Genomic DNA, 57671 nt, shown 5'->3' on the forward strand with positions numbered 1-57671 from the left:
GCTGGCGAAGATCTGTTGCCCCGGCTTGAGTTGTTCGACCTGAACCTGTTGCAGGATCTGCGCGGACTGGCCGGCATTGCCTTGGTGGTAGGCCAGGTCTGCTGCGCTCAGGCGAAACAGTGCAGCTTCTTCCGGTGTTTTGCTTTGAGCCGCTTTTTCAAGCAGTTGCTCAATGCTGGCATCCGGGGTTCGTGGGAGTTCGCCAAGGCTGGAGGAGGGCGAACTGGCACAAGCGGCCAGCAAGGCAGCGAGGCAGAGGGCAGTGAACAGCCGCAGGCAAGCGATCATGTAAGCGTTCCTGATACTCGATCAAATTAGCGTGGAATTGTACCCAAGCGCTGGCCGGGGCGCGATGTTACTGGTGTGAATCGATCAATTTAGCTCGTACAAATGTTGCGCGAGGGCACAAGAGGTCGCAAAGGCGAGTGTTCCTTGCGCGTATCGCGGGCGTCGCGACGCGTTACAATGGCGGCTTTATCGATCATGAGGTGTGCGCTTTGACTGCTCCAGGTGCTTTGAATTCCGCTGCGGGCTCGCTTTATGTGGTGGCGACGCCCATCGGCAACCTGGACGACATCAGTGCGCGTGCGCTGAAGATTCTGCGCGAGGTCGCACTGATCGCCGCCGAAGACACCCGGCATTCCCAGCGGCTGATGCAACACTTCGGCATCGCGACGCCGCTGGCTGCCTGTCATGAGCACAACGAGCGGGATGAAGGTAGCCGCTTTATTACCCGGCTGCTGGCCGGTGATGATGTGGCGCTGATTTCCGATGCGGGTACGCCGCTGATTTCCGATCCTGGCTATCACTTGGTGCGTCAGGCTCGTGCGGCAGGCATTAACGTAGTGCCCGTGCCGGGCGCCTGTGCATTGATCGCAGCGCTGTCGGCGGCGGGGTTGCCATCGGATCGTTTCATTTTCGAGGGGTTTCTGCCGGCCAAGGCCGTGGGACGGCGCGCACGCCTCGAACTCGTCAAGGAGGAACCGCGTACGTTGATATTCTACGAGGCGCCACACCGTATCCTCGAATGTCTGCAGGACATGGAACTGGTATTCGGTGGCGAGCGTCCGGCGTTATTGGCGCGTGAACTGACCAAGACCTTTGAAACACTCAAAGGCTTGCCATTAGCCGAGCTGCGTGAGTTCGTTGAGTCGGACAGCAATCAGCAGCGCGGCGAATGCGTAGTGCTGGTGGCGGGGTGGACGGCTCCCGAGAGTGAGGACGCTGTCAGCAGCGAGGCGATGCGCGTGCTTAACCTGTTGCTCGAAGAAATGCCGCTCAAGCGTGCTGCCGCATTGGCTGCGCAAATTACCGGCGAGCGTAAAAATGTTTTGTACCAGGTCGCGCTGGATAAACAGAAGGGCGAGTAAAACCCGACGCGCAGGCGCGGTAAAAGGCGTTTAGCGCTTGTTCTTCGGGCGCTCTGCCGTTAACCTTCGCGCCGGAGAGTCGATCGGACAGTCGCTGCCCTCTATGAAAATTAGGGGGGGGAGGAAAGTCCGGGCTCCATAGGGCGAAGTGCCAGGTAATGCCTGGGAGGCGTGAGCCTACGGAAAGTGCCACAGAAAATAACCGCCTAAGCGCTTCGGCGCCGGTAAGGGTGAAAAGGTGCGGTAAGAGCGCACCGCACGTCTGGCAACAGTTCGTGGCTAGGTAAACCCCACTTGGAGCAAGACCAAATAGGGTCCCAAGGCGTGGCCCGCGCTGGGACCGGGTAGGTTGCTAAAGATGTCCAGTGATGGCCATCGTAGACGAATGACTGTTCAAGACAGAACCCGGCTTACAGATCGACTCTCCACCTTTTTCTCCCCTCCTGCTTAAATCATTGAGCAGGGTGTGGATGGTGAAAATGTTGTCATGCAGCGTTGTCAGTAGACGGGGTTGCGTGATATCAATTTGCCTGCGCTGGTGATGAACGCCTAAACTCGATGCAGCACCGATTTTCCCTCCTCTCAGAATCGTCAGCAGAAGCACTTTCGTAATACCGAAAAAATCTTACTCTTAATAAATTACTTTAACTTCCGAATGCAGCCTTCTGTGCTGGTTCAAGTTATCGGGCAGTTTCATCTGCCAGATTCTCGTTACCCCTCCTTTTATGCTCCTAAATCTCAGTTTCGTAAGGGTTTTCCTTTACTCCGCGCCTTGACGGTGTGGTGGGCGCATTCCTATAGTGTGCGCAAGTGGCGGAAAGTGGCATGAAGTGGGTTTTTTGATCGCAAAACGCTAATATTTGGAGAAACGCTGACGTGTTTCGCGGAGCCAACGCTATCAGTCTCGATGCAAAGGGCCGTCTCGCCATGCCGAGCCGGTACCGTGACGAGCTTGTTTCGCGTAGTTCCGGTCAGTTAATCGTCACAATTGATGCCGTTGATCCGTGCTTGTGTGTTTACCCCCTCGACGAGTGGGAAATCATTGAAACCAAACTGCGCGCACTGCCTTCGCTACGCGAAGAGAACCGCCGCCTGCAACGTTTACTGATTGGTAATGCCGTCGACCTCGAGCTCGATGGCAGTGGTCGATTTCTGGTTCCGCCGCGTCTTCGTGAATATGCCAAGTTGGATAAGCGCGCGATGTTGGTAGGCCAGTTGAACAAGTTCCAATTGTGGGATGAGGATGCCTGGGATGCGGTTTCTGCCGCTGATCTGGCTGCTATTCAAGAACCGGGCGCGATGCCTGACGAACTGCGTGATTTGATCCTGTGACTATAGATAGCGGCTTTAACCACATCACCGTACTGCTTGACGAAGCCGTAGAGGCTCTCGCCGTACGTCCTGATGGCTGCTATCTGGACGGTACGTTCGGGCGCGGCGGGCACAGCCGGTTGATCCTCAGTCAGCTCGGTCCCGATGGTCGGTTGCTTGGATTCGATAAGGATCCACAGGCGATTGCCACCGGGCAGACGCTAGCGGCCGAAGACGGCCGCTTTGTCGTTGTGCAGCGCAGCTTTGCCGAGCTCGGTTCGGAAGTCGCGGATCGCGGTTTGCACGGCAAGGTCAGCGGCGTTTTGCTCGATCTGGGCGTGTCTTCGCCACAGCTTGACGATCCTGAGCGTGGCTTCAGTTTCCTCAACGACGGTCCGCTGGACATGCGCATGGACCCGTCCCGCGGGATCAGCGCCGCCGAATTCGTCAATACCGCGCCGGCGGAAGAAATTGCCCGCGTGTTCAAGGAATATGGCGAAGAGCGTTTCTCCGGTCGCATGGCTCGTGCCGTGGCCGAGCGTCGCGATATCAAGCCTTTCGAGCGTACGGCTGACCTGGCCGAAGTCCTCAAAGTCGCCAACCCGGCGTGGGAAAAGGGCAAGAACCCGGCAACCCGCGCCTTTCAGGGTTTGCGTATTCACGTCAATAACGAACTGGGTGATCTGGAAGCCGGCCTCGAAGCCGCTCTGGACTGCCTGGAAGTGGGCGGTCGTCTGGTCGTGATCAGCTTCCACTCGCTGGAAGATCGCATCGTCAAACTGTTCATGCGCAAGCTGGTGAAAGGCGAAGCCGATAACCTGCCGCGCAACCTGCCGGTTCGGCATGTCGCTTTCGAACCGAAAATCAAAATCCATGGCAAAGCGCAGACGGCCTCCGATGCCGAGCTCAAGGCCAACCCACGTTCCCGTAGCGCTGTCATGCGTGTGGCGGAGAAGCTGCGGTGAGCAAGCTTTTCGCCAAGCCACTGCCCGGCGGAAGCTTTTTCATGCTGCTGCTGTTTATCGGCGTGCTCGTGTCGGCGATCGGCGTGTCCTATAGCGCGCACTGGAATCGTCAGTTGCTGAACTCGCTGTACAACGAGCTGAGCGTGCGCGACAAAGCGCAGGCCGAGTGGGGGCGGTTGATTCTTGAGCAAAGCACCTGGACTGCCCACAGCCGAATCGAAGTGTTGGCCACCGAACAACTGAAAATGCACATTCCCGGTGCCGCCGAAGTGCAGATGGTGGCGCCATGATGAAACTCGAAGGCGCACTCTTTCCCTGGCGATTCCGTGTGGTGCTGGGTCTGCTCGGCGTCATGGTGATCGCGATTTGCTGGCGCATCATCGATCTGCAAGTTGTCGACCGTGACTTCCTCAAAGGTCAGGGGGACGCTCGTAGCGTTCGTCATATTCCGATTCCGGCGCACCGCGGCCTGATCACCGACCGCAACGGCGAGCCATTGGCTGTCAGTACGCCGGTGACCACCCTGTGGGCCAACGCCAAGGAAATGCAGCTGGCCAAAGAGAAGTGGCCCGCGCTGGCCGTTGCCCTCGGGCAAGACCCGAAAGCCCTGGCCGAGCGTCTTGAGGCTCAAGCCAATAAAGAATTCATTTACCTGGTGCGCGGGCTGACGCCTGAGCAAGGTCAGGCAGTGCTCGATCTGAAAGTACCGGGTGTCTACGGCATCGAAGAGTTCCGGCGTTTTTATCCGGCCGGTGAAGTGACCGCCCATATGGTTGGTTTTACCGATATCGATGACCACGGTCGTGAAGGTGTCGAGCTCGCCTATGACGAATGGCTGGCCGGCGTGCCCGGCAAACGCCAGGTCATCAAGGACCGGCGCGGCAGGTTGATCAAGGATGTTCAGGTCACCAAAAACGCCAAGGCCGGAAAGCCCTTGGCGTTGTCCATTGATTTGCGCCTGCAATATCTGGCCAACCGCGAACTGCGCAACGCGATCATCGAGAACGGTGCGAAGGCCGGTAGCCTGGTGATCATGGACGTCAAGACCGGCGAGATCCTCGCCATGGTCAACCAGCCGACCTACAACCCGAACAACCGCCGCAACCTGCAACCGGCGATGATGCGCAACCGCGCAATGATCGACGTGTTCGAACCGGGTTCGACCATGAAGGCGATCTCCATGAGCGCCGCCATCGAAACCGGGCGCTGGAAGCCGAGCGATACCGTCGAGGTGTACCCGGGCTCCTTGCAGATTGGTAAGTACACCATCAAGGACGTATCCAAGACCGAAGGTCCGGTACTCGACCTGACCGGTATTCTGATCAATTCCAGTAACGTCGGCATGAGTAAGGTCGCGTTCGATATCGGCGGCGAGACGATTTTCCGGCTGGCGCAGAAAGTCGGTCTCGGTCAGGACACCGGCCTGGGTTTCCCCGGCGAACGTGTCGGCAACCTGCCGAACTACCGCGAATGGCGCAAGGCCGAAACCGCCACGTTGTCCTACGGCTACGGTATTTCGGTGACGGCGATCCAGTTGGTTCACGCGTTTTCGGCGCTGGCCAACAATGGCCGTCTCGCGCCACTGACCCTGATCAAAACCGACAAGGCTCCGCAAACGACCCAGGTGTTGCCGGAAGCGGTCGCGAAGACGATGCAAGGCATGCTGCAGCAAGTGATCGAAGCCCCGCGCGGTGTATTCCGTGCACAGGTGCCGGCGTATCACGTGGGCGGCAAGTCGGGTACTGCGCGTAAAACATCGGTGGGTACCAAAGGCTATGCCGAAAACTCCTACCGTTCGCTGTTCGCCGGCTTCGGCCCGATGAGCGATCCGCGTTACGCCATCGTGGTCGTTATCGATGAGCCGACCAAGGCCGGTTACTTCGGTGGTCTGGTATCGGCGCCGGTGTTCAGTCGCGTGATGTCCGGCACCCTGCGCCTGATGAACGTCACTCCGGACAACCTGCCGCCCACTCAACAAGCGAACGCTACGCCGGTTGTTCCACTGAAAGCCAATGGAGGGCGCGGCTGATGTCATTAAGTCTGAACAAGATTTTCCCCCACGCCGGCCACGATCTGTTGATCCGTGAATTGGCGCTGGACAGTCGTAACGTCCGCGCCGGTGACCTGTTCCTCGCGGTACCGGGCGGCAAATTCGACGGTCGTGCACACATCGCCGACGCTCTGACGCGCGGCGCTGCCGCCGTGGCTTATGAAGTGGAAGGCGCCACCGTGCTGCCGATCACCGAAGTGCCATTGATTCCGGTCAAAGGCCTGGCGGCACAACTTTCGGACATCGCCGGGCGTTTTTACGGTGAACCGAGTCATCATCTGAACCTGATCGGCGTGACCGGTACCAACGGCAAAACCAGTGTGACTCAGCTGGTTGCCCAGGCGCTGGACCTGCTCGGCCAGCACTGCGGTATCGTTGGCACCCTGGGTACCGGTTTCTACGGCGCGCTGCAAAGCGGCCTGCATACCACGCCGAATCCAATCGCCGTGCAAGCCACCCTGGCGGACCTTAAAAAGGCCGGGGCCAAAGCCGTGGCGATGGAAGTCTCTTCCCATGGTCTGGATCAGGGCCGTGTGACTGCTTTGGCGTTCGATGTGGCCGTGATGACCAATCTGTCCCGGGATCACCTGGATTACCACGGCACCATGCAGGCCTACGGCGACGCCAAGGCCAAGCTGTTTGCCTGGAACGACTTGAAGTGCCGGGTCGTTAACCTTGATGACGACTTCGGCCGGCAACTGGCGGCCGAAAAACGTGAGTCGCGGTTGATCACCTACAGCCTCGAAGACTCCAGTGCCTATCTGTATTGCCGCGAAGCGCAATTCGACGACGAAGGTGTGCGCGCCACACTGGTTACCCCACAAGGCGAGCACCACCTGCGCAGCACGCTGCTTGGCCGTTTCAACCTGAGCAACGTGCTGGCGGCGGTTGGCGCCTTGCTCGGCCTGGATTATGCGCTGGACGAAATTCTCAAGGTTCTGCCGAAGCTCGAAGGTCCGGCCGGTCGCATGCAGCGCCTGGGCGGCGGGACTCAGCCGTTGGTCGTGGTCGATTATGCCCACACCCCGGATGCGCTGGAAAAAGTCCTGACAGCGCTGCGTCCGCATGTCAAAGGACGGCTGCTTTGCCTGTTCGGCTGTGGCGGCGACCGCGATCGCGGCAAGCGTCCGCTGATGGCTGAAGTGGTCGAGCGTCTGGCCGATGGCGTGCTGGTGACCGATGACAATCCGCGCACGGAAGACCCTTCGGTGATTTTCGATGACATCCGCGCCGGTTTCACGGCTGTGGATAACGTGACCTTCGTTGCCGGTCGTGGCCAGGCCATTGCCCAGCTGATTGGCAGTGCCTCGGCGGATGACGTGATCGTGCTGGCCGGTAAAGGTCACGAGGACTATCAGGAAATCAATGGCGAACGTCACGCCTTCTCTGATCTGGTCGAGGCTGATCATGCCTTGACCGCGTGGGAGGTGGCCCATGCTTAAGGCCTTGAAACTCAGCGAATTGACTGGCGCGCTGAATGCTCGCCTGGTCGGTGCCGATGTCAGCTTCGACGGCGTCAGCATCGACAGTCGCGCGATCAAGCCGGGGCAACTGTTTATTGCGCTGACGGGGCCGCGTTTCGATGGTCACGACTATCTGAATGATGTCGCGGCAAAAGGCGCGGTGGCAGCACTGGTCGAGCGCGAAAGCGCCCACAGCACGCTGCCGCAGTTGGTGGTCAGCGATACCCGCCAGGCGTTGGGTCAACTGGGCGCGCTCAACCGGGCGGCCTACACCCATCCAGTCGCCGCCGTCACCGGCTCCAGCGGCAAGACCACGGTCAAGGAAATGCTCGCGAGCATCCTGCGTACCCGTGGTCCGGTGCTGGCAACCCGTGGCAACTTGAACAACGACCTCGGCGTACCGTTGACCCTGCTGGAACTGGCGCCGGAACACACGGCTGCCGTGATCGAACTCGGTGCTTCGCGTCTCGGCGAAATTGCCTACACCGTCGGCATGACCAAGCCGCACGTGGCCATTCTCAACAATGCCGGGACCGCTCACGTCGGCGAGTTCGGCGGGCCGGAAAAAATCGTCGAGGCCAAGGGCGAGATTATTGAAGGGCTCGATGCCGATGGCGTCGCCGTTCTGAATCTGGATGACAAGGCTTTCGACATCTGGAAGGCTCGCGCCGCTGGTCGCAAAGTGCTGACGTTTGCCCTGAGCAACGTTAACGCAGACTTCCATGCGAGCGACCTTGGCCGTGATGCTCGCGGCTGCCCGGCATTCAATCTGCACAGCCCCGAAGGCGTGGAGCACGTTCAACTGAACCTGCTCGGCACCCATAACGTCGCCAATGCCATGGCCGCCGCAGCCGCCGCCCATGCCTTGGGCGTGTCGCTGTTCGGCATTGCGACAGGCCTCGGCGCGGTACAGCCGGTCAAGGGCCGGACCGTCGCGCAACTGGCCAGCAACGGCATGCGCGTGATCGATGACACTTACAACGCGAACCCCACCTCGATGTGCGCGGCGGTTGATATACTCGCCGGCTTTTCCGGTCGCACCGTTCTGGTGCTCGGAGATATCGGCGAGTTGGGCGACTGGGCGGAGCAGGGGCACCGCGACGTTGGCGAATACGCCCGTGGCAAGGTTTCTGCGCTGTACGCCGTCGGGCCGATGATGGTCCACGCCGTCAACGCCTTCGGTCCTCAAGCCTTTCACTTCAGCACGCAGGCTGAACTGATCAAGGCCCTGGACGCCGAGCAAGACACAAACACCACCATTTTGATCAAGGGCTCGCGCAGCGCCGCGATGGAAAACATCGTTGCCGCCTTGTGCGGGACCCGTCTGGAGAAACATTAATGCTGCTGCTGCTAGCGGAGTATCTGCAACAGTTCTACAAAGGCTTCGCGGTCTTCCAGTACCTGACCCTGCGCGGGATCCTCGGTGTGCTGACCGCGCTGGTTTTGTCGCTGTGCTATGGCCCGTGGATGATCCGCACCCTGCAGAACCGTCAGATCGGTCAATCCGTTCGCAACGATGGTCCGCAATCGCACCTGTCCAAATCGGGCACGCCGACCATGGGTGGTGCACTGATTCTTTCGTCCATCGGCGTCAGCACGCTGCTGTGGGCTGACCTGACCAACCGTTATGTCTGGGTGGTGTTGCTGGTGACGTTGCTGTTCGGCGCCATCGGCTGGGTCGACGACTACCGCAAAGTGATCGAGAAGAACTCCCGCGGCTTGCCAAGCCGCTGGAAGTATTTCTGGCAATCGGTATTCGGCCTGGGCGCGGCGATCTTCCTCTATATGACTGCCGCCACTCCGGTGGAAACCACCCTGATCCTGCCAATGCTCAAGGACTACAGCATTCCGCTGGGCGCAGGCTTCATCGTGCTGACCTACTTCGTGATCGTCGGTTCGAGCAACGCGGTCAACCTGACTGATGGTCTCGACGGCCTGGCGATCATGCCGACCGTGATGGTCGGCGGTGGCCTGGGCATCTTCTGCTACCTGTCGGGTAACGTGAAGTTCGCCGAATACCTGCTGATTCCCTACGTACCGGGGGCGGGTGAGCTGATCGTCTTTTGCGGCGCGCTGATCGGTGCCGGCCTGGGTTTCCTCTGGTTCAACACCTATCCGGCCCAGGTCTTCATGGGCGACGTCGGCGCGCTGGCACTGGGCGCGGCCCTGGGCACCATCGCCGTGATCGTCCGTCAGGAGATCGTCCTGTTCATCATGGGCGGCGTATTCGTGATGGAAACCCTGTCAGTCGTCATTCAGGTTGCCTCTTTTAAACTGACCGGTCGCCGTGTATTCCGCATGGCGCCGATTCACCACCACTTTGAACTCAAGGGCTGGCCCGAGCCGCGCGTGATCGTCCGTTTCTGGATCATCACCGTGATTCTCGTGCTGATCGGCCTTGCCACCCTGAAGCTGAGGTAGAACGAGTGTCTCTGATCGCTTCTGACCACTTCCGCATCGTTGTCGGCCTCGGCAAGAGCGGCATGTCCCTGGTTCGCTTCCTGGCGAACCGGGGCGTGGCCTTTGCCGTGGCCGATACGCGGGAAAATCCACCGGAACTGGCCACGCTCAAGCGTGACTATCCGCACGTGGAAGTGCGTTGTGGCGAGCTGGACGTGGAATTCCTGTGCCGTGCCGACGAGCTTTACGTGAGCCCCGGCCTGGCGCTGGCGACCCCGGCGCTGCAGGCCGCCGCCGCCCGTGGCGTAAAATTGTCCGGCGACATCGAGCTGTTCGCGCGTAACGCGAAGGCACCGATCGTAGCCATCAGCGGTTCCAACGCGAAAAGCACCGTGACCACCCTGGTCGGCGAGATGGCGGCAGCGGCCGGCAAGCGTGTCGCCGTTGGCGGTAACCTGGGCACACCGGCGCTGGACCTGCTCAGCGATGACATCGAGCTGTACGTGATGGAGCTGTCGAGCTTCCAGCTCGAAACCACCGATCAACTCGATGCTGAAGTGGCGACCGTACTCAACATCAGCGAAGACCATATGGACCGCTACAGCGGTCTGCCGGCTTATCACCTGGCCAAGCACCGGATTTTTCGTGGTGCCAGACAGTTCGTGGTCAACCGTCAGGATGCCTTGAGCCGTCCCCTGATGGGCGAGGGGCAGCCGTGCTGGACCTTCGGTTTGAGCAAGCCGGATTTCAAGGGCTTTGGTATCCGCGAGGAAAACGGCGAGAAGTACCTGGCCTTCGAGTTCCAGAACCTGATGCCGGTGCGCGAGCTGAAGATTCGCGGCGCCCATAACCAGTCCAACGCCTTGGCGGCCTTGGCGCTGGGGCACGCCGTCGGTCTGCCCTTCGATGCCATGCTGTCGAGCCTGCGTACTTTCGCTGGCCTTGAACACCGTTGCCAATGGGTCCGCGATCTCGACGGCGTAAGTTATTACAACGATTCCAAAGCCACCAACGTCGGCGCTGCTCTGGCCGCGATTGAAGGTCTGGGCGCGGACATCGACGGCAAACTCGTGCTGATCGCCGGTGGCGATGGCAAGGGTGCCGAGTTCAAGGACCTGCGTGATCCCGTGGCGGCCAACTGCCGCGCCGTGATCCTGATGGGGCGCGATTCCGACAAGATCGGTGAAGCCATCGGCGATGCCGTGCCGCTGATTCGTGTCGGTTCGCTGATCGAAGCGGTCGAGCATTGCCGTGCTGTCGCCGAACCGGGCGACGCAGTGTTGCTGTCTCCGGCCTGCGCCAGTTTCGACATGTTCAAAAACTACGAAGACCGTGGTCACCAGTTCGTCCGCGCTGTGGAGGAACTGGCATGAGCCTGAGAAACATCATCAAGCCGTACCCGTCGCCGATCATCACCGGACGCGGAATCGACCTCGATTTTCCGATGCTCGCCGGCTGCCTGGCCTTGCTCGGTCTCGGGTTGATCATGATTGCCTCGGCATCGACCGAAGTGGCGGCGGTGCAGTCGGGCAGCGCTTTGTATTACATGATTCGCCACCTCATCTACGTCGTACTCGGCCTTGGCGCCTGCATCGTCACCATGATGATCCCGATCGCGACCTGGCAACGCCTGGGTTGGCTCATGCTGATCGGCGCGTTCGGTTTGCTGGTGATGGTGATCATTCCGGGCATCGGCCGTGAAGTGAACGGTTCGATGCGCTGGATCGGCTTCAGCTTCTTCAACGTTCAGCCTTCCGAGATCGCCAAGGTGTTCGTGGTGATCTACCTCGCCGGTTATCTGGTGCGTCGCCAGAAAGAAGTACGTGAAAGCTGGATGGGCTTCTTCAAGCCATTCATCGTTCTGTTGCCGATGGCCGGCCTGTTGCTGATGGAGCCTGACTTCGGGGCCACTGTCGTGATGATGGGGGCTGCTGCGGCGATGCTGTTCCTCGGCGGAGTGGGGCTGTTCCGTTTCTCCCTGATGGTCGTGCTGGCCGTCGGCGCGGTGGTGTTGCTGATCCAGATGCAGCCTTATCGAATGGCGCGACTGACCAACTTTGCCGACCCGTGGGCCGACCAGTTCGGTGCCGGTTATCAGTTGTCCCAGGCATTGATCGCCTTCGGTCGCGGCGAATGGTTGGGTGTTGGTCTGGGCAACAGCGTGCAGAAACAGTTCTACCTGCCAGAGGCCCACACCGACTTCGTGTTCTCGGTCCTGGCCGAAGAGCTGGGTGCCGTGGGTTCGTTGTGCACGGTGGCGCTGTTCGTGTTCGTCTGTATTCGCGGTATGTACATCGGCTTGTGGGCCGAGAAGGCCAAGCAGTTCTTCGCGGCCTATGTCGCCTACGGTTTGTCGTTCCTGTGGATCGGTCAGTTCCTGATCAATATCGGCGTGAACGTCGGTCTGCTGCCGACCAAAGGCCTGACGCTGCCGTTCCTCAGTTATGGCGGCAGTTCGTTGGTGATCTGCTGTGCCTGTCTCGGCTTGTTGCTGCGCATCGAGTGGGAGAGTCGAACCCACCTGGGCAGCGAGGAGATGGAGTTCCATGAGAGCGACTTCGCCGAGGAGCCGAACCATGGGCGCTAACGTCTTGATCATGGCCGGCGGCACCGGTGGCCACGTGTTCCCGGCGCTGGCCTGTGCGCGTGAGTTTCAGTCCCGCGGTTACACCGTGCACTGGCTCGGTACGCCGCGCGGCATTGAAAACGATCTGGTCCCGGCGGCCGGTATCGAGCTGCATCGGATCGATGCCAGCGGCCTGCGCGGCAAGGGCAAGTTGTCGCTGCTCAAGGCGCCGTTCATGTTGCTCAAGTCGGTCTGGCAGGCACGAGCGATCATTCGCCGGTTGCGGCCGGTCTGTGTCGTCGGGTTTGGCGGCTTTGTGACCGGTCCCGGGGGCGTTGCCGCCAAACTGGCCGGTGTTCCGGTGATCGTTCACGAGCAGAACGCCGTGGCAGGTACCGCCAATCGGTTGCTGGTGCCGTTGGCCGCCCGGGTCTGTGAAGCCTTCCCCGACACCTTTACCCTGTCGGGCAGCCGTCGGACCACCGGTAACCCGGTGCGCCCGGAGCTGTTCCTCGAAACACCGCGACCAGCCCTGGCCGGTCGCAAGGCGCGTTTGCTGATCCTGGGCGGAAGCCTGGGCGCAGAACCGTTGAACAAGTTGCTGCCTGAAGCCCTGTCGCAAGTCGCCGTCGACTTGCGACCGGAAGTGTTCCATCAGGCTGGCAAAAACCACGATGAAGTGACTGCAGAGCGCTATCGCGCGGCTGGCGTCGAGGCGCAAGTGCAGCCCTTTATCAAAGACATGGCCCAAGCCTATGGCTGGGCCGACCTGGTGGTGTGCCGTGCAGGTGCGCTGACCATCAGTGAACTGGCCGCCGCCGGTCTGCCCTCGATGCTGGTGCCTTTGCCCCACGCGATCGACGATCACCAGACCCGCAACGCCGATTATTTGGCCCGTGAAGGTGCAGCCTTCCTGATGCCGCAAAGAACGACTGGCGCAGCGGATCTTGCCGCGCGCCTGACAGAGGTCCTGATGCAACCACAACGACTCAACGATATGGCTACTGCGGCCCGCCGCCTGGCCAAACCCGATGCCACCCGTAACGTGGTCGATACCTGTCTGGAGGTGGCCCATGGTTGAGAATCAGAAAGCCATGCCACAACCGGAAATGCGCCGCATCCGTCGCATCCACTTCGTCGGGATCGGCGGCGTGGGCATGTGCGGGATCGCCGAAGTGTTGTTGAACCTGGGCTATGAAGTGTCCGGTTCCGACCTTAAGGCGTCGCCAGTCACCGAGCGTCTGGAATCGTTTGGCGCGCATATTTTCATCGGCCATCGCGCCGAAAACGCAGCCACCGCCGATGTGCTGGTGGTATCGAGTGCCGTGAACACGTCCAACCCGGAAGTCGCCACCGCGCTGGAGCGCCGCATTCCGGTGGTGCCTCGTGCAGAAATGCTGGCTGAACTGATGCGCTATCGCCACGGCATCGCCGTCGCCGGTACTCACGGCAAAACCACCACCACCAGCCTGATCGCTTCGGTGTTCGCGGCCGGTGGCCTGGACCCGACGTTCGTGATCGGCGGCCGTCTGAATGCCGCGGGCACCAATGCCCAGCTCGGCACCAGCCGTTACCTGATCGCCGAAGCCGACGAGAGCGACGCGAGTTTCCTGCACTTGCAGCCGCTGGTGGCCGTGGTCACCAACATCGACGCCGACCACATGGCGACCTACGACGGTGACTTCAACAAGCTGAAAAAAACCTTCGTCGAGTTCCTTCACAACCTGCCGTTCTACGGTTTGGCGGTGGTGTGCCTGGACGATCCGGTGGTGCGTGAAATCCTGCCGCTGGTCAAACGTCCTACCGTCACCTACGGCTTCGGCGATGACTGCGATGTGCGCGCTATCAACGTGCGCCAGCAAGGCATGCAGACTTTCTTCACCGTGCTGCGCCCCGATCGCGAGCCGCTGGATGTCTCGGTCAACATGCCGGGCAACCACAACGTGCTGAACGCACTGGCCACCATCTGCATCGCCACCGACGAAGGTGTCAGCGATGAAGCCATCGTTCAGGGCCTGTCCGGGTTCCAGGGCGTTGGCCGGCGCTTCCAGGTCTACGGTGAACTGCCAGTAGAGGGCGGCAACGTGATGCTGGTGGACGACTACGGTCACCACCCGACCGAAGTCGCGGCGGTCATCAAGGCGGTACGCGGTGGCTGGCCGGAGCGTCGTCTGGTGATGGTTTACCAGCCGCACCGCTACAGCCGCACACGCGACCTGTACGACGATTTCGTCAATGTACTGGCCGACGCCAATGTGCTGCTGCTGATGGAAGTCTATCCGGCGGGCGAAGAGCCAATCCCGGGGGCCGACAGCCGCAAGCTGTGCAACAGCATCCGCCAGCGCGGCCAGCTCGACCCGATCTACATCGATCGCGGCGTGGACCTCGCGCCAATCGTCAAGCCGCTGCTGCGCGCCGGCGACATTCTGTTGTGCCAGGGTGCCGGTGACATCGGTGGCCTTGCACCCAAACTGTTGAAGAGTGAGTTGTTCGCTGGCGCCGTTGCGGCGTCAGTCGAGGGGAAGTTGAAATGACTGCTGCCTACGCCAACCTCGTCTCCACCGTCGCGCCGAAAGATTTCGGCCGGGTCGCCGTGCTGTTCGGTGGCAAGAGTGCCGAGCGCGAAGTGTCCCTGAAGTCCGGCAACGCCGTTCTCGATGCGCTGCAAGGCGCGGGTGTGGACGCGTTCGGCCTCGACGTGGGCGATGACCTTCTGCAGCGCCTGTTGAACGAAAAAATCGACCGCGCCTTCATCATCCTCCACGGTCGTGGCGGTGAGGACGGCAGCATGCAGGGCCTGCTCGAATGCCTGGGCATTCCGTACACCGGCAGTGGCATCCTCGCCTCGGCACTGGCCATGGACAAGCTGCGCACCAAGCAGGTCTGGCACAGCCTGGGCATTCCGACGCCACGTCACGCGGTACTGAGCAGCGAGGCCGATTGTATTTCGGCGGCGACGGAACTGGGCTTCCCTTTGATCGTCAAACCGGCCCATGAAGGTTCAAGTATCGGGATGGCCAAAGTGAGTTCCACGTCCGAGTTGATCGACGCCTGGAAAGCGGCCAGTACCTACGATTCGCAAGTGTTGGTCGAGCAATGGATTCAAGGTCCCGAGTTCACCATCGCCACCCTGCGTGACCAGGTGTTGCCACCGATTGCCCTGGGCACGACACACAGTTTCTACGACTACGACGCCAAGTACATCGCCAACGATACCCAGTACCGCATTCCGTGCGGGCTGGACAGCGCCAAGGAAAAGGAACTCATGGACCTCACGGCGAAAGCCTGTGAGGCGCTGGGTATCGCCGGTTGGGGCAGGGCGGACGTGATGCAGGACGCCGAAGGGCAGTTCTGGTTCCTGGAAGTCAACACTGCACCGGGCATGACCGACCACAGTCTGGTTCCGATGGCGGCCCGTGCCGCCGGTCTGGATTTCCAGCAACTGGTTCTGGCCATCCTGGCTGCGAGCGTTGCCGGCAACACGGCTGGCAACCAAGAGTCGACGCGAGGTTAAGACCATGCAAGGCGCACAGCTAAGACATCAGCCACCCGCTCCCGGCCGCAAGCCGGTGCCGCGGGGTGCCAGCCGAATGGTGGCCAAAGAGCCGATGTCCGTGCGCCTGCCGAAAGCCAACTTCGGTTTTCTCAAAGCGTTGTTCTGGCCGGTACTGCTGGTTGCATTGGGTTTCGGCACTTACGAAGGCGCGCAGCGTTTATTGCCGTACGCCGACCGGCCGATCACCAAGATCAACGTGCAGGGCGACTTGAGTTATATCAGCCAGCAAGCCGTGCAGCAGCGGATCGCCCCGTACGTGGCGTCGAGCTTCTTCACCATCGACCTGGCGAGCATGCGCACCGAGCTGGAGCAAATGCCATGGATTGCCCACGCCGAAGTGCGTCGGGTGTGGCCGGATCAAGTGGTGATCCGCCTGGAAGAGCAACTGCCGGTGGCCCGCTGGGGCGACGAGTCGCTGTTGAACAACCAGGGTCAGGCGTTTACTCCGCGCGAGTTGGCGAACTACGAACACTTGCCTCAGCTGTTTGGTCCACAACGGGCTCAACAGCAAGTGATGCAGCAATACCAGGTGTTGAGCCAGATGCTCAGGCCGCTGGGCTTTTCGATTGCACGCCTGGAGCTGCGTGAGCGTGGCAGCTGGTTCCTGACCACCGGCCCCGGCAGTTCGGGCCCCGGTATCGAACTGTTGCTGGGACGCGGCAACCTGGTGGAAAAGATGCGCCGCTTCATTGCCATCTATGACAAGACGCTCAAAGAACAGATTACGAACATTGCGCGCATCGATCTGCGCTATGCCAACGGCCTCGCTGTTGGCTGGCGGGAACCTGTAGCGCCCACGACAGCCCAACCCGCTGTCGCGAAGAATTAAGAAGAGGCAGGACCCATGGCAAACGTGCAAAGCGGCAAAATGATCGTCGGTCTCGATATCGGCACCTCCAAGGTGGTGGCGCTGGTAGGCGAGGTTGCGGACGACGGCACGCTGGAAATCGTCGGGATCGGTACCCATCCGTCCCGTGGCCTGAAGAAAGGCGTGGTGGTGAACATCGAGTCCACCGTGCAGTCGATCCAGCGCGCGATCGAAGAAGCACAGCTGATGGCGGGCTGCCGCATTCATTCGGCCTTCGTCGGTGTGGCGGGCAATCATATCCGCAGCCTGAACTCCCACGGCATCGTGGCGATTCGTGATCGCGAAGTCAGCTCCGCCGACCTCGAGCGCGTACTCGACGCTGCCCAGGCCGTGGCAATCCCGGCTGACCAGCGCGTGCTGCATACCCTGCCGCAGGATTACGTGATCGACAACCAGGAAGGCGTGCGCGAGCCGTTGGGCATGTCCGGCGTGCGCCTGGAAGCCAAGGTTCATGTGGTCACCTGCGCCGTCAACGCCGCACAGAACATTGAAAAGTGCGTGCGCCGCTGCGGTCTGGAAATTGACGACATCATTCTCGAGCAACTGGCTTCGGCCTACTCGGTACTGACCGACGACGAGAAAGAACTGGGCGTGTGCCTGGTCGACATCGGCGGCGGCACCACCGATATCGCCATCTTCACCGAAGGCGCGATCCGCCATACCGCCGTGATCCCGATTGCGGGCGATCAGGTGACCAACGACATCGCGATGGCGTTGCGCACTCCGACCCAGTACGCCGAAGAAATCAAGATCCGCTACGCCTGCGCCCTGGCCAAACTGGCTGGCGCCGGTGAAACCATCAAGGTGCCAAGCGTTGGCGACCGTCCACCACGCGAACTGTCCCGTCAGGCCCTGGCCGAAGTGGTCGAGCCGCGTTACGACGAACTGTTCACGCTGATCCAGGCCGAGCTGCGCCGCAGTGGCTACGAAGACCTGATCCCGGCCGGCATCGTGCTGACCGGTGGTACGTCGAAAATGGAAGGCGCCACCGAACTGGCTGAGGAAATCTTCCACATGCCGGTGCGCCTGGGCGTGCCGCATGGCGTCAAAGGCCTGGATGACGTGGTCCGCAACCCGATCTATTCAACGGGCGTCGGCCTGTTGATGTACGGCCTGCAGAAGCAATCCGACGGCATTTCGTTCTCGGGCATCGGCAGCCGCGACAGCTACAGCAACGAAGAACCGAAAGGCGCCTTGCTCGATCGCATCAAGAGCTGGGTCCAGGGCAATTTCTAAAAGCAGCTTCAAGCCACAAGCTTCAAGCGGCAAGAGCAGAGCAAAGTGGTAAAGCGGCAGGCAGCAAAAGCAGTAGGCGAAAAAACTAGAGAACGTAAAGGAGAGGGAAAATGTTCGAACTCGTAGACAACATCCCCGCAAGCCCGGTTATTAAAGTTATCGGTGTTGGCGGTGGCGGCGGCAACGCCGTGAATCACATGGTCAAGAGCAACATTGAAGGCGTTGAGTTCATCTGCGCCAACACTGATGCCCAGGCGCTGAAAAGCATTGGCGCGCGGACCATCCTTCAACTGGGTACCGGCGTGACCAAGGGTCTGGGCGCTGGCGCCAACCCTGAAGTAGGTCGTCAGGCCGCTCTCGAAGATCGTGAGCGCATTGCCGAAGTCCTGCAGGGCACCAACATGGTGTTCATCACCACTGGCATGGGCGGTGGTACCGGTACCGGTGCTGCGCCGATCATTGCTGAAGTGGCCAAGGAAATGGGGATCCTCACCGTTGCGGTGGTGACCCGTCCGTTCCCGTTCGAAGGTCGCAAGCGCATGCAGATCGCCGATGAAGGCATCCGTCTGCTTTCCGAAAGCGTCGACTCGTTGATTACCATTCCCAACGAGAAGCTGCTGACCATCCTCGGTAAAGACGCCAGCCTGCTGTCGGCTTTCGCCAAGGCTGACGATGTACTGGCCGGTGCCGTTCGCGGTATCTCCGACATCATCAAGCGTCCGGGCATGATCAACGTCGACTTCGCCGACGTACGTACCGTAATGAGCGAAATGGGCATGGCGATGATGGGCACTGGCTGCGCCAGCGGTCCGAACCGTGCGCGTGAGGCGACTGAAGCCGCCATTCGCAACCCGTTGCTCGAAGACGTGAACCTGCAAGGTGCACGCGGCATCCTGGTGAACATCACCGCCGGTCCTGACCTGTCCCTGGGTGAGTACTCCGACGTGGGTAGCATCATCGAAGCCTTCGCTTCCGAGCACGCAATGGTCAAGGTCGGTACCGTTATCGATCCGGACATGCGCGACGAGTTGCACGTGACGGTGGTTGCCACTGGTCTGGGCGCAAAAATCGAGAAGCCTGTGAAGGTCATCGACAATACCGTTCACACCTCGATGGCTTCGCAGCCACAACAGCAAGCCCCTGCTCGTCAGGAAGCTCCAGCGGTGAACTACCGTGACCTGGACCGTCCGACCGTCATGCGCAACCAGGCTCAGGCCGGTGCTGCGACTGCCGCGAAGATGAATCCGCAAGATGATCTGGACTACCTGGATATCCCGGCATTCCTGCGTCGTCAGGCCGATTGATGAAATGTATCAGGGCTATGAAGGTGATTGGTGTTCAGCAAAGGCGTGGTCTGCTATCATCGCCAGCCTTTGTTGATACCAGTTCGCAATTTGCGCTGAAGCGGCCCAAGCCATGATTAAACAACGCACACTGAAAAATATTATCCGTGCCACAGGTGTAGGTCTGCACTCCGGGGAAAAGGTCTATCTGACCCTCAAGCCTGCGCCTGTCGACACCGGCATCGTGTTTGTTCGTGCCGACCTGGACCCTGCGGTGCAGATCCCTGCCCGCGCGGAAAACGTTGGTGAAACCACGATGTCGACCACCTTGGTCAACGGTGACACCAAAGTGGATACGGTGGAGCACTTGCTCTCGGCCATGGCTGGCCTGGGCATCGATAACGCCTACGTCGAGCTCTCCGCGTCCGAAGTCCCGATCATGGATGGTAGCGCTGGACCCTTCGTATTTCTGATTCAGTCGGCTGGCCTGGAAGAACAGGACGCCGCCAAGAAGTTCATCCGTATCCTGCGGGAAGTGACAGTGGAAGACGGCGACAAGCGCGCCACTTTCGTCCCTTTCGAAGGCTTCAAGGTGAGCTTCGAGATCGATTTTGATCACCCGGTTTTCCGTGACCGCACACAAAGTGCAAGCGTGGATTTTTCCAGCACTTCGTTCGTAAAAGAAGTCAGCCGCGCCCGTACCTTTGGTTTCATGAGTGACATCGAGTACCTGCGCAAGCACAACCTCGCACTCGGCGGCAGCGTTGAAAACGCTATTGTGGTCGACGCGGATGGTGTACTGAACGAAGACGGCCTTCGCTATGAAGACGAATTCGTGAAGCACAAAATCCTCGATGCAATTGGTGACCTCTACCTGTTGGGCAATAGCCTGATTGGTGAGTTCAAGGGCTTCAAGTCCGGACATGCATTGAACAACCAGCTGCTGCGCAAGTTGATTGAGCAGACAGATGCTTGGGAAGTCGTGACTTTCGAAGACGCCAGCACTGCACCGATCTCTTACATGCGTCCTGTTGCGGCCGTGTAAGTAAAAAACCTCTCTAGTTTTTTGAAGGCCACCTTTGGGTGGCCTTTTTTTATGCCCACAGGGTTTGCATTGCCTGGAAGAGCAAAACCACCATCAGTCAGTCGCCACCACCCGGTTGCGCCCACCTTCCTTGGCCTGATACAACGCTTTGTCCGCCGCAAACAACAGCTGCTCCAGCGTCATCTCGCTCGCAGTCGTCCAGGTGCTGATGCCGATGCTCACGGTCATTGCCACATCTGCGCCCTCGACCTTGGGCATCTGCTCCACCGCCGCACGAATATGCTCGGCAATCTGCCGCGCACCGGCAACGTTGGTGTCGGCGAGGATCACCGAGAACTCTTCGCCACCATAACGCGCCACCAGATCCGCCGGGCGCCGCACGTTCGAAACGACGACCTTGGCCAGCTCGCGCAATGCCTGATCCCCGGCCTGATGCCCATGCCGATCATTGAATGCCTTGAAGTGATCCGCGTCGATCATCATCACCGACAACGGTTCACCCGAACGTTGGGCGCGGAACCACTCGTGGCGCAGGGTTTGATCGAGCATCCGCCGATTGGCCACGCCGGTCAGGCCATCGGTGGTGGCCAGTTGCGCCAGTTCTTTCTCGGCCTGTCGGCGCAGACGCAGTTCCCGGCAGAGCAACCAGGTCAGCCAGAGCAGGCTGATGCACAGTGCGAGGGTCGCCAGGCTGACCACGATTGCAGTGCGTCTCCATGACGCAAACACCTCATTGCTGGACTGCGCGACGATGACGATCAATGGCAAGTCGCCCACCTTGGAGAATGTGTACAAGCGTTCATCATGGGTGAGGCTTGAGATGCCGGTGAAACTGCCATCGCCTTCTCTGACAATGCGCTGGAAGTTGGGGCGATTACTGAAATCCTTGCCGACCAGTTCGTCCATCAGACGTGGCTCCTGGGCCAGAAGAATCCCGTCCTTGCTGATCAGATTCACCGAACTGTTACGCCCGATGTTCAGGCTGCTGAACAATTGGTCGAAGTAGCTCAGGCGCATTGCCGCTTCAGCGACGCCGAGGAATTCGCCCTGTTCGCCGCTGAGTCGGCGGCTGAAACTGATGCGCCACTCATGCCCGGCATGTCGGGAGCGGAAGGGGTGGCTGATGAACATGCCCAGGTCCGGGTTGTTGACGTGGGATTGAAAGTATTCGCGGTCGGCATAATTGCCATTGCGTGGTTGCACTGACGCGGAGTCCGCGATCACATTTGCCTGCGCATCAAGCAACAGAATGTCGCCCTTGTAGGGCACGGCAGTGGAGCGGTCGAACAAGGCCAAATGACGTATGGTTGGAGAAACTGCCTTGAGGTCGTCACGGCGGGATGCAGCGATCAGGCCTTGCAATGTCAGATCATAGAGTTCGACGTTGCGCAGTACATCTGCATCGATCAACTGCACGATATTGGAGGCAGCACGCGTGGCGGATTCTTGTGCATTGCCGCGTTCACGGATCAGCAGGAAGGCGACAATGCTCAATATCGCCGTGACCAGCAACAAACTGCTGATCACCAGAAACCACTCAGACTGTATTGACCGGGTCGGTGGTTGAGATGGCGTACTGCTCACACTCATGGTTCTGACTTCTGCTAAGGGGCCATTTTGAAGTTTTTCGAGAGTAAGGCAGAGTCTCAGAAACCGGTGACATTCAGAGCGACTATATAAATCCCAGACAAAAAAAAGGCCAGCAAAACGTGCTGGCCTTTTGCTTGTTGACGCTTAAAAGACAATGACGAACATTGAAATTCAAACTCGAACCTTCGATGGCCGGCGCATCGTCCTGTAGGTAATAGTCGCCATCGTTGCATTGACTGTAATGAATGACGGATTGAAACCGAATGGGAAATGCACGCGCAGCCAAGCGCTCTGGTCCAGGTTGAACGTTAGTATTTTTGCGGTGGAAGACGTCGCTTACAGAAGAAATCGAGCGTGTCGTTTAAACAACGCGACGAAAAAAAGCCGCTGATAGCAGCGGCTTTGAAGACAACTTTTCAAAGGGAAGAGCCGATGAAAAGCGTCGAGGGAAAGAGGTGTGGCGCGCAGCAATCAGCTGTCTTTCCGGGCTTCAGGCTGGGTCTTGGAACTCGCTGCTTGAGGGGCCTGGTTGGCTTTCTGGGCTTTGGCGGTCATTTCGCCCTGATGCTCTTCAAACGCTGCGGCGCGTGCGGAATTCTGTGCGACGAAGGCGTGCGACTCTTCAGCCATGGCGAACGGAGACACGAACAAAGAGGACAAAACGAAAGCGCTGGCAATACCCATACTGTTGGACATCTTTAAAACCTTCTTGCTTGGCAAGTGCTATTTAGTGCGGGCAAAGATAAGGATCTTGAGCGCCGAGAAACAGACCTGATTCAAGAAAGGACTATTGCGTATTAAGCAATAGTTCGTGTTCCTGAAGACACCAGGACTTTGTGGCGAAGGAGTTTGTCGGAACGCCGCCCGGAGCAAGCTCGCTCGCCACAGGGATAGGGCGTCAGACAGGCAGGTGAATCCCGAAGGTATTCATCCCATGGTCGCTGCGCACGAACACATCGCCGCCATGCATCAGGGCAATCGCCTTGACGATCGCCAACCCCAATCCATGGTTATTGCCGCTGTTGCTGCGCGAAGCATCGACACGGTAGAAGCGCTCGAACAAACGCGGCAAGTGCTCGCTGGCGATGGGCGAGCCGGGGTTGGCCACGCCAATGCTGACCAGATGCTCTTCGGCCTCGATCATTACCTGAATGACCTGCCCGGGCTGGGTGTGTTGCACCGCGTTGCTCAGCAGGTTGATCAACGCCCGGCGCAGATGCGCGATCTCGATTCGCACCTGCGCATCGCCGCTGACCTGCACCTGAACCTGGGCATCCTCAAGAATGAAATCCAGGTATTCCAGGGTCGTCGCCACTTCGTCCGCCAATGAGGTGGAGGTCAGTTTGGTCGCTTTGCTGCCTTGGTCGGCGCTGGCAAGGAACAGCATGTCGTTGATGATCGAACGCAGTCGCTCCAGCTCTTCGAGATTCGATTGCAGCACCTCGAAATAATGCTCGGCCGAACGTCCGCGGGTCAGGGCGACCTGGGTCTGGCCGATCAGGTTGGTCAGGGGCGAGCGCAGTTCGTGGGCGACGTCGGCATTGAACGATTCAAGGCGCGAGTAGGCCTGCTCGACCCGTTCCAGCGTGGAATTGAACGAGTTGACGAACTGATTCAATTCCGGCGGCAAAGACGACATTTGCAGGCGTCCCGAGCGCAATGGCGGGGCCAGGCGCTGTGCCTCCTGGGACAGCTTGATCAAGGGTTTGAGACCGATCCGCGCCACCCAATAACCCAGCGCCGACGCCAGCAGCACCCCGATAATCGCCAGGCTGACCAAGGCGATCAGCAAGTGGTGTTGGGTCTGGAGAAAGGTTTCGGTGTCGATGCCGATCATGAAGCGCAGTGGCGGGCGTTGGTCCTTGGCCGGGAACTCACTGACCAGCACTTTCAGTGGATAAGGCTGATCCGGCAGTTGCAGGTCGCGCATGCCCAGCGGCCCTTGGGCGAAGGCGCGGATCTGCGGGGTGAGGTTGCCGTATTCGTAGTGCGGATCGCCACTGGTGATCCAGAAGCTGATTCGCTTGTCCTCTTCGCCGAGCAGCTTGAGCTTGTTGTTGATCTTTACCCAGTGCTCGGGCGTGCCATAGCGGCCGACGGTGGATTCGAGCACGCTGTAGCGCGCATCCAGTTCGGCCTCGGGCAACAGTCCCAAGCCTTTATCCACCTGCTGGTACAGCGCCCAGCCGATCAGCAGGAACACCAATAGCGCCACCAGCGTGAACATGCCGCTCAGGCGCAGGGCAATCGAATTACTGGACACCCCGGCTCTCCAGCACATAACCCATGCCACGAATGGTGTGCAGCAGTTTCTCTTCGAACGGCCCGTCGAGCTTGGCCCGCAGGCGTTTGATCGCGACTTCGACGACGTTGGCGTCGCTGTCGAAATTGATGTCCCAGACCATCTCGGCAATCGCTGTTTTTGAAAGGATTTCCCCTTGTCGGCGGGCCAGCACGCTGAGCAGCGAGAACTCCTTGGCGGTCAGGTCCAGGCGTGTACCGGCGCGAGTGGCTTTGCGGCTGATCAAATCTATCCACAGGTCGGCGATGCTCACTTGCACCGGTTCATGGCCACCGCTGCGCCGGGTCAGCGCTTGCAGGCGCGCCACCAGTTCCAGGAAGGAAAACGGCTTGCCGAGGTAATCATCGGCACCGTCGCGCAGGCCTTTGATCCGGTCTTCGACACGCTCCCGTGCGGTGAGCATGATCACCGGGGTTTGCTTGCGCGCACGCAGGGCGCGCAGTACGCCGAAGCCGTCGAGGCCCGGCAGCATCACGTCGAGGACGATCACCGCATAGTCGCTTTCCAGCGCCAGGTGCAGGCCTTCCACGCCATCGCGCGCCAGGTCCACGGTGTACCCCTGTTCCGTCAGGCCGCGGTGCAGATAATCCGCGGTTTTTTCTTCGTCTTCGATAATCAGAACGCGCATGACCCCGCCTCAGTCTGTGGTTGCCAGCGCCGGCGTGGGCGGAGGCGCTGGTGAGAGAGAGTGCCTATGAAATAAACGCTCCAGCCATAAGTATATGACCGGCGTGGTGAACAGCGTCAGCGCCTGGCTCACCAGCAAACCGCCAACCACCGCGATCCCCAGGGGTTGGCGCAGTTCCGCGCCGGTGCCGTAGCCGAGCATCAGCGGCAGGGCGCCGAGCAGGGCCGCGAGGGTGGTCATGATGATCGGCCGGAACCGCGTGATGCAGGCCTGGAAGATCGCTTCTTCCGGTGGCAAGCCACCTTTGCGCTGCGCTTCGAGGGCGAAGTCGATCATCAGGATGCCATTCTTCTTCACGATACCGATCAGCAGCACCAGGCCGATCAGCGCCATGATCGAAAAGTCCTGGCCGCAAATCCACAGCATGATCACCGCGCCAAGACCTGCCGATGGCAGGGTCGAGATGATCGTCAGCGGATGCACGAAGCTTTCATAGAGCACACCGAGAATGATGTACACCGCCACCAGCGCCGCCAGGATCAGCCACGGCTGGCTGGCCAGCGAACTCTGGAATGCCTGGGCCGCGCCCTGGAAATTGCCGCTGATGGCCACCGGCATGCCGATGTCGAGCTTGGCCTGGTTGAGCATGATCACCGCATCGCCCAACGCCACACCGGGCGCCAGGTTGAACGACAGGTTGGCCGCCGGGAACATCCCGTCATGGGCGATGGACAGCGGGCCGATGGTCGGCGCATCGAATTTCGCCAGGGCCGACAACGGCACCATCTCGCCGCTCAGCGGGGAGCGCAGGTAGAAATAATTGAGGCTTTCCGCCTTGCCTCGTTGCTTGGTGTCCAGTTCCAGGATCACGTTGTACTGGTTGATCTGGGTCTGGAATTCGTTGATCTGGCGCTGGCCGAAGGCGTCGTACAGTGCCTCGTCGACATCGCTGGCGGTCAGGCCGAAACGTGCCGCCGCGCTGCGGTCGATCGTGATATGGGTGATGCTGCCGCCCAGTTGCAGGTCGTTGGACACATCGCGGAATGCCGGGTTGCCACGCAGTTTTTCCGTCAGGCGCTGGGTCCAGGTGCTCAGGACCGCGCCGTCGTTGCTCTTGAGTACGTATTGGTACTGGGCGCGGCTCGGGCCCGAACTGAGGTTGATGTCCTGGCCGGCGCGCAGGTACAGCACGATGCCCGGTACTTTCATCAGTTGCGGGCGAATCCGGTCGATGAACTGACTGGCCGAAACATCGCGATCACTGCGTTTTTTCAGGGAAATCCAGAAGCGTCCGTTGGCGATGGTCTGGTTACTGCCCGACACCCCGACCGAGTGGGAAAAGGCCGCGACCGCCGGATCCGCCGCGACGATTTCAGCCATCGCCAGGTGTTTTTTCACCATGTCGCTGTAGGAAATATCCGCAGCCGCCTCGGTGGTGCCGAGGACGAAACCGGTGTCCTGCACCGGGAAGAAACCTTTGGGGATGAAAATGTACCCGGCAATCGCCAGCCCGAGGGACAGGCCGAACACCCCGATCATCAATTTCTGATGCGCCAGGGCGCGGCGCAGGCCTTTTTCATAGAGGGCCAGCAAACGATCACCGAAGGTCGGTGTGCTGTGGGCATGATGCGCGGGGGCGCGCATGAACAGCGCGGCCAGGGTCGGGGCCAATGTCAGTGACACCACCACCGAAATCATGATGGTCGAAGTGGCGGTCAACGCGAACTCCTTGAACAGTCGCCCGACCACGCCGCCCATGAACAACAGGGGAATGAACGCCGCCACCAGCGAGAAACTGATCGACACCACGGTGAAACCGATCTCGCCGGCGCCTTTGATCGCCGCTTCGCGCATGCCGTCGCCGGCTTCGAGGTGTCGGTGAATGTTCTCCACCACCACGATCGCATCGTCGACCACAAATCCCACGGCCACTACGATGGCCACCAGCGTCAGGTTGTTCAGGCTGAAGCCCATGATGTACATGAGGGCGAAACTGGCCGTCAGTGAAACCCCGAGCACCGCAGACACAATCATCGTCGCCGACCATTGGCGCAGGAACAGCGCCATCACGGCGACCACCAGCAGGATGGCGATCAGCAGGGTGACTTCCACTTCATGCAACGAGGCGCGAATGGTCTGGGTGCGGTCGACCAACACTTTGACCTGCACCGACGCCGGCAGCATGGCTTCGAGGGCGGGCAATGCGGCCTGGATGCGATCCACGGTCTCGACGATGTTGGCGCCCGGTTGCCGGGAAATCACCAGGTTCACGCCGGGTTTGTCCCCGGCCCAGGCCTGCACGTAAGCATCTTCCGAACCGTTGACGACGTTGGCGACATCCTTCAGATGAACCGGGGCACCGTCCTTGTAGGAAACGATGAGCTGGCTGTATTCCTCGGGGTGAAACAACTGGTCGTTGGTAGACAGCGTCGAAATGCTCGACTCGCCATACAGGGCGCCTTTGGCCAGGTTGAGGCTGGTTTGCTGGATGGCCAGACGAATGTCTGCCAGCGTCAGACCGATGGCGGCGAGCTTGTCGGCCGATGCCTGGACGCGAATCGCCGGACGTTGCTGACCGGTGATGTTGATTTGGCCTACGCCGTCGATCTGGCTGATCTGACGCGAAAGCAGGGTTTCCACCAGGTCGCTGAGTTCAGTGCCGGGCATCTGGGTCGAATTGACGCTGAGGATCAGTACCGGGCTGTCGGCCGGGTTGACCTTGCGCCAGGTCGGCAGGGTCGGCATGTCCTTGGGCAGTTTGCCGGCGGCGGTGTTGATCGCGGCCTGAACCTCTTGAGCGGCGGTATCGATGCTTTTATCGAGGGTGAATTGCAGGGTCAGGTTGGTGGAGCCCAGGGCACTGCTTGAGGTCATCTGGGTCACGCCGGGGATGGCGCTGAATTGCACTTCAAGTGGCGTGGCCACCGACGACGCCATGGTTTCCGGACTGGCGCCCGGCAATTGCGCCGCCACCTGGATGGTCGGGAACTCTGCTTCCGGCAGTGGCGCGATGGGCAGTCGAGGGAAGGCGATCACACCGAGCAGGACCAGGGCAAAGGTCAGCAGGATTGTCGCGACCGGATGATCAATGCACCAGGCCGAAACCGAACCGTGGCCCTTCATGGTTTCGACTCCGATTGGACCACTTGCGGCGGGTCGGTCAGGACCTGCACGGTCGACCCGGGCTTGAGCCGCGACTGACCGTCGCTGACCAGCAGATCGCCCGGCTTGACGCCTTTGATGATGTCCTGGCCACTGCCTTGGGACACCATCTGCACGCTAACGGTTTCGACCTTGTCGCCGTTCACCCGGTAAACGAAATGCTGGTCAAGGCCACGCTGTACGACGGTGGGTGGAACCACCAGGGCATCTTTGTCCAGTGCTGTCTGAATCTTGACCGTCACCAGCAGGCCAGGCCAGAGCTTCTGCGCGGGGTTGCTGAATTCAGCCTTGGCGCGAATGGTCCCAGTGTTGGCATTGATCTGGTTGTCGATCAGGGTCAGATGGCCTTCACCCAGCAGGTTGCCGGTTTCACCCTCGGTGTCGGCACCGATGTAGGCCTTCACCTGGGCGCGCTCCGGATCGCCGATCAAGCCTTGCAGGGTCGGCAGCATTTGCTGCGGCAGGGAGAATTCCACGGCAATCGGATCGATCTGGGTCACGGTAAACAGCCCTTGAGCGTCGGTCATGCGCAGGAAGTTGCCTTCGTCCACCGTGCGAATCCCGACGCGGCCGGTGACCGGGGAGCGAATCTGCGTGTAGGACAGTTGCACTTGCGCCGCATCGATCGAGGCCTGGTTGCCCTGGGCGGTGGCCTTGAGCTGGTTGACCAGCGCCTGTTGCTGGTCGTAGGTCTGTTTGGAGACGCCGTCGTCGACACTCAGCAGTTTGTAGCGCTTGAGGTTGACCTGCGCCACTTGCAGTTGCGCCTGGCTCTCACCCAGTTGCGCCCTGGCCTGATCGAGGCTGGCGCGGATCGAGCGGTCGTCGATGGTGGCCAGCAGGTCGCCCTTGTTCACCAGTTGGCCTTCCTTGACCAGCAGTTTGGTGAGAATACCGTCGATTTGCGGGCGCACCACCACGCTGTGCAGGGACAGGACCGAGCCGATACCGGTGACGTAGCGGGGGACGTCTTTTTGGATGACGCTGACGACGCGTACGGGGATGGCGGTGGGGGCGGCGAGTCTGGTTTTGGCGGGTTGGCTGGCATACCACAGGCCCAGCCCTGCCAGGACGATCAGGAGGGCGACGAGCAGGGCAGGTTTTTGCTGGATTCGCATGCGAGTGGGGCGCCAGGGCTGGTGGTCGGTAGGTCGTTACGTTCCTTTATAAACCTGTTTGACGGTCAGGAAGGTGACTGCTAACTGACGGCGCTGTCAGTTTGGTTTGACCTTGGCGGCCCTGCTCGCGATGAAAGTCCGGGCAACGCGGGCCTTCAGACAGCCCGCGTCATCGTTGACGTCCATCGCGAGCAGGCTCGCTCCTACCCAAGGTCTTGGTCGAACGCGGAATAGGGTTACGCAGCCATTTCCCGTGGGGGCATTGTGTGTCTCTGGCAGGCTCAGTTCGCCATTCGCGCCCCGGCCATGCTCCCGCTCATTTCATAAGCCGCCAGTTCCACTTGATGTGCCGCCAACAATTCCGGCAGCGATCCGCGCAAATACTCGACCCAGGTCTTGATCTTTGCATCCAGGTATTGCCGCGAAGGGTAGATGGCGTACAGGTTCAGTTCCTGGGAGCGGTATTTGGGCATCACGCGTACCAGAGTGCCGTTGCGCAGGCCGTCGATCGCTGCGTACAGCGGCAACACGCCGACGCCCATGCCGCTGGTGATCGCGCTTTTCATGGCGTCGGCGGAGTTCACCAGAAACGGCGAGCTGTTGATGGTGACCATTTCCTGGCCGTCCGGGCCGTCGAAGGCCCATTTTTCCAGGGGGATCACCGGGCTCACCAGGCGCAGGCAGGCGTGGTTGAGCAGGTCGCTGGGTTTTTGCGCGCAACCGTTGGCTTTGACGTAGGCCGGGGAGGCGCAAACGATACTGAAGGTGATGCCCAGGCGTTGGGAGACGAAACCCGAGTCCGGCAGTTCGCTGGCCAGGACGATGGACACGTCGTAGCCCTCGTCGAGCAGGTCCGGTACGCGGTTGGCCATGGTCAGGTCGAAGGTCACGTCCGGGTGGGTCTTGCGGTAGCGGGCAATGGCGTCGATCACGAAGTGCTGACCGATGCCGGTCATGGTGTGCACCTTCAGTTGCCCGGCCGGGCGCGCGTGGGCGTCGCTGGCCTCTGCTTCGGCTTCTTCGACGTAGGCCAGGATCTGCTCGCAGCGCAGCAGGTAACGCTTGCCGGCTTCGGTGAGGGCGATGCGGCGGGTCGTGCGGTTGAGAAGACGGGTTTGCAGGTGGGCTTCCAGGTTGGAGACCGCGCGCGAGACGTTAGCCGTGGTGGTGTCCAGTTGTACGGCGGCGGCGGTGAAGCTTCCCGCTTCGGCCACGTAACTGAAGGCGCGCATGTTTTGCAATGTGTCCATGGGGGGCTCTCGGGTTCGATGGCAAATTGTGACATGAAGTTTCAGGATTTGAGACCCCGACCAAGGGATTATCGCGTTAACGGTAACAAAGATTCACAGGAATTCCGGCTTATCGCGACCAAGGCTCATCCATAGAATTGTATGGACTGTAGGAGCCGGCTTGCTGGCGCATGCGTCGCTGCTGTCATCCCGATGTTCCAGGGTGTCTGCATTGCCAGCAGCCGGCTCCTGTCAGATCTCGTTACCTCCTCTATTTCAGGAAATCGCAGCAGTGCCGCGTCGCATTAGCAGAGCGCTTCAACCGCTCAGTGTTTTGGCTTTAACCCTGGCAATCAGCGGCTGCATCGGAACCGGAGGTATTGCCCCGCAGGGCAAGGCGCTGGAGGCCGATTCACTGGTCACCGACGAAGCCATCCAAAGCGCCGCTCAGGATGCGCATTGGCCCACCGCACAGTGGTGGCAGGCGTATGGCGACCCGCAACTGAATCGCTGGATCGACCTCGCCGTGCAAGGCAGTCCGACCATGGCCATGGCCGCCGCGAGGGTGCGTCAGGCCAAATCCATGGCCGGCCTCGCCGAGTCTGCCGAATCGCTGCAGATCAATGGCGAATCGACCCTCAAGCGCCACAATTGGCCGACCGATCAGTTCTATGGCCCCGGTAACCTGGCCAACACCACCACTTGGGACAACAACGCCGCATTGGGTTTCAGCTACGCCCTCGACCTCTGGGGCCGTGAAAGCAATGCCACCGAGCGCGCCGTGGACATGGCCCACATGACCGTCGCCGAAGCGCGCCAGGCCCAGCTCGAACTGCAGAACAACATCGTGCGTGTCTATATCGAACTCTCGCTGCATTACGCGCAGCGCGACATTGTCGAAGCCACATTGAAGCAGCAAGAGCAGATCCTCGAGCTGGCGCAAAAGCGCTTGAACGGCGGAATCGGCACCCATTTCGAAGTCAGCCAGGCCGAAACGCCACTGCCGGAAACCCATCGTCAGATCGATGCGCTGGACGAAGAAATCGCCCTGAGCCGCAATCAATTGGCCGCGCTCGCCGGTAAAGGTCCTGGCGAGGGCGCGCAGTTGCAGCGACCGACGCTGTCGTTGGGCGCGGCGCTGAAGTTGCCATCATCGTTGCCGGCGCAGTTGCTCGGTCAACGTCCGGACGTGGTCGCCAGTCGCTGGCAGGTGGCGGCGCAGGCGCGCGGTATCGATGTTGCCCATGCCGGTTTCTATCCCAACGTCGATCTGGTCGGCAGCCTCGGTTACATGGCGACCGGCGGTGGCGCGCTGGAGTTTTTGACCGGCAAGAAACTCAACTACAGCGTCGGCCCGGCGATTTCCTTGCCGATCTTTGACGGCGGGCGATTGCGCGCGGAGCTGGGTGAAGCCTCGGCCGGTTACGATATCGCCGTGGCGAAGTACAACCAGACCCTGGTCAATGCGCTGAAGAACATCTCCGACCAGTTGATCCGCCGGGAGTCCATGGACAAGCAGCAAATGTTTGCCGCCGAGTCGGTGGCGACCGCGCAGAAGACTTACGACATCGCAATGGTCGCTTATCAACGCGGGCTCACCGATTACCTCAACGTGCTCAATGCCCAGACCTTGTTGTTCAAACAGCAGCAAGTGCAGCAACAGGTTCAGGCGGCGCGACTGAGTGCTCATGCCGAGTTGGTGACGGCGTTGGGCGGTGGGCTGGGGGCCGGTAACGATGTGCCCAAGGACAGTCAGACAGCCGCGCCGAAAACGCCGAGGCTGCTGAGATGACCCGGATGCATCAGGCAAGGCCATCTTTGTGGCGAGGGAGCTTGCTCGCGCTTGAGTGCGCAGCGCTCACAACATCAGCAATGACTGCCAGCGTTTTGGGGCTGCTTTGCAGCCCGGCGCAAGCAAGCTCGCTCGCCACAGGGTTTCAATTGTTTCCAGACTTTCCTAAGTGAGCAGGACTCCATGACTCCCTTGCCCGCACCTCTGCGCTGGCTGTATTCCCTGGAATGGCGCCGGGGGTTCTTCGACTGGGCACGCAGCGATGGCGTGACCTGGGTCTACATTTTCAAGGTGTTGATCGCCGCATTCCTGACCCTGTGGCTGGCCATGCGCCTGGAGTTGCCGCAGCCGCGCACCGCGATGATCACGGTGTTCATCGTCATGCAGCCGCAGAGCGGTCATGTGTTCGCCAAGAGTTTTTATCGGTTCCTTGGCACCCTGGCCGGGTCGTCGGTGATGGTCGCGTTGATCGCCCTGTTTGCGCAGAACACCGAACTGTTCCTCGGTTCGTTGGCGATCTGGGTCGGTATCTGCACGGCCGGCGCGGCCCGTTATCGTAATTTTCGCGCCTACGGTTTCGTATTGGCCGGTTACACCGCGGCGATGGTCGGTTTGCCCGCGCTGGCCCATCCGGACGGCGCCTTCATGGCGGCGGTCTGGCGGGTGCTGGAAATCTCCCTGGGGATCCTCTGTTCGACCCTGGTCAGCGCCGCGATCCTGCCGCAATCGTCCGGTGCCGCCATGCGCAACGCCCTTTACCAGCGTTTCGGCGTGTTCGCCTTGTTCGTCACCGACGGTTTGCGTGGGCGCAGTCAGCGCGAAGCGTTCGAGGCCGGCAACGTGCGTTTCATCGCTGAGGCCGTGGGCCTGGAGGGGCTGCGTAGCGTCACCATGTTCGAAGACCCGCACATGCGCCGCCGCAACGGCCGGCTCAGTCGCCTGAACAGCGAGTTCATGGGCATCACCACCCGCTTCAACGCTTTGCACCAGTTGCTGGAACGCCTGCGCAGCAGCGCAGCGGACCAAGTGGTGGCCGCGATCAAGCCGGGGTTGATTGATCTGGCCGAATTGCTCGACGGCTTCAGCGGCCGCGCCCTGACCAACGCCGATGCGGCGCGTCTGGTGAAGGCTCTGAGTGCTTATAAGGAAGGGCTTCCGGCGCGGGTACGCAGCCTTCGGGCGCTTTTCCAGGAGAGTCAGCCAAGCGACGCCGAGCAACTGGATTTCCACACGGCGTACGAACTGCTCTATCGCTTCGTCGATGACCTGCACAGTTATGCACAGACCCACGCGTCGCTGGCCGATCACAGCCACGAACGGGAGCGCTGGGACGAGCCGTTCACGCCGCAGACCAGTTGGCTGGTATCGGCCGCCTCAGGGATTCGCGCTGCTTTCATTCTGGTGGTGCTGGGCAGCTATTGGGTGGCCACGGCGTGGCCGAGCGGGGCGACCATGACCTTGATCGCCGCCGCCACCGTCGGACTTTCCGCCGCCACACCGAACCCCAAGCGCATGTCATTCCAAATGGCTTGCGGCACTTTCCTCGGGGCGTTGATCGGCTTCGTCGAGATGTTTTTCATTTTTCCGCGGATCGACGGGTTTCCGTTGCTCTGTGTGATGCTCGCCCCGGTGATCGTGCTGGGGTCGTTCCTCACCTCGCGGCCGCAGTACGTCGGGGTAGGGCTGGGATTGCTGATCTTCTTCAGTACCGGTTCGGTGCCGGACAATCTCACGGTCTACAACCCGTACACCTTCATCAACGACTACATCGCCATGGTGCTGGGCATGCTGGTGTGCGCGGCGGCGGGGGCGATCATTCTGCCGCCCAACAGCCGTTGGTTGTGGCGTCGACTGGAGCAGGATCTGCGGGGCCAGGTGGTGTATGCCATCAGCGGCAAACTCAAGGGCCTGGCCTCGCGTTTCGAAAGCCGCACCCGCGACCTGGTGCACCAGGCCTATGGCTTCGCGGCGGGGCAGCCGCAGGTCCAACGAAACCTGTTGCGCTGGATGTTCGTGGTGCTGGAAGTGGGGCACGCGATCATCGAACTGCGCAAGGAACAAGCCGTCCTGCCGGTGCATCCCGCCTATGCCGAATCCCAGCCGTGGCGCCAGTCGATCCGTGTGATGGGGCGTTCGCTGGTGCGGCTGTTCCTGCAACCCGGCCAGAGCAATCTGGAGCGTGCGTTGATCGCGGTCGACCATGCGATCAGTCGCGTGCAAGCCACCGACGAACCCTTCGCTCCGCACTTCGACACCTCGGCGTTGCGTCGGGTCAAGAGCTACCTGCACTTCATCCGCACCTCGCTGCTGGACCCGCAATCACCGCTCGCCGGCTACAACCATGCCACCGCCAAGCCCCAAGGACTTGAACATGCCTCGTGAAATCGCCTTCCATGGCGTGTACATGCCGACCATGACCCTGATGTTTTTGATCGCGGCGGCGCTGGCCTGGGCGCTGGACCGCTTCTTGTCCGGGTTCGACCTGTACCGTTTTTTCTGGCACCCGGCGTTGCTGCGCCTGAGTCTGTTTACCTGTCTGTTCGGCGCCCTGGCGCTGACTGTCTACCGTTGAGAACACCTTGATGAAAAAGCTATTCAGCCTGCTTGCAACCCTGCTGGTACTGGCTCTGGCGATATGGATCGGCCGGACCCTCTGGGTGCATTACATGGAGACGCCATGGACCCGCGACGGCCGGGTGCGCGCCGACATCATCAACGTCGCCGCCGACGTCACCGGCGAGGTGGTGGACGTGCCGGTGCGTGACAACCAGTTGGTGAAGAAGGGTGACCTGCTGATGCTGATCGACCCCGAGCACTACCGCCTCGCGGTCAAGCAGGCGCAGTCGCTGGTGGCTTCGCGCAAGGCCACGTGGGAGATGCGCAAGGTCAACGCCCATCGCCGGGCCGATATGGACAACCTGGTGATCTCCAGGGAAAACCGCGACGACGCCAGCAACCTCGCCGACTCGGCCCTGGCCGATTACCAGCAGGCCCAGGCGCAACTGGAAGCCGCCGAACTGAACCTCAAACGCACCGAAGTCCGCGCCGCCGTGGACGGTTATGTGACCAACCTCAACGTGCATCGCGGCGACTACGCGCGCATCGGCGAGGCGAAAATGGCCGTGGTCGACATGAACTCGTTCTGGGTCTATGGCTTCTTCGAAGAAACCAAGCTGCCCCATGTGCGCGTGGGCGATAAGGCCGACATGCAACTGATGAGCGGCGAAGTGCTCAAGGGCCATGTGGAAAGCATCTCGCGCGGTATCTACGACCGCGACAACCCGGAAAGCCGTGAGTTGATCGCCGACGTGAACCCGACCTTCAACTGGGTGCGCCTGGCGCAACGGGTACCGGTGCGGATTCACATCGACGAAGTGCCGGAAGGCGTGCTGCTGGCGGCGGGGATTACCTGTACGGTGGTGGTGAAGCCATTGTAGGAGCGAGCTTGCTCGCGATGGAATCAAGGGCGCCGCGTTTATCCAGAAAGAACGCGTTATCGTTGACCTTCATCGCGAGCAAGCTCGCTCCTACAGTTGATTGTCGTCGAGTCCGGGATCAGCCCTGGCTAAACGTCTCGTGTAGATGTCGCCACAGCACCTTGCCGTCCGCCTGTTTCTCGAACACCACGGTCGAGCGGCGATCCGAATGCAGCCCCGTCGCATCGGTCTGCTGCTCGCGGTAACTGACGGTGGCGCCACCGTCATGCAGCGCAATGCCGCGAAATTCGCTCAACTCGATACGAAAACCCAGCTTCTTGCCGCCGGCCAGCATGAACAACTCGTTCAGCGCGGCAAAGTCCAGCACTCGTCCCAATGGCGAAACCATGGAGAATTGCGGCGAAAAACGGGTCAGCAACTGTTCAAGTTCGCGCCCATCGCGTTCTTCGGCCAACCATTGTTCGATGGCGACGTGGGCCTTGATCACTTCGTCGAAGTATTCGGTGTAGTCGGTCATGGTGTTTCCTCAAAATCTGCTTGGCCGCGAAGAACGATAACCCGGTCTTAAAGCTGCCCGCGCAATCCGAATCGCTTCATCAAGCCTGATTCCAGCAGGCCCTTGGGCAACAGTCCGGCCATCAACGGCAACGCCCGGCTGCCATTGCCCAGGCGTAACAGTCGTGGCGGCTTGCCTTGCTGTACAGCCTTGAGCACTCCGGCGGCAAATTCGCTGGCGGGTGTCGGATTGTCCTGGGAGGCCCTGGCCCGGGCGCGGATACCTTCGCGCAATGGAAACCACGGCGATTGCTCACTGATCAGTTGTTCGGCTTCATGGCCCGCGTTCTTGGCGAAACTCGACGCGATGGCGCCTGGCTGAACCTCCATGACCCGCACGCCAAACGGCGCCAGTTCCATACGCAAGGCATCGCTCAAGGCATGTACCGCCGCTTTCGAAGCACAGTAGGCGCCGGCGAATGGCGTCACCAACACGCCGGAGACGCTGCCGATGTTCACCACCAGGCCCTTGGCCCGGCGTAACACCGGGAACAGTGCGCGGGTCACGCCGACAATGGCGAACACATTGGTTTCGAACTGACGCTGCATCGCCGGCACACCGCCATCGAGCAGCGGCCCCATGGCGCCATAACCGGCGTTGTTGATCAGCACATCAAGGCCACCGTGTTGCTGGTTGATGCGCTCGCTCAACTGTTCGAGCGCCTGGCCATCGTTGACGTCCAGTTGCACGGCGGTGAAACCGGCGGCGGTCAGGGCTGCCACGTCTTCAGGCTTGCGGGCGCTGGCCCAGACGGTGTAGCCGGCAGCCTTGAACACATCGGCCAGGGCGCGGCCGATGCCGCTGGAACATCCGGTAATCAACGCAACGGGCATGGCGCGGTCCTTGTGCAAAAAAGTGGGGGGAAGGCTCAGTCGGAGAAACTACCCTGCAAGCGCTCGGCGCGAAATTCCAGGGTTTCCGGGCGGTAGCCGGGGCGCAACGGCGGCAGCGGCAGACAGTCTTCCCAGTTGCCACCGGCCTGCAGTTCGCCGGGGCCACGGTAGCGTGGGGCGGTGTACTGGTTGTCCGCGAGATTGACCGTGTCGCCCGGCGCATAGGCGGCGACACGCCAGCGCAGTTCGGTCAGCGGCACGTCGTTGCCATTGTTCAGGGTCAATTGCAGCGGCCGGTCGGCGGGGCAGTGTTGCGGCGCGTAGCTGATACGCAATTCAAGACGCTCCAGTTGCTTGAGCTCGCGGTGGTCCATCCAGATCACCCACGTGGCGACAATACCCAGGCCCACGGCGGCGGCCATGGAAACGGGCAGCGCTTTGGCCGGATAGCGCAGTAGCAGGATCAGCCAGGTGATGACGAGCAGGACACCGATGAACATGACGCGCAAACCTCGGAAGCAGAGAGGAGCATCCTACCTAAGCGTAGGTGAGGTTGGCGATGGGCAGGATTCCGACGAATCGGCCAGCCGAGGCTCCACACTATTCAGTGCCAAAAAAAGAAGCCCCAGCCCAACCCGCTGCGGATGGGGAACGCAGCGGGCTGGACGGGGGCTTTGAGTTTTTCCGAGGGTTACTGCGCGATGGTCTTCACCGACACGCCACGCTCGATCGGGGTGGAGCGACCGTAGATATCTTCAAACCGCTCGATATCGTCTTCGCCCAGATAACTGCCCGATTGCACCTCGATGATCTCCAGTGGAATCTTGCCCGGGTTGCGCAAACGGTGAACCGAGGCAATCGGAATGTAGGTCGACTGGTTCTCGGTGAGCAGGAACACGTTCTCGTCGCAGGTCACTTCAGCGGTGCCGCTGACCACGATCCAGTGCTCGGCGCGGTGGTGGTGCATTTGCAGCGACAGGCACGCGCCCGGCTTGACCGAGATGTGCTTGACCTGGAACCGGCCGCCCATGTCCACCGAGTCGTAGGAGCCCCACGGACGATAGACCTCGCAGTGGTTCTGGGTTTCGCTGCGACCCTGTTCGTTGAGGGTGTTGACCATCTGCTTCACGCCTTGGACCTTGTCCTTGTGGGCGATCATCATGGCGTCCTTGGTTTCGACGACCACGATGTTTTCCAGGCCGATCACCGACACCAGTTTGCCGTTGCCGTGGATCATGCAGTTGCGGCTGTCCTGGATGACCACGTCGCCTTTGGTGACGTTGCCGTTGGCGTCTTTTTCGTTCACTTCCCACAACGACGACCAGCAGCCGACATCGCTCCAGCCTGCGGTCAACGGTACGACGCAGGCGCGCTGGGTTTTTTCCATAACGGAGTAGTCGATGGAGTTGTCCGGGCAGCAGGCGAAGGTAGCGGCGTCGATGTCGACAGTGTCGGCATCCTGCTGGCTGCGTTCCAGGGTCAGCAGGCAGGTGTCGTAGATGTCCGGGTCGTGCTTTTTCAGCTCTTCGAGGAAACGGCTGGCGCGGAACAGGAACATGCCGCTGTTCCAGAAATAACCGCCGGACTGGACAAACTCGGTGGCGCGTTTCACGTCGGGTTTTTCGACGAAGTGCGAGACGCGGCTGACACCTTCGGGCAGCAGCGAGTCGTTGGTCGACTTGATGTAGCCGTAACCGGTTTCCGGTTTGGTGGCCGGCACGCCGAACAGCACCATTTCGCCGTTTTCGGCGGCGACCGTGGCCAGCGCCAGGGCGCGTTGCAGGGCTTTCTGGTCTTCCAGCACGTGGTCGGCGGGCAGCACCAGCATCAACTCGTCGCGGCCTTCATTGACCAGCATCATCGCGGTCAGGGCCACGGCCGGCGCGGTGTTGCGACCGAACGGTTCCATCAGGATGCGCTGGGTTTCCAGTTTGCGCGCGGTCAGTTGCTCGTTAACGATGAAGCGGTGGTCCTTGTTGCAGACCACGATCGGCGTGTCCATGCCTTCGAACACCAGGCGCTCCAGGGTTTGCTGGAACAGCGTGTGCTCGCCGGTCAGGGCCAGGAACTGTTTCGGGAATTGCTTACGGGAAAGCGGCCAAAGACGTGAGCCGCTACCACCTGACAAGATCACCGGAATCATGTTGTTACTCCTTGAAAATCGTTTGGTTAGAGCTACGAACGCTGTGTCGTTTCTCTCTTGTTCTTGTTCCGTGTCCCAGCTGACACCTGGGTCCCTTGTAGGAGCGAGCCTTGCTCGCGATGGACGTCAACGAAAACGCGTGCTGTCTGGATGAACGCGGTGTCCTTGAGTTCATCGCGAGCAGGCTCGCTCCTACGGGGTTCCTGGTCAGCCGGAAAAATTCATTAGCGCGTCGAAACCGGGCGTTTCACCCAGATTGGCGACAGGCTGCTGCCGTTGCCGGTGACGTACAGCACTGCGGCCTCACCGCGTTCCAGGGCGACCGGTTTTAAGTCGCCGACTTTCTTGTCACCATCGTATAGCGCCAGGCTGACTTTCACCGGGTTGATTTCACGTTCGCCACGACCTTTGGGCGCAACGTTGGGCACCACATCGGTCTTGCCGTCGGCGGTCTTCAGGGTCAGTGCCTTGTCGCTGAGGTTCTGTACCCGAACCAGGGATTTCTGTTTGTTCTTGAACGGCGGCTCTTCGATCAATTGCGGTGCGCCACTGGCGTTGTTGACCAGGGTGTAATAGTGATCGCCGGCCAGTTTCACCGGCAGTGTCTGGCTACCGACCTTGGCGCTGTAGTCACCGCCCGGCATGAAGCTGAAGTCACTGCTGGACAGCGGTGCGACATCGCTCAGGCTGGTGCTGCCGACGGTGGCGCTGACTTCAGCGTTGCTGGCGTTGTAGATCCGTACGAAGGTCGAGCCTTTCGGTGCGGTCGGGCCGTAGAGTGCGGCGTCGCCACCGGCGAAGGCATGCATCGACAGAACGCTCATGCCAGCGACAAGAGCAAAAGTCTTAGCGAGACGGCGAGGAGTAGTCGTGAAAGTCATGGAAGTACCTCTCTCTTTCAGTTTTGCGCCCGGTCGGGCGTCTCGGATTTAGTGTTGATTGCTACGTTTTGTTGGCGCGCGCCGGCTTGTTTAAGCTCTGCGACCCACTGCGGGTCGGCGTCACCGATTTCGTTATTCACAGGCAGATATCGTTCGGGAAATTCCCAGATCAGCACTTGTGGCGGGCTGTTCTTGAAAGCGTCGCTTTTGAGGTAGCTGAGCATCGGCAGGATCGGGCCGTGGCCGTCCTCGGCGTAATTGACCACGTCGCTGCGCAACGCTTGTTTCAGCGCGCCCACGAAGTTCCAGTTGGGGTTGGCGCTGTAGCTGGTGCCGATCAGTGCCACCGGCACTTCGGTGTTGGCAAACAGGGCATCGTCACTGGCCGGCGGGTCGCCGGCCGCCACGGTGTTGCGTTTCTGCAAAGGCTCTTGCGCCGGCATCAGGTTTTCGAACAGCGGGTCCAGCGGCAGGAACAGACGCAGGTCGCCCTTGTGCGTGACTTTCTCCGCAGGCTCGGTGACGAAGTTCTGCGGTTCGCCGCTCAGCGGGAACTTGTCGGCAATGGTCCTGGCCAGCTTGTTCGCCGCGACTTCGGCGCCTTCCGGGGTCCAGTGGGTGTCGGTGCGCAGGAACACTTGCTTGCCGTCACGTTTGGCCGCCAGCAGTGGGCCCAACAAGTCAGGTGCCGGAATCCGGTCGGCCGCCAGGCGCTGGTGGAAGTCCTTGTAGAGGTTGGCGTGGATGCTTGCCGGTTTCACCTCGCCGAGGTGTTCCGGGTACAGCCGTGCCTTGGCCGGCACCACTGCCATTACCAGTTGCACACCTTTGGCTTTCAGGGTCTGGCGCACGCCTTCGACCAGCGCGTAGTTGCCTTGCAGGTTCAGCTCTTCGTTGACGATCGGGTGGAATTCTTCATCGCTGTACAGCCACTGGTCGCGACCGAGCACCACGCCCGGACGACCTTCGTTGAACAGCTTGAAGTCCAGCGCCGCCCAGAGGTTGGTGCCCAGGCGCTTGATCGGAAACTCGTCGTCGTAGTGCGTCTCTACCGCCTTGGTCCAGCGACCGTTGAGCACGGTGGCGTCGGCGTTGGTGCTGAAGCCGAAGAAGCTGCGCGTGGACCACAGGCCCAGGGCCAACAGGGTCACCAGGAACAGGGCGATGTAGAAGATGCGTAATGAGCGGGTCATGGTCAGATCCCTCAGAACTGGAAGTAAAGGAACGGCGAGAAGCTTTGTGCCGAGAGTTTGAGAATCGAGGCGATGAACAGCAGCAGCACCAGCGCACGCATCACGTAGCGCGACCAGTCGGCAGTCCAGTAGGCCGGCTGCACCTGGGCTTCAACCCCGACGGTGTAGCCGGGCTGATGGATGCTCGCCGGGTTATCCCCAGGCGCGGCCTTGATCAGTCCCGGTTCGGCGGCGGCCGGGCCGTCGCTGTCGACGTTCACCGCAGGCTTGGTCTTGACCGGTGGCTGGTTGGTGTAGAAGTCGCGCAGGCCGAAGAACGCCAGGGTCACATACGCCACGATCAGCGTTGCCACTTGCAGGCCGGTGAGGCTGGCCTGGTTGAGTTCCGACAGCGACCAGTCGCCGAAGCTGAACATCGCGCCGTACATACGACCGGCCACGTGCAGGTTTTCCGCACGGAAGATCACCCAGCCCATCACCACCAGCAGGAAAGTCAGTGCCCAGCGGATCGGGTTGAAACGGCGTGGCGAAGTGTTCAGGCCAATGGCTTTTTCAATCGCCAGCCACATGCCGTGCCACGCGCCCCAGACGATGTAGGTGATATTCGCGCCGTGCCACAGACCACCGAGCAGCATGGTCAGGAACAGGTTGCGATAGGTCATCAAAGTGCCTTTGCGGTTGCCGCCCAGGGTGATGTACAGGTAGTCGCGCAGCCAGGTCGACAGGCTGATGTGCCAGCGTCGCCAGAACTCGGTGATCGACTGGCTGACGTAAGGCTGCTTGAAGTTTTCCATAAAGCGGAAACCCATCATCAAACCCAGGCCGATGGCCATGTCGCTGTAGCCGGAGAAGTCGAAATACAGTTGCGCGGTGTAGGCCAGCGCGCCGAGCCAGGCATCACCGGTGGTCGGGTTTTGCAGGGCGAAGCAATGGTCGGCCACCACCGCGAGGGTGTCGGCAATGAACACCTTCTTGATGAAACCCTGCATGAACCGCGTGCAGCCCTCGGAGAATTTGTCGAGGGTGTGGGTGCGATTGTTGAACTGGTCGGCCAGGTCACGGAAGCGCAGCACGGGGCCGGCGATCAGGTGCGGGAAGATCGCCACGAAGGCCGCGAAGTCGATCAGATTGCGGGTCGCCGGGGTGTCGCCACGGTAGACGTCGATGATGTAGCTGATGGACTCGAAGATGTAGAACGAGATCCCGATCGGCAACAGCACGTGGGTCAGGATGAACGGCTCCAGGCCCACCGACGTCATCATCGCGTTGATGCTGTCGACGCCGAAATTGGCGTATTTGAAGTAGCCGAGGATGCACAGGTCAACGGCCACGCCGAGCAGCAGCCAGCGCTGCGCCGGTTGGGTCCGCACGCCGGCGGCGCCGACTTTGAGGCCGATCCAGTAGTTCCACAGCGTGACTGCGGCGAACAGTGCCAGGAAGTCCACCCGCCACCAGGCGTAGAACACGTAGCTGGCGATCAGCAGCAGCAAGTTGCGATAGCGTTGCCCGCTCAGGTAGTACAAGCCGAGAAAGATCGGCAAGAACAAAAACAGGAACACGTTGGACGAAAAAACCATCCCGATCTCTCCTTGTTTAACCACAGTCAAGGGCCGCAGCCCCCCCAACCCCCCCCCACCAAAAACCGGGGGGCGTAACACACAAAAACTCAAACTCGACACCGACCCTGTGGGAGCGGGCTTGCCCGCGATTGCAATCTGACATTCAACATTGATGTCGACTGACCCACCGCTATCGCGGGCAAGCCCGCTCCCACAGGGTTATATGTTTGCCTAAGAACCTTTGCCCTTCTCGTTGGCCGGGTCATAGACCCTGGTCAGGTCGCCGCCGAGGCGGAAGGTCTTGAACGGCTGCATCCCGTGCTTTTTCTCCAGCACGTCCGGCGCACAGGTGTAGAGGGTGCAGAACGGTTCGAGCCAGGCGAATTTCATGTCCTCTTTCAAGTCGGTCATGTCCTGTTCCTTGCCGTTCTTTTTCTCGAACGCGTCCGGGTCTTTCACGCCGGCGAGGACGCGATCAGCCAGGCGTTTGAGCGCGCCGTTGTTTTCCTGGCGCAAATCCACACCGTTGACCTGGGCGAAACTGGCGATCATCGCCAGCGGTGGCAGGGCGTAGTTGTGGTAAGCCAGCGCCCGTTGCTGGCGCTTGAGTTCGTTGGGCAGGTAGCCGTCGGCGTCGACCTGGTTGGCGCCGATCTTGTATTCCTTGACCGCCCAATCGAACAGGTCGCGGCGGTTGGTGGCGATGGAGGTGGCCATCACTGACCAGGCGGCCCAGTACGAGTGGTTGTTGGTTTGGTCCAGCGGCAGGTTGTCCCAATCGCTGACCACCTGATCGGCCATCTTGCTGAACCAGGCTTCGATCAGCTGCGATTCCTGCTGATGGTTGGCCAGCGGATGGGAGTCGGAAAACTTCAGGCGAATGTACGCGGACGCCATGCTGCCCAGCGCCCATTTGCGCATCGACTTGCCGGTATGGTTGAAGTCCTTGGACATCAACGCATCGGCCTTGGCCCAGGCAGTCAGCCAGTTGAGTGTGCATTCCAGCTGTTCCGGACGACCGTCACGCATGAACTGCATCACCCGTTTGCTGGTGCCGCGCTCCAGTTTGGTGATGTCGGCGGTGCTGTCGCGGAACGCTTTTTCCGATTGCACGTTCAACGTGGCGCGGGCCTTGTCCGAACCTTCGTACTTGCTGCGAAATTGCAGCGAACCGGTGTACGGCGTCGGCATCGCTTCGCAGCCTTCGCCCTTGTCGCCGGTCTTGAGTTTTTCGATCGGTGCAAAATAACCCTGTGGCGGGCGCAATGGCGCGGCAGCCTGGGTCGCGCCGGCGAACATCGCCAGGCTCAAAAGCGTGGGTGCCAACAGGCTTTTCAGTTTTGGATTTCGCATGGCAGACCTCATTGCCCGGCCTGAGCGGTACGTTGCTCAGCGCTCGGGAATACGTTGCGTTTGCAGATTTTCGCTTCGACTTTCTGTGGCGCGGTGCCTGCTTCAGGACCCTGGACTTCGACGGCCAGCAGATTCTGCGAGGCCCAGTCTTCGTCCGTGCGCAACTCGAAGGCGAAACGCCCGTCGGTCTCGGAGGTTTCCGGTTTGTCGATCTTGATGTCCTCGTGGCGCCCGTTCATGTACCAGAGGGTGGCTTGCAGGGTTTTCACCGAGGTGTCGGCGAAGCGGATGTCGACCTGGTGACTGCTGTTTTGCAGGTTCAGGTTTTTGCTGTTGACCATCAATTCGTTCTTGCCCGGCTTCAGGGTGGTGCTGCCGGACATCTGTGCTTCTTTGCCTTCGCAACCGTTGTCCAGCAGCGCCATCATCTGGCGGTAGATGGTTTCCTGGTCGAGGCGATACAGCGGCGAGAATTCCCAGATGAGAATTTTCGGCGGGTTCTTCTGGAACTCTTCACTGCCCAGGTACTGCAGCATTGAACCTTCCAGGCCGCCGCCGGGGAACGCCACGTTGAGAATGTCGGCGCCGATGGCCTCTTCGAGGAAACCGGCGAAGTTGTAGTTCTTGCCGCTGTGGCTGGTGCCGACCAGGGTGATCTGCGGGTTGCCGGAATCGCCGAACAGATCGCCATCGCCTGCTTCGCCCTTCGGCTCGGTGGTGAATTGATCCATGTACTGGATGGCGTAGCTGGTGCCACAGAGTTGACCGGCCATGTTGTGCAATGTTCCGGTCTTGCCCATGCGACCCGACTTGTGGGTCTCGAATTCACGCTTGGGAATGTCCGCGTACTCGGGCAATTGCTTGATTTTCTCGGCGACGATTTTTGCCGTGCGCTGGGCACCGTACGGCGTCCAGTGCTGGTCGCCACGGAAGTAGAAGTCGTGGGCGGGCAGGGTGTCTGGCAACGACTCGTTGGTCAGCGGCGACAGGTCCGGGACCACGTAGCCCATGGCGGCGAAACGGCCGAGCATGGTCTTGTAGTTTTTCAGTGCCTTGTCGAAATCGAAGCTGGCTTTTTCCGCCGGGTTCAACTTGTTGCGGTTCACCAGGCCGCGGGTCGGCTGGTAGACGACCACCAGTTCCACGCCTTTGCTCTTGAACGCATCGTGCAGTTGCTTCATGCGTTTGTAGCCGGCAGGCGTGGTGTCGAATTCGGTGCGCAGGTCTTCCTGGGTACGGAACAACCAGTCGCCCTGGGCCTGGACCAGCGTGGTGAAGTTCTGCTGATAGCGCGTGGTGTAGTTCTTCGGGTCGTGGGCCGCCGGGCACAGGCTGCAGCATGGTTCGGCGGTGAAAACGGGCGCCTTGACTTCGTCGGCACGGGCACCGCTGGCGGCCGCCATCATCCCGAGTGTCAGGCCCGACAGGCTGAGTAATTTGATCAAGTGTGGGTGCATAAAATTATCCTCAGTCCTGCATTTCGGTCTGGCGTTCGACAGGGTCGATCAGCACGGCTTTCTGCTGGCGCACCAGCAGGTCGAGAATTTCATCCTGACGCTCGCCGAGAATCCCCGAGAAGCTGATGCCGCTGGATTTGGTCGGTGCGAGCATGGACACGCGGTACAGCTCGACGCTCAGCGGCGAGTCGATGGACAGAGGCCCGCTGCCATTGCCGGCCAGTTCGCCGCCGACCACGATCAGCGACACCTGGGCGTCGAACGGGTCGAGCTTGATGTCGCGGTCGGTGTTGGTCAGGTCCTTGATGTGGCCATAGACGCCGGTCAGGCCGTTGGCCATGGCGATGTTTTCGTAGAGGCGGATGTTCACGCTGTTACGAATGCGGATGCCGTGGCGCCGGTTGCTGATGACCTTGTTGCCCCACAACAGGTTGTCGGCACTCTCGTAGAGGGTGATGCCGTCGGTGTGGTTCTGGTAGATCTCGTTGTGGGCGATCAGGTTGTTCACGCTGTTACGGTCGATCACCAGCCCCGAGAGGTGGTTGTCGTAGCTGCGGTTATTGAAGATGAAGCTGTCGTTGACCTCACGGGAAATAATGATCCCGTGCTTCTTCCTGGTCCCGTACACCGTGTTGTCGGCGATGATCAGGCCGTGGGAACGGTCGTGCGGGTCGATGCCGTAGACGATGTTGTCTTTGTAGGTATTGCCCTTGACCACGAAGTCGCGGGTTTCGTAGCAGTAGAAGCCGTACCACATGTCCGAGAACTCGGAGCCGACGATCCAGCCGGTCGGTTCAGGGCGCTTGAGCACCTTGGCCATGTTCGGCGTGTACTGGGAAATACTCACGCCGTAGGACTTACTGTTGGCGTAACCGAAACTGGCGATCTTGCTGTTGGCGATGTAGGTCTCGGTGCCGCCCCAGGACAGCAGGAACGGACGGAATTCCTTCGGCGAAGTGAACGTCGCCGGGCCGTTGTCCTTCTCGCGCCAGCCAGTGATTTTGGTGTCACGCACGAACAACTGGCCGTCGTTGACCAGGAACGAACCGGCCTCCTGTGACAGGCGCAGCTCCTGGGTCTGTTTGTCGATTTCCAGGATGCCGTGGCGACCGACCACGATCGGCAGCTTGGCGAGGAACACGCCCGGCGCGGTTTCGATGACGTACTTGGGCAGCTTTTTCGCCACGTCCTTGAGGTTCATGTAGCCGTCGTCGACGAAGATCGCCTGGGGGATGCCATGCTGACGCACCACCCATTCGGCCATTTTGTTGTCGCCGCCGATGAAGTCCTTCAGGGCGTCTTCCTGCATCATCCGGCGCACGCTGATCTTGCCGGCCTTGCTGCGCACGATTTTCGCGGCGATGGCTTCGGCGGTGTAGCCGGAGATGTCCGGCAATTTCGGCGTGGCCAGTTCCAGCGGCGCGGTCGGTGCGCTGCTGACGGTGTAGGTCTTGGCCTGTTGCAGTTCCTTGGCCATGGTGGCCGGCTTGGCTGCCGGCTCCGTACTGGCGAAGGCAGCTGCACTGGCCAGCAGCAAAGCGCCGGCCAACAAGCTGATCGAGCCTTGTCGGGCTTGATGATTCATCTGGAAAACTCCCTTCGCGGTGTGCATCAGAAGCGCCAGATCACGTCGATGAACGCGCGGTGCATGTACGAATCGACCTGGCTGCCGTAGGCATCGCCGGGCTTGAACACGCCGCCACGGAAGCGCACCAGGGCCGAAGGCTCGTCGATTTTCTGGCTCAGCGCTGCTGGCAACAGGCCTTGCTTGAAGTACTTGGTGACGACCAGGTCCATTTCCTGGCCCATGTCTTTCTCGCCATCGTTCAGCGGCAGGGAGGTGGTGGAGAGCACGGCGCCGGTGACGTCGTCGGTGTTGTTCTGCACCGCATCGATGCCGTTGCTGCCGACCGGCTTGTTGCCGTCGACACGCCAGAACTTGTGGTAGATCAGGCTGGCGTCGTACTCGTCGTTGAGCATCCACGAACCGAACAGCGTGGCGGTTTGCAGGTTGTTCATTTCGCCACGGAAGGCCTCGCCGAAACGGTGCACCCGCGAGCGGGTGCCGGTGTAGTTCGAGCGGTTGCTTTCCAGGCCGTTCTGTTCGTAATCGGCGCTGGCTCGGGCATAGGCCGCACCGACTTGCCATTGCGGGTCGAGGCGCAGGCGCACACCCAGATCGGTGGCCCAGCCGCTGACATCGCCGCTTTGCTTGGGTTGCGCGGGTGCGGTGCCATCGGCGTTCAGCGGGTTGACCGTGTCGCGGTCGCCGCTCATGCCGGTGACGCTGCCCCAGTAATTGACCGTGTTGGTGTTGCGCCAGTTGTAAGCGTCGCTGTTGGCCTGCAGGCCGATCCAGCTGATGTCGCCGTTCTGTTTCTTGTCCAGCGAATCGCTGGGCACGCCCGGTTGCGCATAGTCGAGCTTGCCGTCGTCGTGGGTGTGATGACCGCGAATGCCGACCCATTGACCCGGTGTCCACTGGTATTCGGCCTCGGCGTAAGCGTGCAGGCGATCCTTGTCCTTGGGCGCCAGCTCTTTCAAGTCGGTGCGGTACTCGCTGAAGCGTTCGGCGACACCGGCGTTGGCGCGCAACAGGGTGGTGTCGAAGGTCCAGTTCACGGCTTCGATGTTGGTGTCACGCCATTGTCCGTCGTCGTTGTGCAAGCGCTGGCGACCGACTTTCAGGATCTCGCCGGGGTAGGGCGTGAAGCCGCTGTAGCCGACCCAGAACTCGCGCATCGCCAGGTAGTTCTTCTTGGTCACGCGATCATTGTTGCTGGTGTTCTCGGTGCCTTCGGACTGTTGCAGGGTGTCGGTTTCGATGATGTCGGTGGCCGTCACGGCCTGACCCATGGCGTAGGCGCTCCAGGCGCCGCTTTCGCCATAGACCCAGGGACGCAGGTCCAGACCGATGCCGTTGACGTCGCCGCCGGGCCGGGTACCGAGGTCACGGTCGTCTTCGGACTGGCCGGTGATTTTCACTTCGAGGCCGAAGTTCTTGGTTTCGGTGATCGCCGCCAGTGTCGGGCAGGACCAGATCAGGGCGAATGTCAGGCCAATACCGGCCTTGACGAATGGATTCAACTTCATAGGGATTCCTCGCCGTCTTCTTGCAGGGCGTGCAGTTGCAGCGTGTTCTGGCTCAAGGCACCACGAGTCGCCTGTTCCTGTTTCAACAGACGCTGGGCCTCTTTGATCTGCGCAGGCGGCAGTTGGGCTTCGAGTGTTTGTGCAAGTTCGGTGGCTTGCGGGGTGTTCTGGGCCTTGGCCAATTGACTGAAGACATACGCGTTGAGCGGGTCAGGCTTGGTGCCCTTGCCCTGGGAAAACAATTGGGCGATGGCGAAGTCGGCGCTGTTCTGGCCGTTGCGCGCAGCGGTCAGCAGATGATCGAGGGCCTTTTGCGGATAGACCTTGCCCAGGTAGCCACGGCGGTAGATCTGGCCGAGGTAATAATCGGCGGCGACTTCGCGGCCGACGGCTTTCTGGAAGTGTTCTTCGGCGACCTTGGCATCGACCGGAACCCTCTTGCCCTCGTAGTAGAGCTTGCCTAGCAACAGTTCGGCGCGCGGCTGGTCGGCGGCACGGCCGTTGTCCAGGTACTTCATCATCTGGTTGACGTCGCCCAGTTCGGGGAAGTCGTAGAGCAGTTGCGCGAGGGTGACCCATGATGCCGGGTAACCCGGAGCGATGGGTTCGAGCAGCGACTGCGCGGTTTTTTCATCGGGCGTGCCGAGGGTCGCATCCGCCAGCACACGGGCAACGCTGTCGACCCGTTGCGCGGAAACCGTGCCGCGAGCGTGAGCGGCTTGCAGCTGCTTGATCAGTTCGGCTTGTTGCTCGGGCCTGGCCTGTTTCTGATAAACCGTGGCCAGCTCGACGTAGCAGATGTCGGTGGTGTTCAACGCGGCTTTGCAGATCGTTGCCACTTCGTCCAGGTGCTGGTCGTAAGTGCCCTGGGTGCGGTAGAGCAGTACCTGCGCCAGACCCGCTTGCGGTTTGCCTTCGGCGCGCCATTGGCTGATCTGCTGCTGGGCATTGATGTTCGGGAAGCTGTGCGGGTATTGCAGGTACAGCATGGCCAACGGGATCAATGTGTTGCCTTCGCCATTGGCGGCGGCTTTTTTCAACAGGCCTTCGGCCTCGTGTTGCTCGGCTTCGGTGGAGCCGGGTTTGGCCACCAGCAGACGACCCAGGCGTGCTTGCGCTCGCGGTGAAACGCTGGCGGCGGCGCGGTAAGTTGCCTCGGCCTGTTTCATCTGCGCCGGGTCACGGCTGTCGACCTGAATGTCAGCCAGACCGACTTGCGCCTCGCTGTAGCCCAGATCGGCCAGTTGCTGGTAATTCGCCGCTGCGGTGGCGGTATCGCCACGCTTGAGCGCTTCGTTGGCCAGGCGCTGGTCGGGCAGGCCGGCGCAGCCGGCGAGGCTGACTGCCAAGGCCAGCGAGCACACCACCAAGCCACTGTGGGAGCTCGGTGTTCTCAGAAGACTGATGATCGTCACAGGCATGTCCTCCGCTTAAAGACCAGCGGCCATGGCTTTGTCGATCAGCCAGTTCAGGTTCGGGCCACGGTCGCTGCTCACTTCCACCGGACGGCCGGCGAGGGTGGTGTCCAGGGCTTCGTCCGGCTGGATCAGGACGCGAATGTCGGACGACAGGTCGGCGCTTTTCAGGCTGGTGCTGCTGACGATCTTGCCAGTGCGGGATTTGTCTTCGCCGGCGATCTGGAAGCGCACCGCAGTGCCTGGCAGCACGTCGCTGAACTGGCGATAGGAGAAGCGCGCTTCAACGTTGGCTTCGCTGTTGCGTGGCACCAATTGGAAGATCACATCGCCTTTGCTGGCGTACTGACCGTTGGCGACCATTTGCTGGGCCACGGTGCAATCGCATGGCGAAGTGAGGGTGCCGGTCATTTGCTTGCCGAACAGCTCTTCGACTTTGGCCGGTGTCAGTTGATCGTCTTCCAGATGACCCTTGAGCACGTCGAGCATGCTGGTGCTGAAGGTCGCCAGCGGCGCGCCTTTGGCGGCCACGCCATCGGGTTTCAACAGACTCTGCACGGTACCGTCGCGGGGCATGGTGATGTTCACACCCGGCACGCTGACCAGGCCGGCCTGGGCGTGGCTGACGAAGTACATGCCATACACCGACTTGAAGATGAAGCCGAACGCGGCCAGGCCAACGACGAAGATCCCCAGGCTGAAGGTCACGGCTTTCATGCGTCCGAACGCGGACATACCGTGGCCGCCGTCCTTGACCTTGCGTGCCTTGGTGAAGTTGTCGCGCTGCAGCGTCGCCAGCACTTCGCCGATGCTGACGATGTCGCCGGCCAGGTGCGAGGTGATCAGGTGACGCAGGGTCGAGATGTCTTGTTGCTCCAGGTTCTGGAACTGGCAACCGGCGCGACCGCTCTGGCGATCGAAGGAGCGAACCTGCAACTCGACGTCCATGGCCAGGCCGAGGTTGTCGATCACGAATTGCAGGCGCGCCTTGTACACGTCGCCGATCTTCAGCGGCAACTGGCCGGCATTGAAGGCCAGGCCACCGGCGGAGAGGTCGAGCACTCGTGCTTCGATCGGCGTGCGGTCGGGACCGTAGAAGCGCAGCTTGGCCGGGATTTTCACTCGGGCGTGTTGGCGCTGGGCTTCGGATTCATGCACTACGTTGGCGTTGACGGCGGTATTCATAGGGGTGGTTTCCTGGTTAATTCAATAAGGGGGCGGTCAGACCATCATCAGCAGCACGGCGACGAAAATGCTGCCGGCAGAGAAGGTCATGGTCCGAGACGACCAGGTGTTGAACCAACGTTGAAAGCTGGCGAGATCACGGGTCAGAGAAGTGGGCTGGCGAGTCCAGGACTGTTGGTCGAGGCGGAAGAACACGTAGATCTTCACCAGCGCGCCGACGATCTGGTTGTAATAGAGAATCGCCGGGTACGCCGGGCCGATCCGGTGACCGGAGCAGGACAGCAGCAGGGTCAGGATCAGGCGGGTGATACCGATCCACAGCAGGTACACCAGGATGAACGCGGTGCCGTACTTGAAGCTGGCGATCAGGGCCACGGTCAGGCCCAGCAGGGAGGTCCACATCGACACGCGCTGATCGAACAGCACCACCGACGTGAACACACCGAGGCGCTTGACCCCCAGGCCCAGGGCACGCGAGTTCTGCCGCAGGTTGTTGCCGTACCAGCGGAACATCAGCTTGCGGCTGGCCTTGATGAAGCTCTTTTCCGGCGGGTGTTCCACGGTGTGAATCGCCGCGTCCGGCACGTAGAAGGTGTCGTAGCCCAGGCGCATCAGGCTGAACCAGCTCGATTTGTCGTCCCCGGTGAGGAACTTGAAACGACCCAGGCGCCAGTGTTGCAGCGAGTCGCTTTCCACGTCGGCGATGAAGTCCGGGTTGGTCACGACGCTGGCGCGGAACACCGACATGCGGCCGGTCATGGTCAGCACGCGCTTGGACAGGGCCATCGAGCACATGTTGATGTGACGCTGGGCGAAGCGCAGCTTGTGCCATTCGCTCATGATGTAGCCGCCGCGCACTTCGCAGAACTCATTGGTGGTCAGGCCGCCAACGTTGCCGAACAGCTGGAACCACGGCACGGTCTTGAGCACCACGCCCTCGGCGAGCACGGTGTCGCCATCGATCACGGCGACCACGGCGCGGTCATCCGGCAGGTGACGGGAGATGGCGCGGAAGCCGTAGGCCAGGCCATCACGCTTGCCGGTGCCGGGAATGCGCACGAAATCGAGCTTGACCCGGGCCGGTGGATTCATCCGGTTCCACAGGCTTTTCACCAGCAGCTCATCGGACATCTCCACGATGGAGCAGACCACGGTGGTCGGCAGGCCGCAGTCGATGGCTTCACGAATCACCGAGCTGTAGACCTGTGCGGTGGTCAGGGCGTCGATGCGGAAACTGGTGACCATCAGAAATACATGGGACGGGTCTGCCGCTTTACCCAGCTTGCGCACTTTGCGCCGCAGGTGCGGGTAGACCACGTACAGAAACAGCATGCCGCGCAGAAAGTGCGTGGCCCCCATCGAGTAGCGCCAGATGCCGACGATACCGATCAGGAAAATGAAGTCCTTCGACTCGGAGTCGAACGTGGACACAGGCAACGCCATGGCGATGCCCATCAATAAACTCAGATAAAACAGCCAACCGGCGGCCTGGAGTAGGCCGTGCTTTAGCCTGTGCATAATCGGAATCCTAAAGTCAGTTGAAAGCTTCAAGCCTCAAGCAGCAAGCGAGGAGCGCTTAACTTGCCGCTTGAAGCTTGTCGCTTATTGCTGCTTTACCAGCAGATCCCTTCGGTACGGCCGCTGACGCTGGTGGCCTTGGACATGAAGCCGACCAGGTCGATCACCTGCTTGCCGTGAGGAACGTTCTGCACCAGGGCGCGGAATTTCTCGTCGCGGTTGCCGAGGATGATCACGTCGGAGTTGTTGATCACGTCGTCGAAGTCGGCATTGAGCAAGGACGAGACGTGAGGGATCTTCGACTCGATGTAGTCCTTGTTCGCGCCATGGACACGGGCGTATTCGACGTTGCTGTCGTAGATCTTCAGGTCGAAACCTTTGCCGATCAGCATTTCCGCCAGGTCCACCAGCGGACTCTCGCGCAGGTCGTCGGTGCCGGCCTTGAAGCTCAGTCCCAGCAGGGCGACTTTGCGTTTGTCGTGGCTTTCAACGATATCGAAGGCGTTTTGCACCTGGGACTCGTTACTGCGCATCAACGAGTTGAGCAGCGGCGCTTCCACATCCAGCGAGCTGGCGCGGTAGGTCAGGGCGCGAACGTCCTTGGGCAGGCAGGAGCCGCCGAAAGCGAAGCCGGGGCGCATGTAGTACTGGGACAGGTTCAGGGTCTTGTCCTGGCAGACCACGTCCATCACTTCGCGGCCGTCGACGCCGACGGCCTTGGCGATGTTGCCGATCTCGTTGGCGAAGGTCACCTTGGTGGCGTGCCAGACGTTGCAGGTGTACTTGATCATTTCGGCGACGGCGATGTCCTTGCGGATGATCGGCGCGTCGAGCTCTTCGTACAGCGATTGCAGAACGTCGCCCGAGGCCTTGTCGAATTCGCCGATGACGGTCATTGGCGGCTGGTCGTAGTCGGCGATGGCGGTGCTTTCGCGCAGGAACTCAGGGTTCACGGCGACACCGAAATCGACACCGGCCTTCTTGCCGGAGCAATCTTCGAGAATCGGGATGACCACGTTGGCCACGGTGCCTGGCAGCACGGTGCTGCGGACCACGATGGTGTGGCGGGTGCTCTTGTCGCGCAGGACAAAACCGATTTCGCGGCACACCGCTTCGATGTAGTTCAGTTCCAGGTCGCCGTTCTTCTTGCTCGGCGTGCCGACGCAGATCATCGACAGGTCGGTGTCACGAATCGCCTCGGCGAAGTTGGTCGTGCCACGCAGACGACCCGTCTGGATACCTTGCGCCAGAAGTTCGCCCAGGCCCGGTTCAACGATCGGCGATTTGCCGGCATTGATCATATCGATCTTGTCCTTGGCAACATCGACGCCGACAACGTCATGGCCCCGTGCAGACAGGCATCCGGCACAGACTGCGCCGACATAACCCAAACCAAATATGCTGATGCGCATCGCAATTACCTCTCTATTATCAAGCCTGTATTCATCAAGCCATTAGATGGCTGGAGTTAAGGGTGTTTCAGCGTTCATAGTGCATTCGCAAGTGCGGCTTACAGGCGCAACAATGCCGTGTTCTGGCATATGAATGATGAGTGTCTAAATAAGTGCACTCAAGATGTGCGCAATCGGGCCTTATTGTTATGACGTGCCCTGTTATGCAGCCAATCCACTATTCAGAGGATGTCCGTGCAATCGTCTTGCGCGCTCGATACCAGGCCATGAGCCCGTAAATCAAGCGCTTGGGTGCTCCATTGAGCACGCTTATAGGGGCGCTGCCATGGCCTTGTAGGGGATAGTCATAAAACGTTATCTCCTGTCCGTTGTGTATTGCCCAAATCAGGGATTATTCAGCACAAGTTGATGTGACAACTTTGCTACATGGATCTCTATTCTGCGTAAGTTATCTCGTACAAGCAGTGTGAGAATCGTTACCGGTGGTATGAGCGGTGCATTCGGACATAGTTCCGACCCGCTGATCATGAATTCTGAAATTTCTTGAAATATTGAGAAAGATGGCACTGCTTTCATATTGATAGCACTTGCCGTTTCGCCCTTTATATATAGGCGATTTATTGGAGGGGATAGTTTTTTGCCACTACCGATAAAAAATTTCAGTGCCACTACTGAAAAAAATCATCAAAGTCGAGTGAAACTAAAGTTATAAATCGGCGCGATGTATTTTTGGCGCCATGAAAATGGCGAATCTGGCGGGAAAATTGTGGGGGCTCAATGGGGCGCATGACGGATCCGAGCGTCATGCGCCACCCCGGCGTTTCAGTCTGGAGCGTGATCGCGCAGGAACACCAGATTGTCCGGTTTAGACTGCTCGGCGCTGTACCGATAGCCCTGCACGTCGAACTGTTTGAGGCCGGCCGGGTCGTTGATGCGTTCTTCGATGACGAAGCGACTCATCATGCCGCGGGCCTTTTTCGCATAGAAGCTGATGATTTTGTACTGACCGTTCTTCAGGTCCTTGAACTCGGTGTTGATAATGCGCGCCCTCAGGGCGTTGCGTTTGACCGCCGAGAAGTACTCGTTGGAGGCCAGGTTCAGCAGCACGTCATCACCCTGGTCGGCCAGGGCTTCGTTCAACCATTCGCTGATCCGCGTGCCCCAGAACGCATACAGATCCTTGCCACGGGCATTGGCCAGCTTGGTACCCATTTCCAGGCGGTACGGTTGCATCAGGTCCAGTGGGCGCAGCAAGCCATACAGGCCGGAAAGCATGCGCAAGTGTTCCTGGGCGTAATCGAAATCGGCTTCGCTGAAGGTTTGTGCGTTGAGGCCGGTATAAACATCGCCCTTGAACGCCAGCAAGGCCTGTTTGGCGTTTTCAGGGGTGAACGCAGGCGTCCAGCTGCCGAAACGCGCGGCGTTGAGCCCGCCGATCTTGTCGGAGACATGCATCAGCTCGCTTATTTGCGCCGGTGTCAGCTCGCGCAATTGCAGGATCAGCTCCTGGGAATGGTCCAGGTATTGCGGCTGGGTAAAGCGCTGGGTCGCCGGCGGTGTTTCGTAATCGAGGGTCTTGGCGGGTGAAATCACCATCAGCATGAAGTCGTCTCCTTTAATCGTGGGGGCGATTCTAGGGGGTTGTCCTGGTTGACTCCAGCTATCAAGGCCATAGGTGATGATCGGTGGGGTTGCACAAGGCCCTGTGTGCGAGCCTGCTGCGGGAGTTGGGACTGGATCGGCTATAGTGCCGCGCGGGTTTTGTTATGGAGACATCCCATTGCGCATCGTTTTTCTTTTTTCGGCCTGGCTCTTGAGCTTCGGGGCCATGGCGGCGCCGGGTGATGTGGCGACCCTTGATCGCAGCACCTGGCCTGAACAACTCGGCAACCCGACGCTGTTCGACGTCGCCTCGCGCGCCGAAATCCTGATGTTTGCCCGTGTGCTGCTGGCCAGCGAAGCGATGGACGAACCGGCACTGGCCCAGCGTCTGGGCTTGCGCACGATCAACATGGCGTCGGTCAACCATGTTCGCCAGCGCCTGTGGCTGCGTCTGTTGAGCAGCTACAACTTTGCCCAGCAGAGCTGCGACCAGGATGCGTCTTTCTGTTTCCTGGTCGAGGACATGCCCACCCTGCGCGAGCAAGCCGCCAAGTTCCAGATCAGCGAGGACAGTTACTACATCAAGTGGGCCGAACCGAGTCGCCTGTTTCATGCCCAGTACCTGGACGAGCAATTGCGCAAGGCCGCGCTGTTTCCGCAAACCAGTAGCGAAGTCGATCGTTTCGGCGACTTTGAGCGCAATGGCGACGAGATGCATGACCGGCTGTTTCTGCTCACCTTCGACAGTGCCGCCAATGCCATGCCGGACAACACGGACTGGGTCACCGAGTACCTGCGCAAGTCGAACATGAGCGGCACGTTCTTCGTCCTTGGCAAGGATATCCAGACGCGTCTGGCCGAGCGTTCGGCGGCGAGCCTGCCATCGACCTACTCGATGCAGTGCGTCGGCGTACAGGGTTGGGAGTTCCGCTCCCACAGCCATTGGCAGGACTGGCAGGATTCGGTGCGGCGCAGCGCCGAGCTGGTCAAAAGCAAACTGCCGGAGAACTACGTGCCGCTGTTTCGCCCGCCCGATGGCCAGCGCCGTTCCGACGCGCAAGGCTTCTTCAAGTCTCAGGGGGTGCAGGTGGCGTTATGGGACATCGATGCCCAGGACGGCGCCGGCAAGCTCAAGGCCAGCCAGAGCGCGCAACGGGTGTTGACCCTGATGCTGCTGTGGCGTCATGGCGTGATCAATTTCAATGTGAAACAGGATGGGGTGAAAACGGCGATGCCCTGGCTGATTACGCAAACGGCGCAAAGCGGGATCGGTTGGGAAGACTGCCAGAACGGGTTCCAGTGAAAAGCCGGAGCGCGTTTCGCTGAAAACGGCGAAAGCCCGTAAACATTGGGCGAAGGGCGATTTTGGGAGGGATTTCGATGCAGGCGGACTTCCGACTTTAAACGGGTGATGGCAGTCCGCCAAGTGCTATTGGTCATTCTGAAAAATAAACTTCAAAAAAACGTCAAAGTGCTTTTTTCTGTCATGTGTTTTGGAGTATTACGAAGACAGACCGCCGAAACCTGCAACACAGGTGGCGTCTTCCAAGACCCGTTTGTTTGCAGTCACTTGGATCTCCGCAGGTGAGATTCGGCGGCCACTTCGAGGCGCAGCACCGCCAAGGTATTGCGTCGACTGGCTCCCACAAAGGTGACCGAGTATGGATGATCACGGACGTAGCTCTTCTTCCAACCAGCCAATCCTTTATGTACTCGATACCAATGTATTGATTCACGATCCAAACGCGCTCCTCAATTTCGAAGAACACCACGTCGCCATCCCGATGACCGTGCTGGAAGAGCTCGACAAGCTCAAGAGCGGGCATCACAGCGTCGCGGCCGAATGCCGCCAGGCCATTCGCCTGATCGACAAGACCCTGGGCGATGCCTCCCCCGAGGACGTTGAACAGGGTGTGCCAATCCAGCGGGGCAAGAGCGGGCCGAAGGGCTTGCTGTCAATTCTGATGAGCAAGCGTGCCGAGCCGAACCTGATTCTGCCCGAGCATCTGAACGACAACAAAATCATCAACCAACTGATCGACCTGCACGCGCGCGATCCGAAACTGCCCGTGGTGCTGGTCACCAAAGACATCAACATGC

General features: G+C 60.4%; 47 protein-coding genes and 1 other RNA gene (2 of these 48 running past the window's edge). 24 read left to right on the forward strand and 24 right to left on the reverse strand.

Annotation, left to right across the window (positions count from 1 at the left end; genetic code table 11):
• Positions 1-288 carry the beginning of a penicillin-binding protein activator gene (locus ACX3YD_RS04240; protein WP_458959322.1) on the reverse strand. Its footprint begins 1524 nt before the window's first position, so the window shows 288 of its 1812 coding nt (coding positions 1-288); it begins with the start codon at positions 286-288; the stop codon falls past the left edge of the window.
• A gap of 209 nt (positions 289-497) precedes the next feature.
• Here ACX3YD_RS04240 and rsmI point away from each other — a divergent pair, with 209 nt between their 5' ends.
• The 18 genes from rsmI to lpxC all read left to right on the forward strand — a co-directional run bounded on the left by rsmI (position 498) and on the right by lpxC (position 20113).
• Positions 498-1370, forward strand: coding sequence for a 16S rRNA (cytidine(1402)-2'-O)-methyltransferase (rsmI, locus tag ACX3YD_RS04245; protein WP_047539058.1), 873 nt, complete (start codon positions 498-500; stop codon positions 1368-1370).
• Between the two features lie 75 nt (positions 1371-1445).
• Positions 1446-1799, forward strand: an RNA gene (gene rnpB, locus ACX3YD_RS04250) — RNase P RNA component class A.
• A 447-nt stretch (positions 1800-2246) separates the two neighbouring features.
• Positions 2247-2702 carry a division/cell wall cluster transcriptional repressor MraZ gene (gene mraZ, locus ACX3YD_RS04255; protein WP_047532982.1) on the forward strand — a complete coding sequence of 152 codons (456 nt, stop codon included), beginning with the start codon at positions 2247-2249 and terminating at the stop codon, positions 2700-2702.
• Positions 2699-3646, forward strand: a complete 948-nt coding sequence (rsmH, locus tag ACX3YD_RS04260; protein WP_371919936.1) for a 16S rRNA (cytosine(1402)-N(4))-methyltransferase RsmH — start codon at positions 2699-2701, stop codon at positions 3644-3646. The genes mraZ and rsmH overlap by 4 nt, the downstream gene beginning before the upstream one ends.
• Positions 3643-3936 (forward strand): cell division protein FtsL, encoded by a 294-nt coding sequence (ftsL, locus tag ACX3YD_RS04265; RefSeq protein WP_047532978.1) that lies wholly within the window; start codon positions 3643-3645, stop codon positions 3934-3936. Before rsmH ends, ftsL begins: the two co-directional genes overlap by 4 nt.
• On the forward strand, positions 3936-5675 hold the full coding sequence (locus ACX3YD_RS04270; protein WP_178083161.1) for a peptidoglycan D,D-transpeptidase FtsI family protein: 1740 nt from the start codon (positions 3936-3938) through the stop codon (positions 5673-5675). Before ftsL ends, ACX3YD_RS04270 begins: the two co-directional genes overlap by 1 nt.
• On the forward strand, positions 5675-7138 hold the full coding sequence (locus tag ACX3YD_RS04275; protein WP_103406176.1) for a UDP-N-acetylmuramoyl-L-alanyl-D-glutamate--2,6-diaminopimelate ligase: 1464 nt from the start codon (positions 5675-5677) through the stop codon (positions 7136-7138). Before ACX3YD_RS04270 ends, ACX3YD_RS04275 begins: the two co-directional genes overlap by 1 nt.
• A complete protein-coding gene (locus ACX3YD_RS04280; RefSeq protein ID WP_458959323.1) occupies positions 7131-8498 on the forward strand; it encodes a UDP-N-acetylmuramoyl-tripeptide--D-alanyl-D-alanine ligase in 1368 nt (455 codons plus the stop codon). Before ACX3YD_RS04275 ends, ACX3YD_RS04280 begins: the two co-directional genes overlap by 8 nt.
• A complete protein-coding gene (mraY, locus tag ACX3YD_RS04285) occupies positions 8498-9580 on the forward strand; it encodes a phospho-N-acetylmuramoyl-pentapeptide-transferase (protein WP_008016698.1) in 1083 nt (360 codons plus the stop codon). Before ACX3YD_RS04280 ends, mraY begins: the two co-directional genes overlap by 1 nt.
• Positions 9581-9585: 5 nt before the next feature.
• Positions 9586-10932 carry a UDP-N-acetylmuramoyl-L-alanine--D-glutamate ligase gene (gene murD / locus ACX3YD_RS04290; RefSeq protein ID WP_047532964.1) on the forward strand — a complete coding sequence of 449 codons (1347 nt, stop codon included), beginning with the start codon at positions 9586-9588 and terminating at the stop codon, positions 10930-10932.
• Positions 10929-12146: a putative lipid II flippase FtsW gene (gene ftsW, locus ACX3YD_RS04295; protein ID WP_103406174.1), complete on the forward strand. Its 1218-nt coding sequence runs from the start codon at positions 10929-10931 to the stop codon at positions 12144-12146. Before murD ends, ftsW begins: the two co-directional genes overlap by 4 nt.
• On the forward strand, positions 12136-13206 hold the full coding sequence (gene murG / locus ACX3YD_RS04300; RefSeq protein WP_458959324.1) for an undecaprenyldiphospho-muramoylpentapeptide beta-N-acetylglucosaminyltransferase: 1071 nt from the start codon (positions 12136-12138) through the stop codon (positions 13204-13206). The genes ftsW and murG overlap by 11 nt, the downstream gene beginning before the upstream one ends.
• On the forward strand, positions 13199-14659 hold the full coding sequence (gene murC / locus ACX3YD_RS04305) for a UDP-N-acetylmuramate--L-alanine ligase (protein ID WP_047532955.1): 1461 nt from the start codon (positions 13199-13201) through the stop codon (positions 14657-14659). Before murG ends, murC begins: the two co-directional genes overlap by 8 nt.
• Positions 14656-15639, forward strand: coding sequence for a D-alanine--D-alanine ligase (locus tag ACX3YD_RS04310; RefSeq protein ID WP_103406172.1), 984 nt, complete (start codon positions 14656-14658; stop codon positions 15637-15639). The genes murC and ACX3YD_RS04310 overlap by 4 nt, the downstream gene beginning before the upstream one ends.
• A gap of 4 nt (positions 15640-15643) precedes the next feature.
• Positions 15644-16510 (forward strand): cell division protein FtsQ/DivIB, encoded by an 867-nt coding sequence (locus ACX3YD_RS04315; protein WP_103406171.1) that lies wholly within the window; start codon positions 15644-15646, stop codon positions 16508-16510.
• A 15-nt stretch (positions 16511-16525) separates the two neighbouring features.
• Positions 16526-17785, forward strand: a complete 1260-nt coding sequence (gene ftsA, locus ACX3YD_RS04320) for a cell division protein FtsA (RefSeq protein ID WP_047532946.1) — start codon at positions 16526-16528, stop codon at positions 17783-17785.
• Between the two features lie 110 nt (positions 17786-17895).
• Positions 17896-19089: a cell division protein FtsZ gene (ftsZ, locus tag ACX3YD_RS04325; protein ID WP_047532942.1), complete on the forward strand. Its 1194-nt coding sequence runs from the start codon at positions 17896-17898 to the stop codon at positions 19087-19089.
• 112 nt (positions 19090-19201) lie between these two features.
• Positions 19202-20113: a UDP-3-O-acyl-N-acetylglucosamine deacetylase gene (gene lpxC, locus ACX3YD_RS04330; RefSeq protein WP_034149517.1), complete on the forward strand. Its 912-nt coding sequence runs from the start codon at positions 19202-19204 to the stop codon at positions 20111-20113.
• Between the two features lie 93 nt (positions 20114-20206).
• Here the strand turns inward: lpxC and ACX3YD_RS04335 are convergent, their stop codons facing one another.
• From ACX3YD_RS04335 to ACX3YD_RS04365, 7 genes are all read right to left on the reverse strand, one after another.
• The gene (locus ACX3YD_RS04335) at positions 20207-21703 is read right to left on the reverse strand and encodes a diguanylate cyclase (RefSeq protein WP_458959325.1); all 1497 of its coding nucleotides are present in this window, start codon (positions 21701-21703) and stop codon (positions 20207-20209) included.
• Between the two features lie 471 nt (positions 21704-22174).
• Positions 22175-22399 (reverse strand): hypothetical protein, encoded by a 225-nt coding sequence (locus ACX3YD_RS04340; RefSeq protein ID WP_047532933.1) that lies wholly within the window; start codon positions 22397-22399, stop codon positions 22175-22177.
• A 202-nt stretch (positions 22400-22601) separates the two neighbouring features.
• Complete coding sequence (locus tag ACX3YD_RS04345; RefSeq protein ID WP_458959326.1) at positions 22602-23966, reverse strand: heavy metal sensor histidine kinase; 1365 nt, start codon at positions 23964-23966, stop codon at positions 22602-22604.
• Complete coding sequence (locus ACX3YD_RS04350; RefSeq protein ID WP_033056445.1) at positions 23956-24633, reverse strand: heavy metal response regulator transcription factor; 678 nt, start codon at positions 24631-24633, stop codon at positions 23956-23958. Before ACX3YD_RS04350 ends, ACX3YD_RS04345 begins: the two co-directional genes overlap by 11 nt.
• A gap of 9 nt (positions 24634-24642) precedes the next feature.
• Positions 24643-27756, reverse strand: a complete 3114-nt coding sequence (locus ACX3YD_RS04355; protein WP_458959327.1) for a multidrug efflux RND transporter permease subunit — start codon at positions 27754-27756, stop codon at positions 24643-24645.
• Positions 27753-28913, reverse strand: a complete 1161-nt coding sequence (locus ACX3YD_RS04360; RefSeq protein ID WP_458959328.1) for an efflux RND transporter periplasmic adaptor subunit — start codon at positions 28911-28913, stop codon at positions 27753-27755. Before ACX3YD_RS04360 ends, ACX3YD_RS04355 begins: the two co-directional genes overlap by 4 nt.
• 281 nt (positions 28914-29194) lie before the next feature.
• Positions 29195-30163 (reverse strand): LysR family transcriptional regulator, encoded by a 969-nt coding sequence (locus ACX3YD_RS04365; RefSeq protein WP_047532920.1) that lies wholly within the window; start codon positions 30161-30163, stop codon positions 29195-29197.
• A 271-nt stretch (positions 30164-30434) separates the two neighbouring features.
• On the opposite strand from ACX3YD_RS04365, the gene ACX3YD_RS04370 reads away from it, so the two are divergent.
• From ACX3YD_RS04370 to ACX3YD_RS04385, 4 genes are all read left to right on the forward strand, one after another.
• Positions 30435-31934 (forward strand): efflux transporter outer membrane subunit, encoded by a 1500-nt coding sequence (locus ACX3YD_RS04370; RefSeq protein ID WP_047532917.1) that lies wholly within the window; start codon positions 30435-30437, stop codon positions 31932-31934.
• Positions 31935-32117: 183 nt separating this feature from the next.
• Positions 32118-34316 (forward strand): FUSC family protein, encoded by a 2199-nt coding sequence (locus ACX3YD_RS04375; protein ID WP_103406165.1) that lies wholly within the window; start codon positions 32118-32120, stop codon positions 34314-34316.
• On the forward strand, positions 34306-34506 hold the full coding sequence (locus ACX3YD_RS04380) for a DUF1656 domain-containing protein (RefSeq protein ID WP_047532914.1): 201 nt from the start codon (positions 34306-34308) through the stop codon (positions 34504-34506). Before ACX3YD_RS04375 ends, ACX3YD_RS04380 begins: the two co-directional genes overlap by 11 nt.
• A 10-nt stretch (positions 34507-34516) precedes the next feature.
• Positions 34517-35371, forward strand: coding sequence for an efflux RND transporter periplasmic adaptor subunit (locus ACX3YD_RS04385; protein WP_047532912.1), 855 nt, complete (start codon positions 34517-34519; stop codon positions 35369-35371).
• A gap of 118 nt (positions 35372-35489) precedes the next feature.
• Here the strand turns inward: ACX3YD_RS04385 and ACX3YD_RS04390 are convergent, their stop codons facing one another.
• The 16 genes from ACX3YD_RS04390 to yaaA all read right to left on the reverse strand — a co-directional run bounded on the left by ACX3YD_RS04390 (position 35490) and on the right by yaaA (position 55571).
• Complete coding sequence (locus ACX3YD_RS04390; RefSeq protein WP_103406164.1) at positions 35490-35888, reverse strand: DUF4440 domain-containing protein; 399 nt, start codon at positions 35886-35888, stop codon at positions 35490-35492.
• 47 nt (positions 35889-35935) lie between these two features.
• Complete coding sequence (locus ACX3YD_RS04395) at positions 35936-36760, reverse strand: SDR family oxidoreductase (RefSeq protein ID WP_458959329.1); 825 nt, start codon at positions 36758-36760, stop codon at positions 35936-35938.
• 35 nt (positions 36761-36795) lie between these two features.
• Positions 36796-37260, reverse strand: coding sequence for a hypothetical protein (locus ACX3YD_RS04400; RefSeq protein ID WP_047532900.1), 465 nt, complete (start codon positions 37258-37260; stop codon positions 36796-36798).
• 191 nt (positions 37261-37451) lie between these two features.
• Positions 37452-38903 carry a mannose-1-phosphate guanylyltransferase/mannose-6-phosphate isomerase gene (locus ACX3YD_RS04405; RefSeq protein WP_103406162.1) on the reverse strand — a complete coding sequence of 484 codons (1452 nt, stop codon included), beginning with the start codon at positions 38901-38903 and terminating at the stop codon, positions 37452-37454.
• 224 nt (positions 38904-39127) lie between these two features.
• Positions 39128-39784, reverse strand: a complete 657-nt coding sequence (locus ACX3YD_RS04410) for an alginate O-acetyltransferase AlgF (protein WP_458959330.1) — start codon at positions 39782-39784, stop codon at positions 39128-39130.
• A 17-nt stretch (positions 39785-39801) separates the two neighbouring features.
• Complete coding sequence (locus ACX3YD_RS04415) at positions 39802-40977, reverse strand: alginate O-acetyltransferase (protein ID WP_207291547.1); 1176 nt, start codon at positions 40975-40977, stop codon at positions 39802-39804.
• An 11-nt stretch (positions 40978-40988) separates the two neighbouring features.
• Positions 40989-42554: an MBOAT family O-acyltransferase gene (locus ACX3YD_RS04420; protein ID WP_458959331.1), complete on the reverse strand. Its 1566-nt coding sequence runs from the start codon at positions 42552-42554 to the stop codon at positions 40989-40991.
• Between the two features lie 213 nt (positions 42555-42767).
• Positions 42768-43889: a mannuronate-specific alginate lyase gene (locus ACX3YD_RS04425; RefSeq protein ID WP_103403852.1), complete on the reverse strand. Its 1122-nt coding sequence runs from the start codon at positions 43887-43889 to the stop codon at positions 42768-42770.
• Between the two features lie 8 nt (positions 43890-43897).
• Positions 43898-45346: an alginate O-acetyltransferase gene (locus ACX3YD_RS04430; protein ID WP_458959332.1), complete on the reverse strand. Its 1449-nt coding sequence runs from the start codon at positions 45344-45346 to the stop codon at positions 43898-43900.
• A gap of 10 nt (positions 45347-45356) precedes the next feature.
• Positions 45357-46931: a mannuronan 5-epimerase AlgG gene (gene algG / locus ACX3YD_RS04435; protein ID WP_458959333.1), complete on the reverse strand. Its 1575-nt coding sequence runs from the start codon at positions 46929-46931 to the stop codon at positions 45357-45359.
• Positions 46932-46957: 26 nt separating this feature from the next.
• Positions 46958-48439, reverse strand: coding sequence for an alginate export family protein (locus ACX3YD_RS04440; protein WP_458959334.1), 1482 nt, complete (start codon positions 48437-48439; stop codon positions 46958-46960).
• Positions 48436-49860, reverse strand: coding sequence for an alginate biosynthesis TPR repeat lipoprotein AlgK (algK, locus tag ACX3YD_RS04445; protein WP_458959335.1), 1425 nt, complete (start codon positions 49858-49860; stop codon positions 48436-48438). The genes ACX3YD_RS04440 and algK overlap by 4 nt, the downstream gene beginning before the upstream one ends.
• Positions 49861-49869: 9 nt before the next feature.
• Complete coding sequence (locus tag ACX3YD_RS04450) at positions 49870-51039, reverse strand: PilZ domain-containing protein (protein WP_458959336.1); 1170 nt, start codon at positions 51037-51039, stop codon at positions 49870-49872.
• A 36-nt stretch (positions 51040-51075) separates the two neighbouring features.
• Positions 51076-52557, reverse strand: coding sequence for a mannuronan synthase (gene alg8, locus ACX3YD_RS04455; protein ID WP_103403858.1), 1482 nt, complete (start codon positions 52555-52557; stop codon positions 51076-51078).
• A gap of 95 nt (positions 52558-52652) precedes the next feature.
• Positions 52653-53969, reverse strand: a complete 1317-nt coding sequence (locus ACX3YD_RS04460; RefSeq protein ID WP_047532871.1) for a nucleotide sugar dehydrogenase — start codon at positions 53967-53969, stop codon at positions 52653-52655.
• 822 nt (positions 53970-54791) lie between these two features.
• Positions 54792-55571: a peroxide stress protein YaaA gene (gene yaaA / locus ACX3YD_RS04465; protein ID WP_458959337.1), complete on the reverse strand. Its 780-nt coding sequence runs from the start codon at positions 55569-55571 to the stop codon at positions 54792-54794.
• Between the two features lie 178 nt (positions 55572-55749).
• Here yaaA and ACX3YD_RS04470 point away from each other — a divergent pair, with 178 nt between their 5' ends.
• Positions 55750-56874: a polysaccharide deacetylase family protein gene (locus tag ACX3YD_RS04470; protein WP_458959338.1), complete on the forward strand. Its 1125-nt coding sequence runs from the start codon at positions 55750-55752 to the stop codon at positions 56872-56874.
• A 358-nt stretch (positions 56875-57232) separates the two neighbouring features.
• Positions 57233-57671, forward strand: the 5' end (the start) of a protein-coding gene (locus tag ACX3YD_RS04475; RefSeq protein ID WP_047532864.1) for a PhoH family protein. 956 nt of this gene lie beyond the right edge of the window; only the first 439 of its 1395 coding nucleotides appear in the window; its start codon is at positions 57233-57235; its stop codon lies beyond the right edge, outside the window.

Source organism: Pseudomonas fluorescens group sp. PF-1 (genome assembly GCF_054481335.1).

Excerpts from the sequence above, each read along its gene's own strand:
- ACX3YD_RS04270 (WP_178083161.1), top strand. The coding sequence starts at position 3,936 with ATGAAACTCGAAGGCGCACTCTTTCCCTGGCGATTCCGTGTGGTGCTG.
- ACX3YD_RS04275 (WP_103406176.1), top strand. The coding sequence starts at position 5,675 with ATGTCATTAAGTCTGAACAAGATTTTCCCCCACGCCGGCCACGATCTG.
- ACX3YD_RS04280 (WP_458959323.1), top strand. The coding sequence starts at position 7,131 with ATGCTTAAGGCCTTGAAACTCAGCGAATTGACTGGCGCGCTGAATGCT.
- mraY (WP_008016698.1), top strand. The coding sequence starts at position 8,498 with ATGCTGCTGCTGCTAGCGGAGTATCTGCAACAGTTCTACAAAGGCTTC.
- ftsW (WP_103406174.1), top strand. The coding sequence starts at position 10,929 with ATGAGCCTGAGAAACATCATCAAGCCGTACCCGTCGCCGATCATCACC.
- murG (WP_458959324.1), top strand. The coding sequence starts at position 12,136 with ATGGGCGCTAACGTCTTGATCATGGCCGGCGGCACCGGTGGCCACGTG.
- murC (WP_047532955.1), top strand. The coding sequence starts at position 13,199 with ATGGTTGAGAATCAGAAAGCCATGCCACAACCGGAAATGCGCCGCATC.
- ACX3YD_RS04310 (WP_103406172.1), top strand. The coding sequence starts at position 14,656 with ATGACTGCTGCCTACGCCAACCTCGTCTCCACCGTCGCGCCGAAAGAT.
- ACX3YD_RS04315 (WP_103406171.1), top strand. The coding sequence starts at position 15,644 with ATGCAAGGCGCACAGCTAAGACATCAGCCACCCGCTCCCGGCCGCAAG.
- ftsA (WP_047532946.1), top strand. The coding sequence starts at position 16,526 with ATGGCAAACGTGCAAAGCGGCAAAATGATCGTCGGTCTCGATATCGGC.
- ftsZ (WP_047532942.1), top strand. The coding sequence starts at position 17,896 with ATGTTCGAACTCGTAGACAACATCCCCGCAAGCCCGGTTATTAAAGTT.
- lpxC (WP_034149517.1), top strand. The coding sequence starts at position 19,202 with ATGATTAAACAACGCACACTGAAAAATATTATCCGTGCCACAGGTGTA.
- ACX3YD_RS04335 (WP_458959325.1), bottom strand. The coding sequence starts at position 21,703 with ATGAGTGTGAGCAGTACGCCATCTCAACCACCGACCCGGTCAATACAG.
- ACX3YD_RS04340 (WP_047532933.1), bottom strand. The coding sequence starts at position 22,399 with ATGTCCAACAGTATGGGTATTGCCAGCGCTTTCGTTTTGTCCTCTTTG.
- ACX3YD_RS04350 (WP_033056445.1), bottom strand. The coding sequence starts at position 24,633 with ATGCGCGTTCTGATTATCGAAGACGAAGAAAAAACCGCGGATTATCTG.
- ACX3YD_RS04355 (WP_458959327.1), bottom strand. The coding sequence starts at position 27,756 with ATGAAGGGCCACGGTTCGGTTTCGGCCTGGTGCATTGATCATCCGGTC.
- ACX3YD_RS04360 (WP_458959328.1), bottom strand. The coding sequence starts at position 28,913 with ATGCGAATCCAGCAAAAACCTGCCCTGCTCGTCGCCCTCCTGATCGTC.
- ACX3YD_RS04365 (WP_047532920.1), bottom strand. The coding sequence starts at position 30,163 with ATGGACACATTGCAAAACATGCGCGCCTTCAGTTACGTGGCCGAAGCG.
- ACX3YD_RS04375 (WP_103406165.1), top strand. The coding sequence starts at position 32,118 with ATGACTCCCTTGCCCGCACCTCTGCGCTGGCTGTATTCCCTGGAATGG.
- ACX3YD_RS04380 (WP_047532914.1), top strand. The coding sequence starts at position 34,306 with ATGCCTCGTGAAATCGCCTTCCATGGCGTGTACATGCCGACCATGACC.
- ACX3YD_RS04385 (WP_047532912.1), top strand. The coding sequence starts at position 34,517 with ATGAAAAAGCTATTCAGCCTGCTTGCAACCCTGCTGGTACTGGCTCTG.
- ACX3YD_RS04390 (WP_103406164.1), bottom strand. The coding sequence starts at position 35,888 with ATGACCGACTACACCGAATACTTCGACGAAGTGATCAAGGCCCACGTC.
- ACX3YD_RS04395 (WP_458959329.1), bottom strand. The coding sequence starts at position 36,760 with ATGCCCGTTGCGTTGATTACCGGATGTTCCAGCGGCATCGGCCGCGCC.
- ACX3YD_RS04400 (WP_047532900.1), bottom strand. The coding sequence starts at position 37,260 with ATGTTCATCGGTGTCCTGCTCGTCATCACCTGGCTGATCCTGCTACTG.
- ACX3YD_RS04405 (WP_103406162.1), bottom strand. The coding sequence starts at position 38,903 with ATGATTCCGGTGATCTTGTCAGGTGGTAGCGGCTCACGTCTTTGGCCG.
- ACX3YD_RS04410 (WP_458959330.1), bottom strand. The coding sequence starts at position 39,784 with ATGACTTTCACGACTACTCCTCGCCGTCTCGCTAAGACTTTTGCTCTT.
- ACX3YD_RS04415 (WP_207291547.1), bottom strand. The coding sequence starts at position 40,977 with ATGACCCGCTCATTACGCATCTTCTACATCGCCCTGTTCCTGGTGACC.
- ACX3YD_RS04420 (WP_458959331.1), bottom strand. The coding sequence starts at position 42,554 with ATGGTTTTTTCGTCCAACGTGTTCCTGTTTTTGTTCTTGCCGATCTTT.
- ACX3YD_RS04425 (WP_103403852.1), bottom strand. The coding sequence starts at position 43,889 with ATGCGAAATCCAAAACTGAAAAGCCTGTTGGCACCCACGCTTTTGAGC.
- ACX3YD_RS04430 (WP_458959332.1), bottom strand. The coding sequence starts at position 45,346 with ATGCACCCACACTTGATCAAATTACTCAGCCTGTCGGGCCTGACACTC.
- algG (WP_458959333.1), bottom strand. The coding sequence starts at position 46,931 with ATGAATCATCAAGCCCGACAAGGCTCGATCAGCTTGTTGGCCGGCGCT.
- ACX3YD_RS04440 (WP_458959334.1), bottom strand. The coding sequence starts at position 48,439 with ATGAAGTTGAATCCATTCGTCAAGGCCGGTATTGGCCTGACATTCGCC.
- algK (WP_458959335.1), bottom strand. The coding sequence starts at position 49,860 with ATGCCTGTGACGATCATCAGTCTTCTGAGAACACCGAGCTCCCACAGT.
- ACX3YD_RS04450 (WP_458959336.1), bottom strand. The coding sequence starts at position 51,039 with ATGAATACCGCCGTCAACGCCAACGTAGTGCATGAATCCGAAGCCCAG.
- alg8 (WP_103403858.1), bottom strand. The coding sequence starts at position 52,557 with ATGCACAGGCTAAAGCACGGCCTACTCCAGGCCGCCGGTTGGCTGTTT.
- ACX3YD_RS04460 (WP_047532871.1), bottom strand. The coding sequence starts at position 53,969 with ATGCGCATCAGCATATTTGGTTTGGGTTATGTCGGCGCAGTCTGTGCC.
- yaaA (WP_458959337.1), bottom strand. The coding sequence starts at position 55,571 with ATGCTGATGGTGATTTCACCCGCCAAGACCCTCGATTACGAAACACCG.